This is a genomic window from Rhizobium sp. P2_G2, from assembly GCF_056403555.1.
Genome location: NZ_JBFUFF010000001.1, coordinates 172,017 through 227,902, shown reverse-complemented (window position 1 = coordinate 227,902; position 55,886 = coordinate 172,017). Strand labels below are relative to the sequence as shown.

The 55,886-nt window shown below is 61.3% G+C and carries 54 protein-coding genes (1 of these 54 only partly in view); 21 read left to right on the top strand and 33 right to left on the bottom strand.

Annotated features, from left to right (window positions below; translation table 11 throughout):
• Nucleotides 1–651, bottom strand: partial view of an NAD(P)/FAD-dependent oxidoreductase gene (locus AC1D06_RS01055; protein ID WP_477984327.1) — the 5' portion only. It extends 624 nt beyond the left edge of the window; the window shows 651 of its 1,275 coding nt (coding positions 1–651); the start codon lies at nt 649–651; its stop codon lies beyond the left edge, outside the window.
• A 14-nt stretch (nt 652–665) separates the two neighbouring features.
• Entirely contained in the window at nt 666–1,334 is a 669-nt protein-coding gene (locus tag AC1D06_RS01050; protein WP_477984325.1) for a haloacid dehalogenase type II, read from the bottom strand.
• Between the two features lie 20 nt (nt 1,335–1,354).
• Here AC1D06_RS01050 and AC1D06_RS01045 point away from each other — a divergent pair, with 20 nt between their 5' ends.
• Complete coding sequence (locus tag AC1D06_RS01045; protein ID WP_477984323.1) at nt 1,355–1,750, top strand: hypothetical protein; 396 nt, start codon at nt 1,355–1,357, stop codon at nt 1,748–1,750.
• A 151-nt stretch (nt 1,751–1,901) separates the two neighbouring features.
• On the opposite strand, the gene AC1D06_RS01040 is transcribed toward AC1D06_RS01045, so the two are convergent.
• The gene (locus AC1D06_RS01040; protein ID WP_477984321.1) at nt 1,902–2,720 is read right to left on the bottom strand and encodes an alpha/beta fold hydrolase; all 819 of its coding nucleotides are present in this window, start codon (nt 2,718–2,720) and stop codon (nt 1,902–1,904) included.
• A gap of 113 nt (nt 2,721–2,833) precedes the next feature.
• A complete protein-coding gene (locus AC1D06_RS01035) occupies nt 2,834–3,424 on the bottom strand; it encodes a TetR/AcrR family transcriptional regulator (protein WP_477984319.1) in 591 nt (196 codons plus the stop codon).
• Between the two features lie 568 nt (nt 3,425–3,992).
• On the opposite strand from AC1D06_RS01035, the gene AC1D06_RS01030 reads away from it, so the two are divergent.
• The 7 genes from AC1D06_RS01030 (at nt 3,993) to AC1D06_RS01000 (ending at nt 12,405) form a co-directional block, all read left to right on the top strand.
• On the top strand, nt 3,993–4,832 hold the full coding sequence (locus tag AC1D06_RS01030; RefSeq protein ID WP_477984317.1) for a GNAT family N-acetyltransferase: 840 nt from the start codon (nt 3,993–3,995) through the stop codon (nt 4,830–4,832).
• Between the two features lie 13 nt (nt 4,833–4,845).
• Nucleotides 4,846–6,219 carry an aminotransferase class III-fold pyridoxal phosphate-dependent enzyme gene (locus AC1D06_RS01025; protein WP_477984315.1) on the top strand — a complete coding sequence of 458 codons (1,374 nt, stop codon included), beginning with the start codon at nt 4,846–4,848 and terminating at the stop codon, nt 6,217–6,219.
• A 238-nt stretch (nt 6,220–6,457) separates the two neighbouring features.
• Nucleotides 6,458–7,186, top strand: a complete 729-nt coding sequence (locus tag AC1D06_RS01020; RefSeq protein ID WP_477984684.1) for an HAD-IA family hydrolase — start codon at nt 6,458–6,460, stop codon at nt 7,184–7,186.
• A gap of 66 nt (nt 7,187–7,252) precedes the next feature.
• Nucleotides 7,253–8,863 (top strand): ABC transporter substrate-binding protein, encoded by a 1,611-nt coding sequence (locus AC1D06_RS01015; protein WP_477984313.1) that lies wholly within the window; start codon nt 7,253–7,255, stop codon nt 8,861–8,863.
• A gap of 85 nt (nt 8,864–8,948) precedes the next feature.
• A complete protein-coding gene (locus tag AC1D06_RS01010) occupies nt 8,949–9,899 on the top strand; it encodes an ABC transporter permease (protein ID WP_477984311.1) in 951 nt (316 codons plus the stop codon).
• Complete coding sequence (locus AC1D06_RS01005) at nt 9,896–10,747, top strand: ABC transporter permease (protein ID WP_477984309.1); 852 nt, start codon at nt 9,896–9,898, stop codon at nt 10,745–10,747. Before AC1D06_RS01010 ends, AC1D06_RS01005 begins: the two co-directional genes overlap by 4 nt.
• Nucleotides 10,748–10,749: 2 nt before the next feature.
• On the top strand, nt 10,750–12,405 hold the full coding sequence (locus AC1D06_RS01000) for an ABC transporter ATP-binding protein (RefSeq protein ID WP_477984307.1): 1,656 nt from the start codon (nt 10,750–10,752) through the stop codon (nt 12,403–12,405).
• A gap of 27 nt (nt 12,406–12,432) precedes the next feature.
• Here AC1D06_RS01000 and AC1D06_RS00995 read toward each other — a convergent pair whose 3' ends face one another.
• The gene (locus tag AC1D06_RS00995) at nt 12,433–12,909 is read right to left on the bottom strand and encodes an Lrp/AsnC family transcriptional regulator (RefSeq protein ID WP_477875400.1); all 477 of its coding nucleotides are present in this window, start codon (nt 12,907–12,909) and stop codon (nt 12,433–12,435) included.
• A 220-nt stretch (nt 12,910–13,129) separates the two neighbouring features.
• Between AC1D06_RS00995 and AC1D06_RS00990 the strand changes: the two genes are divergently transcribed.
• The 3 genes from AC1D06_RS00990 (at nt 13,130) to AC1D06_RS00980 (ending at nt 17,225) form a co-directional block, all read left to right on the top strand.
• The gene (locus tag AC1D06_RS00990; RefSeq protein WP_477984306.1) at nt 13,130–14,455 is read left to right on the top strand and encodes an NAD(P)/FAD-dependent oxidoreductase; all 1,326 of its coding nucleotides are present in this window, start codon (nt 13,130–13,132) and stop codon (nt 14,453–14,455) included.
• A 140-nt stretch (nt 14,456–14,595) separates the two neighbouring features.
• Nucleotides 14,596–15,078, top strand: a complete 483-nt coding sequence (locus tag AC1D06_RS00985; protein ID WP_477984304.1) for a hypothetical protein — start codon at nt 14,596–14,598, stop codon at nt 15,076–15,078.
• Nucleotides 15,079–15,155: 77 nt separating this feature from the next.
• Nucleotides 15,156–17,225, top strand: coding sequence for a sigma-54-dependent Fis family transcriptional regulator (locus tag AC1D06_RS00980; RefSeq protein WP_477984302.1), 2,070 nt, complete (start codon nt 15,156–15,158; stop codon nt 17,223–17,225).
• 110 nt (nt 17,226–17,335) lie between these two features.
• Here AC1D06_RS00980 and groEL read toward each other — a convergent pair whose 3' ends face one another.
• The 7 genes from groEL to AC1D06_RS00945 all read right to left on the bottom strand — a co-directional run bounded on the left by groEL (nt 17,336) and on the right by AC1D06_RS00945 (nt 25,381).
• Complete coding sequence (gene groEL / locus AC1D06_RS00975; protein ID WP_477984300.1) at nt 17,336–18,970, bottom strand: chaperonin GroEL; 1,635 nt, start codon at nt 18,968–18,970, stop codon at nt 17,336–17,338.
• A gap of 64 nt (nt 18,971–19,034) precedes the next feature.
• Nucleotides 19,035–19,844 (bottom strand): iron-sulfur cluster assembly protein, encoded by an 810-nt coding sequence (locus tag AC1D06_RS00970; RefSeq protein ID WP_477984298.1) that lies wholly within the window; start codon nt 19,842–19,844, stop codon nt 19,035–19,037.
• A gap of 5 nt (nt 19,845–19,849) precedes the next feature.
• Nucleotides 19,850–20,872, bottom strand: a complete 1,023-nt coding sequence (locus AC1D06_RS00965) for an amidohydrolase family protein (RefSeq protein ID WP_477984296.1) — start codon at nt 20,870–20,872, stop codon at nt 19,850–19,852.
• Nucleotides 20,873–20,941: 69 nt separating this feature from the next.
• Nucleotides 20,942–21,310, bottom strand: a complete 369-nt coding sequence (locus tag AC1D06_RS00960; RefSeq protein ID WP_477984294.1) for an MmoB/DmpM family protein — start codon at nt 21,308–21,310, stop codon at nt 20,942–20,944.
• A gap of 17 nt (nt 21,311–21,327) precedes the next feature.
• Nucleotides 21,328–22,386 (bottom strand): aromatic/alkene monooxygenase hydroxylase subunit beta, encoded by a 1,059-nt coding sequence (locus AC1D06_RS00955; protein ID WP_477984292.1) that lies wholly within the window; start codon nt 22,384–22,386, stop codon nt 21,328–21,330.
• Nucleotides 22,387–22,525: 139 nt separating this feature from the next.
• Nucleotides 22,526–23,611, bottom strand: coding sequence for a 2Fe-2S iron-sulfur cluster-binding protein (locus AC1D06_RS00950; RefSeq protein WP_477875392.1), 1,086 nt, complete (start codon nt 23,609–23,611; stop codon nt 22,526–22,528).
• Between the two features lie 96 nt (nt 23,612–23,707).
• A complete protein-coding gene (locus tag AC1D06_RS00945; protein ID WP_477984290.1) occupies nt 23,708–25,381 on the bottom strand; it encodes an aromatic/alkene/methane monooxygenase hydroxylase/oxygenase subunit alpha in 1,674 nt (557 codons plus the stop codon).
• A 494-nt stretch (nt 25,382–25,875) separates the two neighbouring features.
• Here AC1D06_RS00945 and AC1D06_RS00940 point away from each other — a divergent pair, with 494 nt between their 5' ends.
• Genes AC1D06_RS00940 through AC1D06_RS00925 form a run of 4 tightly spaced genes read left to right on the top strand, consistent with a single transcriptional unit; the run spans nt 25,876 to nt 27,994 of the window.
• A complete protein-coding gene (locus AC1D06_RS00940) occupies nt 25,876–26,325 on the top strand; it encodes a hypothetical protein (RefSeq protein ID WP_477984288.1) in 450 nt (149 codons plus the stop codon).
• Nucleotides 26,326–26,354: 29 nt separating this feature from the next.
• On the top strand, nt 26,355–26,672 hold the full coding sequence (locus tag AC1D06_RS00935) for a hypothetical protein (RefSeq protein ID WP_477984286.1): 318 nt from the start codon (nt 26,355–26,357) through the stop codon (nt 26,670–26,672).
• 1 nt (nt 26,673) lies between these two features.
• Entirely contained in the window at nt 26,674–27,789 is a 1,116-nt protein-coding gene (locus AC1D06_RS00930) for a WD40 repeat domain-containing protein (RefSeq protein ID WP_477984284.1), read from the top strand.
• Nucleotides 27,790–27,817: 28 nt separating this feature from the next.
• On the top strand, nt 27,818–27,994 hold the full coding sequence (locus tag AC1D06_RS00925) for a hypothetical protein (RefSeq protein ID WP_477875387.1): 177 nt from the start codon (nt 27,818–27,820) through the stop codon (nt 27,992–27,994).
• A 64-nt stretch (nt 27,995–28,058) separates the two neighbouring features.
• On the opposite strand, the gene AC1D06_RS00920 is transcribed toward AC1D06_RS00925, so the two are convergent.
• On the bottom strand, nt 28,059–28,349 hold the full coding sequence (locus AC1D06_RS00920) for a ribbon-helix-helix domain-containing protein (RefSeq protein ID WP_477984282.1): 291 nt from the start codon (nt 28,347–28,349) through the stop codon (nt 28,059–28,061).
• A gap of 111 nt (nt 28,350–28,460) precedes the next feature.
• Entirely contained in the window at nt 28,461–29,513 is a 1,053-nt protein-coding gene (locus AC1D06_RS00915; RefSeq protein ID WP_477875385.1) for an NAD(P)-dependent alcohol dehydrogenase, read from the bottom strand.
• Nucleotides 29,514–29,735: 222 nt separating this feature from the next.
• On the opposite strand from AC1D06_RS00915, the gene AC1D06_RS00910 reads away from it, so the two are divergent.
• Entirely contained in the window at nt 29,736–31,610 is a 1,875-nt protein-coding gene (locus AC1D06_RS00910; RefSeq protein WP_477875384.1) for a sigma-54-dependent Fis family transcriptional regulator, read from the top strand.
• A 17-nt stretch (nt 31,611–31,627) separates the two neighbouring features.
• On the opposite strand, the gene AC1D06_RS00905 is transcribed toward AC1D06_RS00910, so the two are convergent.
• From AC1D06_RS00905 to AC1D06_RS00880, 6 genes are all read right to left on the bottom strand, one after another.
• Nucleotides 31,628–32,023: a VOC family protein gene (locus AC1D06_RS00905; RefSeq protein WP_477875383.1), complete on the bottom strand. Its 396-nt coding sequence runs from the start codon at nt 32,021–32,023 to the stop codon at nt 31,628–31,630.
• 152 nt (nt 32,024–32,175) lie between these two features.
• Nucleotides 32,176–34,311 carry a beta-galactosidase gene (locus AC1D06_RS00900; protein ID WP_477984280.1) on the bottom strand — a complete coding sequence of 712 codons (2,136 nt, stop codon included), beginning with the start codon at nt 34,309–34,311 and terminating at the stop codon, nt 32,176–32,178.
• Between the two features lie 15 nt (nt 34,312–34,326).
• Nucleotides 34,327–35,463 carry an ABC transporter ATP-binding protein gene (locus tag AC1D06_RS00895; protein ID WP_477875381.1) on the bottom strand — a complete coding sequence of 379 codons (1,137 nt, stop codon included), beginning with the start codon at nt 35,461–35,463 and terminating at the stop codon, nt 34,327–34,329.
• A gap of 22 nt (nt 35,464–35,485) precedes the next feature.
• Nucleotides 35,486–36,337, bottom strand: coding sequence for a carbohydrate ABC transporter permease (locus tag AC1D06_RS00890; protein WP_477875380.1), 852 nt, complete (start codon nt 36,335–36,337; stop codon nt 35,486–35,488).
• Entirely contained in the window at nt 36,337–37,221 is an 885-nt protein-coding gene (locus AC1D06_RS00885) for a carbohydrate ABC transporter permease (protein WP_477875379.1), read from the bottom strand. The genes AC1D06_RS00890 and AC1D06_RS00885 overlap by 1 nt, the downstream gene beginning before the upstream one ends.
• A 407-nt stretch (nt 37,222–37,628) precedes the next feature.
• Entirely contained in the window at nt 37,629–38,903 is a 1,275-nt protein-coding gene (locus tag AC1D06_RS00880; RefSeq protein ID WP_477984278.1) for an ABC transporter substrate-binding protein, read from the bottom strand.
• Here AC1D06_RS00880 and AC1D06_RS00875 point away from each other — a divergent pair.
• The 3 genes from AC1D06_RS00875 (at nt 38,878) to AC1D06_RS00865 (ending at nt 41,721) form a co-directional block, all read left to right on the top strand.
• The gene (locus AC1D06_RS00875) at nt 38,878–39,183 is read left to right on the top strand and encodes a hypothetical protein (protein ID WP_477875377.1); all 306 of its coding nucleotides are present in this window, start codon (nt 38,878–38,880) and stop codon (nt 39,181–39,183) included. The two genes, AC1D06_RS00880 and AC1D06_RS00875, sit on opposite strands and share 26 nt — an antisense overlap.
• Complete coding sequence (locus AC1D06_RS00870) at nt 39,116–40,270, top strand: ROK family protein (protein ID WP_477875376.1); 1,155 nt, start codon at nt 39,116–39,118, stop codon at nt 40,268–40,270. Before AC1D06_RS00875 ends, AC1D06_RS00870 begins: the two co-directional genes overlap by 68 nt.
• 242 nt (nt 40,271–40,512) lie before the next feature.
• The gene (locus AC1D06_RS00865; protein WP_477984276.1) at nt 40,513–41,721 is read left to right on the top strand and encodes an MFS transporter; all 1,209 of its coding nucleotides are present in this window, start codon (nt 40,513–40,515) and stop codon (nt 41,719–41,721) included.
• Nucleotides 41,722–41,755: 34 nt separating this feature from the next.
• On the opposite strand, the gene AC1D06_RS00860 is transcribed toward AC1D06_RS00865, so the two are convergent.
• The 3 genes from AC1D06_RS00860 to AC1D06_RS00850 form a co-directional block, all read right to left on the bottom strand.
• Nucleotides 41,756–42,112 carry a RidA family protein gene (locus tag AC1D06_RS00860; protein ID WP_477875374.1) on the bottom strand — a complete coding sequence of 119 codons (357 nt, stop codon included), beginning with the start codon at nt 42,110–42,112 and terminating at the stop codon, nt 41,756–41,758.
• A gap of 126 nt (nt 42,113–42,238) precedes the next feature.
• Nucleotides 42,239–43,357, bottom strand: coding sequence for an NAD(P)/FAD-dependent oxidoreductase (locus tag AC1D06_RS00855; protein WP_477984274.1), 1,119 nt, complete (start codon nt 43,355–43,357; stop codon nt 42,239–42,241).
• Nucleotides 43,358–43,549: 192 nt separating this feature from the next.
• Nucleotides 43,550–44,329, bottom strand: coding sequence for a transporter substrate-binding domain-containing protein (locus tag AC1D06_RS00850; RefSeq protein ID WP_477875372.1), 780 nt, complete (start codon nt 44,327–44,329; stop codon nt 43,550–43,552).
• A gap of 362 nt (nt 44,330–44,691) precedes the next feature.
• On the opposite strand from AC1D06_RS00850, the gene AC1D06_RS00845 reads away from it, so the two are divergent.
• Nucleotides 44,692–45,588 carry a MurR/RpiR family transcriptional regulator gene (locus tag AC1D06_RS00845; RefSeq protein WP_477875371.1) on the top strand — a complete coding sequence of 299 codons (897 nt, stop codon included), beginning with the start codon at nt 44,692–44,694 and terminating at the stop codon, nt 45,586–45,588.
• Between the two features lie 63 nt (nt 45,589–45,651).
• Here the strand turns inward: AC1D06_RS00845 and AC1D06_RS00840 are convergent, their stop codons facing one another.
• The 10 genes from AC1D06_RS00840 to AC1D06_RS00795 form a co-directional block, all read right to left on the bottom strand.
• On the bottom strand, nt 45,652–46,563 hold the full coding sequence (locus AC1D06_RS00840) for a homocysteine S-methyltransferase family protein (protein WP_477875370.1): 912 nt from the start codon (nt 46,561–46,563) through the stop codon (nt 45,652–45,654).
• 20 nt (nt 46,564–46,583) lie between these two features.
• Nucleotides 46,584–47,027: an Lrp/AsnC family transcriptional regulator gene (locus AC1D06_RS00835; protein WP_477875369.1), complete on the bottom strand. Its 444-nt coding sequence runs from the start codon at nt 47,025–47,027 to the stop codon at nt 46,584–46,586.
• Nucleotides 47,024–47,818, bottom strand: coding sequence for a phosphotransferase (locus AC1D06_RS00830; RefSeq protein WP_477984272.1), 795 nt, complete (start codon nt 47,816–47,818; stop codon nt 47,024–47,026). Before AC1D06_RS00830 ends, AC1D06_RS00835 begins: the two co-directional genes overlap by 4 nt.
• A gap of 87 nt (nt 47,819–47,905) precedes the next feature.
• A complete protein-coding gene (locus AC1D06_RS00825) occupies nt 47,906–49,192 on the bottom strand; it encodes a trans-sulfuration enzyme family protein (RefSeq protein ID WP_477984270.1) in 1,287 nt (428 codons plus the stop codon).
• Between the two features lie 158 nt (nt 49,193–49,350).
• Nucleotides 49,351–50,040: an ABC transporter permease gene (locus AC1D06_RS00820; RefSeq protein WP_477984268.1), complete on the bottom strand. Its 690-nt coding sequence runs from the start codon at nt 50,038–50,040 to the stop codon at nt 49,351–49,353.
• Between the two features lie 11 nt (nt 50,041–50,051).
• The gene (locus AC1D06_RS00815) at nt 50,052–50,774 is read right to left on the bottom strand and encodes an ABC transporter permease (protein WP_477984266.1); all 723 of its coding nucleotides are present in this window, start codon (nt 50,772–50,774) and stop codon (nt 50,052–50,054) included.
• 106 nt (nt 50,775–50,880) lie between these two features.
• The gene (locus tag AC1D06_RS00810; RefSeq protein WP_477984264.1) at nt 50,881–51,651 is read right to left on the bottom strand and encodes a transporter substrate-binding domain-containing protein; all 771 of its coding nucleotides are present in this window, start codon (nt 51,649–51,651) and stop codon (nt 50,881–50,883) included.
• A 38-nt stretch (nt 51,652–51,689) separates the two neighbouring features.
• Nucleotides 51,690–52,469, bottom strand: a complete 780-nt coding sequence (locus AC1D06_RS00805; RefSeq protein WP_477984262.1) for an ABC transporter ATP-binding protein — start codon at nt 52,467–52,469, stop codon at nt 51,690–51,692.
• Nucleotides 52,470–52,604: 135 nt separating this feature from the next.
• Nucleotides 52,605–54,014: an aldehyde dehydrogenase family protein gene (locus AC1D06_RS00800; RefSeq protein WP_477984260.1), complete on the bottom strand. Its 1,410-nt coding sequence runs from the start codon at nt 54,012–54,014 to the stop codon at nt 52,605–52,607.
• Nucleotides 54,011–55,075, bottom strand: coding sequence for a homoserine dehydrogenase (locus tag AC1D06_RS00795; protein WP_477875362.1), 1,065 nt, complete (start codon nt 55,073–55,075; stop codon nt 54,011–54,013). The genes AC1D06_RS00800 and AC1D06_RS00795 overlap by 4 nt, the downstream gene beginning before the upstream one ends.
• Before the next feature lie 232 nt (nt 55,076–55,307).
• On the opposite strand from AC1D06_RS00795, the gene AC1D06_RS00790 reads away from it, so the two are divergent.
• Nucleotides 55,308–55,769, top strand: a complete 462-nt coding sequence (locus AC1D06_RS00790; RefSeq protein WP_477984258.1) for an Lrp/AsnC family transcriptional regulator — start codon at nt 55,308–55,310, stop codon at nt 55,767–55,769.
• Nucleotides 55,770–55,886: the final 117 nt, after the last annotated feature.

Below are 55,886 nucleotides of genomic sequence, written 5' to 3'. Positions count from 1 at the left end.
CAGAACGTGTTTGCCATTGCCCCGGGTCCGGCCCGTCACGGTCGCGTTTTCGTAGACAATCGCGCCGTGGCGTGCTGCCGCCTCCGCCAGCCCCGCGACATAGCGGCCCATATGCATCATCGCACTCTTCTTCGACAGCATGGCACCGAAGAAAGGCGAGCCGATTTCAGATTTGAGATCATCGGCCGAAAGCAGTGCCGTATCGGAGTCGACCTCGGCATGCACTGCCTCGAAATTGCGGGCGATCGAATCGAAATGCTGCGGTTTGGATGCCAGCTTGAGCTTGCCGGCACGGCGAAAATTGCAATCGATATTCTCCTCGGCAATCAAACCCGCGATCACATCGATGGAATCGTCGAGCGCCTTGTAGAGCGCGATGGCGCGCTCCTTGCCAAGTTCCGCTTTGGCCGACAGATAGCTATGTGCAAGGCCATTGTTGAGATGTCCGCCATTGCGGCCCGAAGCGCCCCAGCCGACCCGTTCCGCTTCCAGCACGACGACATTGGCGCCCGCCTTGGCGAGCTGGCGCGCAGCAGCGAGCCCCGTGAAGCCGCCGCCGATCACTGCGACATCATAGTGCCCTTCGACCGCGCCTTTCGCCCCTCCTGCAAAAACCGGAGCCGTGTCGTGCCAGTAGGAGACGAACTTCATCGCAAAACCCTTCGTCAGAGACCCACGACACCGGGCAGGCCGGATATGTCGGCAATTTCGGTGTAGCCATAATAGGGATTGGCCGGCTCATGGCCGCGATTGACCCAGACCTTGTTCCTGACACCGAGATCATGTGCCGACATCAGGTCATAGCGGAAGGACGAGGAGCAGTGCAGAATGTCTTCCGGTCCGCATCCCAGCATGTCGAACATGTATTCGAACGCCCTGAAGCGCGGCTTGTAGGCCTGTGCCTGTTCCGCGGTATAGACCGCGTGGAAAGGGGCGCCGAGCTTCTCGACATTCGACATGATCTGCGAATTCATGGCGTTCGACAGGATGACCAGCGGAATTTCCTTTGCCACCTTGGCAAGACCGGCCGGCACATCCGGATGCGGTCCCCAGCTCGGCACACGTTCATAGACCGTCTTCGCATCCTCTTCACGGAACGCGACGCCGTTGGCCTTGCAGCTTCGCTCGATGGCATTGTGCACGACCTCGGCATAGGGCTTCCAGGCACCCATGATCTCGTCGAGCCGATAGGCGGCGAAATTGCGGATGAATTTCTGCATCCGAACCTCATCGAGCTGCTTGCTGTAGAGGTCGCTTGCCGCCTCCGCCATCTGGAAATTGATCAGCGTGCCGTAGCAGTCGAAGGTGATGTATTTCGGGCGGAAGGTGGCCATATCAGGTCGTCCTTGGTTGAATGGGCAATCTGCAATTCGCTGTCGCCATCATAAGCGTCGGACAGACGGCGGGCTTCACCGAATTGGGGCCGCTTGAAGCAGAATGTTTCGTATGCGCCACAGAGTTTGGCAGAGTGTTGTCCTTGCCACCGCGCCGCGGGCCAGGTTTTCACCTGGAATCGACGGCCAGGTGGATTTGCGTCACCACGAAAGATATTCTGGGAAAGCCAGAGCTGTTGGAATTCATCGCTGCGACTCAGCGTTTTGAGCACATTCCCAACAGCATCGTATCGGCGCCTGACGGCCTGTTAGGCGAAAATCCAATTCGGGTCGCCAAAACTGCAATGCTTAATAGGGCACAAAGGCGCATTCCCTTAAAGTCGCAAGCGGGGATAGAAGTGGCTCGGTTTGTTTGAACAGTTTGGTGCCGATTTCTAAGTGGTTTCCGGCGCTATCAAGGAGGGTTTGAGCTTCTTGTTCGTCCTTCGTCACGACGTCGAAACCCGAACCCTCCTCAATTCAGAACCCGAAATGTTTACCATAGACGATGATGGATGAGAGATGTCGTCAAGACCTTATGAACGAGAGCAGGTCGGGGTTGAGGACATCCGCATGTGTGGTTAGCATGCCATGCGGGTAGCCGGGATAAGTCTTCAGCGACCCGTTCTTAAGCAAGTCGACCGCACGCGGCACGGAACTAGCGAACGGGACGACTTGATCAGCCTCGCCATGCATCACCAGCACCGGCACGGTGATCTTCTTGAGGTCTTCGGTATAATCTTCGAGCCAAGAGGCGACAGTCGCGTAGTGAGCGAGAGCACCGCCGGCCATGCCTTGGCGCCACCAGTTCGCAATGATTGCCTCCGAAGGCTTGGCCCCATCGAGGTTGTACCCGTAGAACGGATTCTCAGGGACGAATCGGTAGAATTCCGACCGGTTGCCCAGCACGCCTGCCCGGATCGCTTCGAACCACTCCGACGGTTGACCGGACGGGTTGTCCTTGCTCTGGTACATGTTCGGCGTCAATGAAGCGACCAATACCGCCTTTGAGACGCGCTCCTGGTGGCGAGCGACATAGCGAGCCACCTCACCGCCACCTGTCGAGTGTCCGATATGGATCGCGTCGCGCAGGTTGAGATGTGCAGTCAGGGCCGCGAGATCGTCGACCCAGTGGTCCATATCGTTGCCGGTGCTGGGCTGGTCGGACCGGCCGTGACCACGCCGGTCGTGGGCGATCACCCGATACCCGTGATGAAGGAAGAATGTCATCTGGGCATCCCAGTCGTCCGCTGTCAGCGGCCAACCGTGGCTGAAAACGATCGGCTGACCTGATCCCCAATCCTTGTAGAAGATGTTTACGCCGTCTGTAGTCGTGATCGTGGGCATTGTTCAGTTCCTTTAGATTAGCCGCGGAAAGATCTCGTCACTCACTGGCGCGGCGTTCCAGCGAGAAACTCGTTAAATATATGACTGGTCGTCTATTTATTGCCGAAAAATATTCAAGCCACAAGGGCTGGCAAAACGAAACCTTCAAAGCTGTCGAACGGCGACCGGTTACGTTCGACCTTGGCACGCGTGACCGCGCCTTCGAACGCGTCGATCAACGCGACGGCAACTTGTCCCACATCCTTTCCAGCCGGCAATTCGCCCTGGACCTGAGCTTCCCGCAGGCATTCAGTGAGCGAGGCCGTCCATTGGCGATAGATTGCCGCCAGCTTGATGCGTACGAGCTCGCTCGATGGCGTGACCTCGATCGCCATATTCCCGATCAGGCAGCCAACCGCGTAACGACGGCGCTCGTGAAACTCTGCCAAGGCCGCGAAATAGCGCGCGATACGCGCGAGCGGCCTCATGTTGTGATCGGCCAAGATCGGGCCGTAAGTAGTAAACACCGAATCCCAATACTCGGTCAGTACTTCGACAGCGAAAGCCTCCTTGCTTTCAAAATAATTGTAAAACGACCCCTTGGGCACACCGGCCGCCGACGTAATCTCCTGCACGCCGGTGGCATTGAAGCCGTGGGTGCTGACGAGGTCTCCCCCCTTTTCCAGCAGGCGCGATCGGGTTTCTGGATTGGCGGGTCTTGGCATGTCTGGACTTTGGCGGTTGGTGTTTGCGTTTCGATGGTTTATATATGACCAGTCGGCTTTTAATTGTCAAACGGAAAATGCGAATTGGTGACATTTTTTCCATCATAGCGCTGTGCTCTCGCACATGTACTGAAAACGACCCAGACCGTGTGAAAACTCATCGGCGAGAAATCCTGATAGAAAATAATCCTCAGAATTATTCACCCGTGGGTCGCCGTTAGTAAAAGACAGGCCTTGAGCCACAAATTTCGGAATCAGATTCTCCGTCAAAAATTTGATTTTGAGTTTTCACACCGTCTGGACCGTTTTCCAAACAAGCCAACGGGCCAAGCTCTTCTGCCCGCTTCGAGGGAAAAATGCGCAAGGAAACTATATACGTTATTCTATTGCCCGGAAATCGCCTCGCGGGTCACATCGCATGACCAACCGATCACCACTTCCACCCCGCCACAGCATAAGATGCGGCGGACCGCGCATGCTACGGCGGAAGATATTGCCCGGCAGCATGCCTTCAGACGATCTGCCGCCGGCGATTGATTGAGACTTGGGGCATCGAAAAGGATGCTCCATGCAAACAGATGCGATCGATCTGACGGCTTTTGGCCCGCAGCATATTGACGAAGCCGTAGCGCTTTCGCGTCAAGCGAAGTGGCCGCATCGGCCTGAGGATTGGCGTTTCGTTGTTGAACTGAGTTCCGGCGCAGTCGCCTTGGATGGCGATGGCAAGGTCGCCGGCACGATCCTGATGACGCCCTATGGTGCGGATTGTGCAACGATCAACATGGTGATCGTCGATGAGCGCCTGCGCGGCCGCGGCGTGGGCCGCAAGCTGATGGAAAAGGCGTTCGCCCTCGCCGGAGATCGGCAGCTGCGGCTGATCGCGACCGCGGAGGGGCTGCCGCTTTATGAAAAGCTTGGATTCGTCGCCTGTGGGACGGTCGTTCAGCATCAGGGGGTGGTGCAGGCGATTGCACCTTCCCAAGGCGTAGAACCCGCGGTGAGCGGTGACCTCTCCGCGATCAAGACGCTCGACAGTGCCGCCTTCGGCGCTGATCGCGCTGCACTTATCGACCTTCTGGACCGGAACGGAGAATTCGCTGTGATCCGTCGGGGCGGAGCGGTCGCCGGCTATGCGGCTTGCCGAGCCTTCGGCCGCGGCGAGGTGATCGGCCCTGTCGTTGCGACAAACAAGGAAGATGCAAAGGCGTTGATCACCTTCTTTGCGGCGGCTCGACCCGGCGCCTTCCTGCGCGCCGACACAGACAGAGATATCGGACTGTCGGATTGGCTCGCAGCAAGCGGGCTTGTCGAGGTTGGCGGCGGCATCGCGATGCGCAAACCGCCAGCCGAAAAGTCCGAAGATGCGCCCGTCGAAATCTTTGCTCTTGCCAATCAGGCACTCGGATAATCCGGAGAACCCCATGCTCGCCAATTCGCTGATCGAACTTGACCGCGCCCATCTCATTCATCCCGTCGCATCCTATCGCGGCCATGAAAAGCTAGGTGTCCGCGTGCTGAAGTCCGCCAAGGGCGCGACGGTCACGGACCAGACCGGGCGCCAGTTGCTCGATGGCTTTGCCGGTCTCTGGTGCGTCAATGCCGGCTACGGCCATGAAAGCATCGTCGAGGCGGCCGCGCGCCAGATGCGCGAGCTGCCTTACGCGACGGCCTATTTCGATCTCGGTTCGGAACCCGCGATCCGGCTCGCATCGGAACTTGCCGATCGGGCGCCCGGGGATCTGAACCATGTCTTTTTCACCCTTGGTGGGTCCGATGCCGTCGACAGCACCATCCGCTTCATCCGCTATTACTGGAACGCCAAGGGTGAGCCGCAGCGCGACCAATTCATTTCCATCGAACAGGGCTATCACGGCTCCTCCGTGGTCGGCGCCGGGCTCACGGCACTCCCCGCCTTCCATGCCGGCTTCGGTATTCCCTATGACTGGCAGCACAAGATCCCCTCGCCCTATCCGTACCGCAATCCGGTCGGCGAAGATCCGGAGGCCATCATCGCCGCATCGCTCGCCGCGCTGGATGCCAAGATCGAAGACATCGGTGCCGACCGGGTTGCGGCATTTTATGCCGAACCGATCCAGGGTTCAGGTGGTGTCATCGTTCCGCCGAAAGGCTGGATCAAGGCTATGCGAGAGCGCTGCAGGCGACATGGCATACTCTTCGTCGCCGATGAGGTGATTACCGGCTTCGGCCGGACCGGTCCGCTGTTTGCCTGCACCGAAGAAGACATCGTTCCGGACTTCATGACCACGGCCAAGGGCCTGACATCCGGCTATGTGCCGATGGGTGCCGTGTTCATGGCAGATCATGTTTATGATGTAATTGCCGACAGCGCTGGGAATTCAGCTGTCGGCCATGGCTATACCTATTCCGCCCATCCGGTCAGCGCCGCCGTCGGGCTCGAAGTGCTGCGCCTTTATGAGAGCGGCATTCTCGAGAACGGCGTCCAGGCAGGAAAGCGGCTGATGGCAGGACTCGAGGGTCTGCGCGATCATCCTCTGGTGGGCGATGTCCGCGGTCGCGGTATGCTTGCCGCAGTGGAGCTGGTGGTGGACAAGGCAAAGAAGACGCCGCTTCCGGCCGCAGCCGTGCCGGCGCGACGTGTCTTCGACCGGGCCTGGGAGAACGGCCTGATCATCAGGGCATTTGCGCACGGCGTTCTCGGCTATGCGCCACCGCTCTGCTGCACATCCGACGAAATTGACGCCATTATAGAGCGCACGCGCAAAACTCTCGATCAAACCCTTGATGATCCGGATGTGCGCCAGGCGCTGGCGTGACAGGGCGGTTCCTTGCGCGGCATGGCTCTTTCGAAATATCGCCCGGGCCGGCAATTTCGCAATTTTGTGCCGCGGCCTCATGCCATTTCGGCGAATCCGGCGCTGCAGAACTGCCAAACTGCTCTCAGAAAACGGCCACGGCGATGGTTTTCAGGGCTTTCGAAGACAAGCAAGCACGGCGGGAGCCAGAATTTTCTGCCGTGAACCACCTGCGATGCAGCAGGGCATGAAGGAGAGCATGGACTTGGCCAAGGATTTTCCGGCGTTCAAATATTTCACCTTCGATGTCGTCGGCACCCTGATCGACTTCGAAGGCGGCATCAAGGATTGCCTCGCCCAGATTGCCGCCGAGGCCGGTACATCGGTCGACGGTGAAGAGGCACTTACGCTCTATCGCCAGGCGCGCTACAGCGGCGATGCAGGCCTTTTTCCGGATGATCTCCTGCGCGTCTACATGGTCATCGCGCCAAAACTCGGCCTGCCGGCCAAGGAAGAATATGGAATGCGCCTGCGCGACTCCGCGGCGAGTTGGAAGGGTTTTGCTGACAGCGCCGCTGCGCTCGCGGACCTCTCCAAGACCCACCGGCTGATCGCCATGACCAATGCCCGCCGCTGGGCGCTCGACCATTTCGAAAAGCAATTGGGTTCGCCGTTCTTCGCTACCTTCACTGCCGACGACACCGGCACGGAAAAGCCGGATCCTGCCTTCTTCGAACAGGTGTTCGACTTCGTCGGCACACAAGGCGACAGCAAGGACGACATCCTGCACGTGGCCCAGAGCCAGTATCACGATATCGGCATCTCCAGAAAACTCGGCCTGACCAATTGCTGGATAGAACGCCGCCATGCCCAGAAAGGCTATGGCGGGACGATCGAGCCCGGGAATTTCACCGAACCCGACTACCATTTTACGTCGATGGCGGATTTTGCCGCGGCCGTGAAGGAAAGCCTGACAACCAGAGCCTAAACCCAGGCCGGGAAAGCCCGCAGGCAAGATGGGCAGCCCGCCAAACCAACGGAAAAGGGGAATGACATGACTGACAAAATCACCAACTGGACCAAAGCCGACGACGCAATGGTCGAAAATGCCATCCGCCGCGGTGCGACCCGGCGCGATCTCCTCAAGATGATGCTGGCCGGCGGCGTCGCAGCCTCGACCGGCGGCATTGTCCTTGGCCGCGCTTCGCAGGCGGTCGCCGCGACCCCGGTCTCAGGCGGTGCCTTCAAGGCGGCCGGCTGGTCTTCCTCGACCGCCGATACGCTCGATCCCGCCAAGGCATCGCTGTCGACCGACTATGTGCGCTGCTGCTCGCTCTACAATCGCCTGACCTTCCTCGACAAGTCGGGCGCGCCGCAGCTGGAACTCGCCGAAAGCATCGAGAGCAAAGACGCCAAGACCTGGACCGTGAAGCTGCGCAAAGGCGTCACCTTCCATGACGGCAAGGCCCTGACCGCCGATGACGTGGTCTTCTCGCTGAAACGCCATCTCGATCCGGCTGTCGGCTCCAAGGTTGCCAAGATCGCTGCGCAGATGACCGGCTTCAAGGCTGTCGACAAGTCGACCGTCGAAATCACGCTGGCCGACCCCAATGCCGACCTGCCGACCATCCTGTCGCTGCACCATTTCATGATCGTCGCCGATGGCACGAAGGACTTTTCCAAGGGCAACGGCACCGGCGCCTTCGCGCTCGAAACGTTCGAGCCAGGCGTTCGCTCCGTAGTGACGAAGAACAAGAACTACTGGAAGTCGGGCATGCCCTATCTCGACTCCTTCGAGTTTATCGCTATCAGCGACGACAATGCCCGTGTGAACGCGCTGATCTCCGGCGATATCAACCTTGCCGCCTCGATCAATCCGCGCGCCATGAAGCTGGTGGAAAGCCAGTCCGGCTTCGAACTGTCGAAGACCACCTCCGGCAATTACACCAACCTCAACATGCGGCTCGACATGTCGCCCGGCAACAAAAAGGATTTCATCGCCGGCATGAAATACCTGGTCAACCGCGAGCAGATCGTCAAATCCGCTCTGCGCGGCCTCGGCGAGGTCGGCAACGACCAACCTGTTTCGCCGGCGAATTTCTATCACGATGCCGATCTGAAGCCGAAGGCCTTCGACCCCGATAAGGCGAAGTTCCATTTCAACAAGGCAGGCGTTCTTGGCCAGTCGATCCCGGTCATCGCCTCCGATGCCGCCACCTCGTCGATCGATATGGCGATGATCATCCAGGCAGCCGGCACCGATATCGGCATGAAGCTCGATGTCCAGCGCGTGCCCTCCGACGGTTATTGGGACAATTACTGGCTCAAGGCGCCGATCCATTTCGGCAATATCAACCCGCGCCCGACACCGGATATTCTGTTCTCGTTGCTCTATGCGTCGAACGCGCCGTGGAACGAAAGCCAGTACAAGTCGGAGAAATTCGACAAGCTGATGATCGAAGCCCGCGGCCTGCTCGATCAGGCCAAGCGCAAGGAGATCTACAACCAGATGCAGGTGATGATCGCCGAAGAAGCCGGCACGATCATTCCGGCCTATATTTCCAACGTCGATGCGATCTCAAGCAAGGTAAAGGGTTTGGATGCAAATCCGCTTGGTGGCATGATGGGTTACGCGCTGGCGGAATACATCTGGCTTGCAGCCTGATGGCGCAAACCGTCCGGGGGCGCAGCAGCGCTCCCGGATCCCATTTTGCTGGCCGCGGACCATTGTCGCAGCGAGGAGCGCCTCGATGAAATCCGAGGTTTCATACCTAATTCTCAATAGGCTTGTTATCGCGGTCATCACGCTTCTGATCGTCTCGTTTGCGGTGTTCTTCGCGACGAACCTGCTGCCGGGCGATACGGCCTCGATCCTGCTGGGGCAGGCGGCAACCCCGGAAGCGGTTGCCGGACTGCGCAAAGCCATGCATCTCGATGACCCGGCTTTCTTTCGTTTCCTGCGCTGGCTGGTCGGCCTCATGCAGGGCGATCTCGGCACGTCCTATGCCAACGACATGCCGGTGGCACGGCTGATCGGCGGGCGCCTCGTTGCGACAATGGAGCTTGCCGGCATCACCACGCTGGTTTCCGTGCCGCTGGCGCTCGCGCTCGGCATTACCTCCGCCATGCTGCGCGGCTCGCTTTACGACCGGATCATGACGGTGGTGTCGATCGGCGTCATTTCCGTGCCCGAATTCATGGTGGCGACGTCGGCGGTCCTGGTTTTTGCCGTCTATCTCAAATGGCTGCCGGCACTGTCCTCCGTCAATGAAGCGCATTCCCTTGCCGATCTCCTGAAAATCTATGCCATGCCGGTGATCACGCTGACTTTCGTCATTTCGGCCCAGATGATCCGCATGACGCGCGCCGCGGTGATCGAGACATTGAACACGCCTTATGTCGAAATGGCGCTGCTCAAAGGCGCGTCCCGCGGCCGGATGGTGCTCAAGCACGCGCTGCCGAATGCTCTCGGCCCGATCGTCAATGCGATTGCGCTGTCGCTCTCCTATCTCGTCGGCGGCGTCATCATCGTCGAGACGATTTTCAACTATCCGGGGATCGCCAAGCTGATGGTCGACGCCGTCGCCACCCGCGATCTGCCGCTGATCCAAAGCTGTGCGATGATTTTCTGCCTTGGCTATCTCTTGCTGATCACCGCCGCCGATATCGTCGCCATTCTTTCCAATCCGAGGCTGCGATGAACAGAGCAAGCACCATTCATCCGCGCCTGTCGCTGGCCGGCTACAATATCAATCTGGTCGGGATTGCCGCCTTCCTCGTCATTCTGGCCTGGACGCTCGTTGCCTTGTTCGCACCGCTCGTCATTCCCTATCCAGTCGGCGAGATCGTCGACACGGACTATTTCGGCCCGATGAGCAAGGTGCTCTGGCTGGGTTCGGACTACCTTGGGCGCGATATGTTCTCCCGGGTGCTGATGGGCGCGCGCTATACGGTCGGCATCTCGTTGGCGGCCGTGTCGATCGCCTGTTTCAGCGGCGTCGTCCTCGGCATGATCGCAGCCGTCGCCGGCGGCTGGCTGGACGCAGGGCTGAGCCGCTTCCTCGATGCGATGAACTCGATTCCGAGCAAGCTTTTCGGGCTGGTCGTCGTCGCAGCGGTCGGTTCGTCCATACCCGTGCTGATCCTGACGCTAGCCGTCATCTACATTCCGGGGGCCTATCGCTTTGCCAGGGCGCTGGCCGTCAATGTCAACACCATGGATTTCATGACCGTCGCGCGTATCCGCGGCGAAAGCATTCCCTATCTGATCGGATCGGAAATCCTGCCGAACATCATGCGACCGGTGCTCGCGGACCTCGGCCTGCGTTTCGTCTTCATCGTGCTTTTGCTCTCCGGCCTCTCCTTCCTCGGGCTCGGGCTGCAGCCGCCCTATGCCGATTGGGGAGCGCTGGTGCGGGAGAATATTGGCGCCCTTCCATTCGGCGCTCCTGCTGTGATGGTGCCATCGCTGGCGATTGCCAGCCTGACCATCAGCGTCAATCTCCTGATCGACAACCTGCCCCAGAAGATCAGGGACCGGAGCGCGTGACGATGGCCAATCTTGTTGAAATCAAAAATCTCAATGTCGAGGCCAGGACCGACGCCGGACGGGTTGTCGAGATCATCAGGGGCGTCAGCCTGGAGATTGCCGAGGGCGAGATCGTTGCGCTGATCGGCGAGAGCGGCTCCGGCAAGACGACGATCGCATTGACGCTGATGGGGCACGCACGCCCGGGATGCCGCATTTCGGGCGGCGAAGTCTGGGTCGATGGCAAGGACATGGCGGCCATGTCGGAGCGGGAACGCGCCAAATACCGCGGCACCCAGGTCGCCTATGTGCCGCAGAGTGCGGCGGCGGCCTTCAATCCCTCAGCGACGATCATGGAACAGGTGATCGAGGTCACCCGTATTCACAGGCTGATGGTGCCGGAGAAGGCACGCGAGCGCGCTGTCGAACTGTTCAAGGCGCTGTCGCTGCCCAATCCCGACACGATCGGCGATCGCTACCCGCATCAGGTTTCCGGCGGCCAGTTGCAGCGCCTTGCCGCCGCCATGGCGCTGATCGGCGATCCCAAGCTGGTGATCTTCGACGAGCCGACCACCGCACTCGACGTGACGACCCAGATCGACGTCCTGAAAGCATTCAAGAATGTCATGCGGGCCGGCGGCATTGCCGGGGTCTACGTCTCGCATGACCTCGCTGTCGTGGCGCAAATCGCCGATCGCATCGTCGTTCTCAAAGGCGGGCAGGCGCAGGAGACCGGCACGACCTCGCAAATCCTGACTGCGGCCACACATCCCTATACAAGGGAACTGTTGGCCGCCTTCGAGCCAAAACGGCGTTCCGACACCAAGCAGGACCCGGCACAGGCAGCACCCTTGCTGCAAATCAGCGATCTGATCGCCGGCTATGGGCAGATTCAATCCGACGGGCTGCCAATCGTTCGCGCCGTCCAGTCTGTCAGCCTCAAGGTAGAGAAGGGCCGAAACCTCGGCATTATCGGCGAATCCGGCTGCGGGAAATCGACCCTGGCACGGGCAATTGCCGGCATTCATCCGGCGGCCTCGGGCAAGATCACCTTCAACGGCGCTGTCGCAAGCCCCGCCGCGCGCGGCAGAACGCAGGACCAGCTGCGCGAGATGCAGATCGTCTTTCAATATGCCGATACCGCGCTGAACCCGGCCAAGCCGATCGAGGATATTCTCGGCCGGCCACTCGCCTTCTATCACGGCATGGACCGCAAGGCGCGAGACGCGCGCGTCAACGAACTGCTCGACATGGTCCGTCTTCCCCGCACGCTGCGCTATCGCCACCCGGCGGAGCTTTCCGGCGGGCAGAAGCAGCGGGTGAATTTCGCCAGGGCGCTCGCCGCGTCGCCGCAACTGATCATCTGCGACGAGATCACCTCGGCGCTCGACACGGTCGTCGCCGCGGCCATCCTCGACCTGCTCAAGGAATTGCAACGCGAACTGCAGCTTTCCTACATCTTCATCAGCCACGACCTGTCGGTGGTGGAAGCGATCTGCGATGAAATCGTGGTCATGTATGGCGGCAAGAAGGTGGATGAGATCACGCCGGAGAACGCTGGGGCAACCCGCCATCCCTATTCCCAACTGCTGTTCGCCTCGGTGCCGAAGCTCGACCCCAAATGGCTCGACAACCTGGTGCTGGATCCCGAGCTCAAGCGGGAATATGGCCACGGTTGACCGTGCGCCGCCCCTGGCGACGTGTCTCTACATCGGAAACAGGCTGGGCAGGGGCATATGCGCCTTGACGATCGGTGACTTCAGCACGACGAAGCTGAAATATTTGTCGATGCCGATGTCCATGTCGGTCAGTCGCTCCATGATCGTCTGGTATTCCCCGATCCCGGCAGTGACGAACTTCATCAGATAGTCGTAGCCGCCGGAGACGAGATGGCATTCGATCACCTGGTCGATCTTTTCGACGACCGACAGGAAGCGTGCGAAGTCGATCTGCCGGTGGTTCTTGAGCGTGATCTCGGTAAACACCGTCAATGTCTGGCCGAGCTTGCCGAGATTGATCTGCGCCGAATAGCCCTCGATGTATCCCTCTGCTTGCAGCCGCTTGACGCGCATCAGGCAGGGACTCGGCGACAGGTTCACCAGTTCGGCGAGTTCCACATTGGTAACGCGACCGTTTCTCTGCAATTCGTAGAGGATTTTGATGTCGATCCGGTCAAGTTTCATCGGGATACGCGGCTCCGGCACTATTAGCACAAAATGCTGTGCGTTGCGAAATTCGAACTTATCACAATGCCGTCCGATGTCCATTCATGCCGCAATTCCGCAATGGGCATAATAGTTCGTTGCTTCGCCGTCTGACAGCAGAAAATGCCGCAGAGCCACGATCTGCGGCTCCGCTTCGCCCGCCAATGGGCTAAAATGGAAGCCAGTTTGGAGACCAAAAATGCCTGCACCGCTTCGCAAGATCGAAACGACACCGGAATTGCCGAAATCGGCCGATGTCGTGGTCATTGGCGGCGGCATCGTCGGCGTTTTCACAGCGTATTATCTGGCGCGATCTGGGCTGAGCGTCGCCCTGATCGAGAAGGGCCTGATCGGCGCCGAGCAGTCGAGCCGGAACTGGGGCTGGTGCCGGCAGCAGAACCGCGATGCGCGGGAATTGCCGATCGCCACGAAAAGCCTAGATCTTTGGGAGAGCTTCGCGGCCGAAAGCGGCGAGGATGCCGGCTTCCGGCGCACTGGTCTGTTCTATCTTAGTAACGACGAGCAGGAGCTCGCCGGCTGGGCGCGATGGCGCGACTTTGCCAAAACAGTCGGCGTGACCACGCATATGCTCGACAGCGCCGCAGCGACGGAGCGCGGCAAGGCGACGGGCCGGACCTGGAAAGGCGGCGTCTTCTCGCCGACCGACGGGATTGCCGACCCGGCCAGTGCAGCGCCGGCCGCAGTGCGCGCCATCCTCAAGCTGGGTGGCAGCGTGCACCAGAGTTGCGCTGCGCGCGGTCTCGAAACCGAGGGCGGACGCGTCAGCGGTGTGGTGACGGAGAGCGGCGTCATTCGCACCAGGATCGCCATTCTCGCTGGCGGCGCCTGGGCGTCGTCGTTTTGCAGACAGTTGGGTATCCGCTTTCCGCAGGCATCCGTCCGCTCCTCGATCCTCTCCGTCTCCGCCGAAGCGCAAGGGTTGCCGGACACGCTGCATACAGCCGGCGTCTCGATCACCCGCCGCGGCGATGGCGGCTACACGCTGGCGATCAGCGGCCGGGGACGGATCGACGTCACGCCGCAGCAATTGCGCTTCTCGTCGCAATTCATCCCGATGTTCCTCAAGCGCCGCAAGAGCCTGTCGCCCGGCGGGCTGGAGGGATTCCGCTCGGGCCACGAAACGCTCACGCGCTGGCGTCTTGACCGGCCGACGCCGATGGAGCGGATGCGCATTCTCGACCCACGCCCAGACCAGGCAACCATCGAACTGACCCACGCGCGAGCACTGGAACTGCTGCCGGAATTGCGCAAAACCCATATTACCGCCGCCTGGGCCGGCTATATCGACAGCACGCCGGACGGCGTGCCCGGCATCGGTGAAATATCGACGCTCCCCGGCTTCATTCTCGCCGCCGGTTTTTCCGGCCACGGTTTTGGCATCGGTCCCGGAGCCGGTCGTCTCGTCGCAGATATCGTCACTGGCGCATCACCGATGGTCGATCCGGCTCCTTACCACCCTGATCGTTTCAGCTCGTCGGTGTGGGGCAAAGTCGCGGACTTTTAGAATAACCCGCCACGCCGTCGCCGGATACCACCTGCCTCGGATCGGTGTGGGTTACATTCGCTGTCTTGCGCATGTGAAATGTGCTACGCATTTCCAACGGATAGTGCATATTCCGTTCTTGACAGGATCTGGGAGGATTTATGGTCGAGATCTTTTCGAAGCAGGACGGCCCGCGTCGGGAGGACGCGCAAGTCAAGCGGCTGATCGAGCAGAATCGTGGCGTGATCACCAAGCTGGCCGACCAGTTGAGCAGCGGTCGCTACTCGGAATCGAAGAAGCCGAAGCCTGTGCCGCAAGCCGAGGGCCTGATCATCCATATCGGCGGCAGCGCAAAGCCTGCGCCCGAACCGGAACCGAAAATTCGCGTCACGGCCAACGGCCGCGTCATTGCCGTCGATGTCGGCACGGGCCGGCAATTGCAGCATTTCGGCGAGATCCGCGAGGCGCGCGGCACGAAAATCTTCCGCCTGTCGACAAAGGCGAACGGTTTCATCGCGCCTCTCGATGACGAAATCGCCGAGCTGCTCGCCGATATCGACGGCGTGCTCCTGGGTCCCGCTTATAGCGACAAGGATCTGGCCGCCGATATCGGGCTGAGGCTCGACATTCCTCCCGAGACGTAACGGTCGCAGGCCCGGCTTCCGCCTGCGAGACTGCGTGCCCGAAGTCCAGTTCCCTCGAACGAGGAATGTGATAGCCGATGAGACACAATTCATCCACGCCGGGAAATTTCGGACCGGACCGGACGCCCGAAGTGAGCGGGCTGATTGCCAGCGAAATGACCCTGCATCAGGCCTATGACGAATTGACGACGATGAAGGCCTGGGAGACCCTGTTGGAAGGCCGCACGGAGCCGTCGCGCCCTTCGCTGCCGGTACGCTCGACCATCCACGATTCCTGGTATCGTTGTGCCAGCGGCGGCATCGACGCGCAGCGCAACGAGGCGCCGCTCGAAACCGACCGCGATGCCGTCGAGGCCCTGGCACGGGGCAGTTCTGAACTGCTGGAGGCGGCACAGCGGCCATTCTCGGCGATTGGCCGCATGCTGGAGGGAACCGGCGCCATGCTGGTTCTGGCCGACAGCGAGGGCGTGCTGATCGATGCGATCGGCGACAAGCGGACGCTCTACGACGGCATGGACATCCATCTCGGCATTGGCGGCAAATGGACCGAGGATGTCGTCGGCACCAATGGCATCGGCACTGCGCTGTGGACCGGTGAGCCGGTCTTCGTGCATGCGGCCGAACATTTCTGCGCCGGCATCAAGACCTGGACCTGCGCCGGCGCGCCGATCCGCGATCCGTTCGACGGCAAGGTCATCGGCGTGGTCGACTTGTCCGGCCATCCCGACATTTTCAGGCCGCATAACATTGCGCTCGTCGCCGCAGCCGCCCGCGAGATCGAGCGGGCGCTGTCAGGCTCCCAGAACGAGCAGCGCATGCGGCTGCTCGAAGCCTTCATCGCCTCGGCGAACAATTATCGCTCCAGCGACGGCGTGATGATCGTCGACCGGCATGGAAGAGCAATCTACAGCAACAACGTGCCGCTTATGGAACGCAAGCGCTTCGGCGACAGATTGCGCCAAGGCAGCCGAAGCTGTCGGTTGCCGGAGCTCAGCAATTCCGGCTTTCTCGACAGCGTTGCCACCGCCCTGCCGGAGGATATGCAATCCTGCCATGTTTGTGCGCTCGAGCTGGACGGTGCGGTGCGCGGCGCAGCCCTGGTCTTCCCCAAGCAGGAGAACCGCACCTTTTCCTTGAGCCGGCGTGAATCGCGCAGGCTGGAGGACGAGCGCGCGCTGATTGTCGGCGAGAGCGAAAGCCTCCGGGCGGCCGTCGATATCGCCTGCCGGGTCGCCGAGACGGAGGACGTTACGTCGCTTCTGATCGAAGGCGAGACCGGTGTCGGCAAGGAACTGTTCGCCCGGCTGATTCATGCCGGCAACCAGAAGCAGGCCGGCAGTCCGTTCATCGCGCTGAACTGCGGTGCCATCACCAAGGACCTGTTCGGCAGCGAGTTGTTCGGCCATGTCGCCGGCGCCTTTACCGGCGCCTCGCGCGAAGGCAAGCCGGGCGTGTTTGAGCTTGCCAATAGCGGCGTGCTCAGCCTCGACGAAATCGGCGAAATGCCGCTCGACATCCAGCCCTTTCTGCTGCGCGTGCTCGAGGATCGGACTGTGCGACGGCTGGGCGAAAACCGTTCCCGGCCGGTCGACGTCCGGCTGGTCGCCTCCACCAATCGCGACCTGAAGCGTGAGGTCGAAGCAGGCCGATTCCGCCGCGATCTCTACTACCGGATCAGCACGGTCTCGATCCACGTGCCGCCGCTGCGCGACCGTGGCAGCGACAGCCTGCTGCTGCTCGCCCATTTCAACGAGAAGATGGCCGCGCGCAAGAACGGAATGCCGCTGCATTTCTCCAGCGAAGCGCTCGACGCGCTGCTCGCCTATCGCTGGCCGGGCAATGTCCGCGAGCTTAGAAACCTGGTCGAGCGGCTGCATATCCTCTCGCGTCACGGCTTCGTCGGCCTGGAGGACCTGCCGACCGAAATCATCGAACGCCACGATCCGATTATGACTGCGGGAGCTGGAGCGGATGCATCGGACAACCAGGCGGTCCTGAGCTTCGAAGATGCGGAGCGGCAGGCGATAAGGAACGCACTGGCGGCCGAGCACGGCAATCTCAGCAAGGTCGCCCAACGGCTCGGCATATCGCGGCCGACGCTCTACAGGAAACTGGAACAGTTCGGGATCCGGCGCGGGTTTGTTTGATATCTGCCCATCATCCCGCGGCCGTCTTCTCCTCTTTCAAAGGCAAGGCGGCCGCAGGATGATGGCAATCGACATCCTCACGGCCGCTGACCGGAAATACCAGTCCTCCCTTACGGACGCCCGAGCTTCTCCGCGCCGCCGCCCAGTGCTGGGCCTTCGGTCGGATCGGCTTCGTTTTCGGCGAGATCGCCGATCAGCGTCTCGGTGGTCAGGATAAGCTTGGCGACGGATGCGGCATTGCGTAGCGCGGTATAGGTGACGCGCACCGGATCGATGATGCCGGCCTCGATCATGTTCTGGTAGACGCCCGTGGCGGCATTGTAGCCATGGCCGCTGTTGACACGGGTGACTTCCAAAATGATCGCATCGGGATCGCCGCCGGCATTGGTGGCGATCCGCCAGAGGGGCCGGGTCAGCACAGAACGGACGAGGCGCACACCTTCGGCAACGTCATTGTCGACACTTTCGAGCAGGCTATCGAGCACCGGCGCGATCTGCGCCAGCGCCGAGCCGCCGCCCGCCACGACCCCCTCCTCCGCCGCCGCACGTACGGCATGCAGGGAATCCTCGATCAGCTGGATCGTGCGCTTCTGCTCGACCGGCGTGACCCCGCCAGCGTAGAGCACCGCGGTGCCGCCGGAGAGCTTGGCGAGCCGCTCGCGTAGCTTGTCCTGCTCGATATTGGGCGGCGCCGTTTCATATTGCCGCTGCACCTGCGCACGGCGGGCAACTATGGCCGCCGGATCGCCGCCGCCACGCACGATCGTCGTATAGGTGGCGCTGGTGATGACGCGCTCCGCCGAACCCAGGTCATCGAGCGTCACATCCTCGATCTGGCCGCCGAGGTCGCGGGCGATCACCCGGCCGCCTGTGAGGATTGCCAGATCCTCCATCATCGCCTTGCGCCAATGACCATATTCCGGCGGATGCACGATCAGGTATCTGCCCGGCCCTTGCTTGCCGAGCAGCATCACCACGACATCGGGCGACACTTCCTCGGCGACGATCAGCAACGGCCGGCCAGCCTTGGCGGCGATGCCGCGCACCGCCTCGATCGCCGAGGGTTCCCTGATCTTGAGATCGGTCATCAGGATCAGCGGCCGATCGAGCACCGCCTCCATCTTCTCCTGGTTGGTGACCATGTGATGCGAAAGATAGCCGCGCTCGAAGGACATGCCCTCGACGACATCGAGCGTCGTCTCGGTGGTGACGCTGAAATCGGTGGTGATGATGCCGTCCTTGCCGACACGCTCATAGGCTTCCGCCACCAGCGCACCGAGTCTCGCATCGGTCGCGGCGATATTGGCGACGGCCGCCAGCACGCCATTGCCCTTGGCGGGCTTGGCCTTGGCCTTCAGCGCTTCGACGATCTTGTCCACGGCAAGGTCGATGCCTTTGCACAGGTCGACGGATTTGGCGCCGCGTTCATTGGCCTCGATGCCCTTCTGCACCAAGGCATTGGCGAGCACGATCGCCGTCGTCGTGCCGTCGCCGGCGATTTCGTTGGTCTGCATCGAGACCTCGCGCACCACCTGCGCACCCATATTCTCGAAGCGGTCATGCAATTCGATCTCCGAGGCGATCGAAACGCCATCGCGGGTCACCATCGGTGTGCCGAGTGGCCGGTCGATCATCGCATTCATGCCGCGCGGGCCGAGCGTCGGCTCGACGGCGGCGGCCAGCCTGGCGACACCGCGGGCAAGCGCCCGGCGCGCATCGGAATTGTGCAACATCAGTTTGGGCATGGCTCCTCCTTCCGCCTGACGGGCGGTTTGTTGATTTGGGGCCTTATGCTGGAAGGCCGCTGGTTCAGTTACAGGCCGACGATGGGCGTGCTTCAGGCGCAGGCACCCGGTTCATGATGAAATCGACCAGCGTCGGCTCGCCGTCGACAACGTCCACTTCCTTGTAGCGCGTATGCTTGAGCCCCCGGCAGAGCGCGCCGTTGAACTCCATGTTGATGCGGACGCTGCGGAGATCGGCAAGATGAGCAGGTAGGCCTTCTCGACTGATCCGCCCGCCGTCGTAATCGACGATCACGGTGTCGTCCTCGCTGAACTCAGGCCAGCGCTGCAACAGCGCCTCGCGATAGCGTGCTCTCAGCTTGCCGACCTGCTCGTTGCCAGCGACGATGGCGTCGAACATGGCAAGCGTCATCAGCACGATCTCGCCCTCGGCGATGCCGAGCGCCTTGAGATCCAGGATCACCGCCTCCTGCCGCCGCTTGAAAGCCTTCTGGCGAAACTTCTCCCTCAGCCCTTCAAGATCGGTCTGTTCGGCCAGCGAACCAAAAATCTCGGCGAAGCTTTTGCCCTCCGCAACGCCCCTGTTCACTTCATCCGCGAACATATGGTCGTGCAGCGTCACCTGATAGGCCGGCGACCACGAAAGCCCGTCGAGCGCCGTCCGGATATCGTCGAGCATCAGGAAGGCGAAATTCGGCGAGCACCAATAGGTCGGCAGGCGAAACCCAAGCCTGACGCTGCCATCGGCGGCGATTTCGGCACGCTCGACAAAACCCATCTCGGTCACGGGCTCGTCGAGCTCGGGATCGTTGACCGCTTCGAGGCGCCGCCAGAGTTCCCCCTGGCGGCTTTCTGACAGAGCGAGGGAGGTCATGTCGCTCACTCCGCAGCGATGCTGAACGGCGACGAAGCAAGCGCTGCCTTCTTCGCCGCGACGTCGATGTCGTAGAGCCGCGCGGCGTTGAGGCCGAGGATCTTTTCCTTGATCTCCGGCGTCAGTTGTACGCCGCGCTCCTTGGCAATGTCCTCGGGCAGTTCGAAGGCCCAGAATTTTTCCACCAGCCAGCGTGGCGTCCAGATGGCATAGTCCGACCCGAAGAGAATCTTGTCCGGACCGCACCAGAACAGCAGTTCGGAAATCACCTCGGCGAAATAACGCGGCCGCGAATGGATGAAGGGCAGCGCCACGGCAAGACCGCCATAGACATTGGTCTCCTGCACCGCGATCCAACAGAAATCGTCGAGCCGCGGCAGGCCGCAATGTTCGATGATCCAGTTGAGGTTCTGGAAGTCGGTGGCGGCATAATCGACATCATGGACGTCGAAGGCGTCCTTGTTGAGCGGGATGATCGTCGGGCCCTTATGGACGTGGATGTTCTTGATGCCGAGCTTCTCGCAGAGCTCGAAGCATTTGTAGGCTTGGGGATCGTTGAGCTTCCAGCCTTTCGAGGCCCCGTTCCATTCGGCCGTGTACATCTTCACGCCCTTGATGTCGTATGTCTCCTTCATGACGTGGATATATTCCAGCGCCTTTTCACCGTCGCGCGGATCGAAGGAACCGTTGACGATGAAACGTTCCGGATAGCGCTTGGCGACCTCGGCATTGCGCTCGATCGTGTTGAAGCCGTTCTTGTAAAAATCCTTGAGATAGGTCGATTGCACGATCGCCACGTCGTCCGGGCCGTCGATGAACAGGTCCCGGTAGAGGTCGTCGGCGCTGTACTTTTCGAACTTGCTCTTTTCCCAGAGCTGTTCCTTGGGGCTAAGCGCGGTGTGATAGGCGTAGAAACACTCGACGAACTGTTTGCCGTGGATGTTGCGCTGGTTTTCCGGGCTGCCGTCCCAGAAATGGGTGTGGCCGTCGACGACGAAAATTTCCTTGCCTTCCGGTGTGATATACATGGTTGCCTCCGCTGCAATGATTTGAATGTCCGGCGCGCCACGGATGCGGCGCGCCACCCTCCCGAACAGTCAGATGTATTCGAACACCTCGTCCATATCGCCGAACAGGATCACCTCGTTGTCGTCGATGCGGACCATGCGGCCGTAATGCGTTGATGTGTTGACCTCGAAGATTTCGGCGGTCATCTCGCGGCCGAGATAGTCGCTGATCTCGTCCATGCGGAAGATCAGCTTGCCGTTGCCGTCGATGCGGATCATCGCCGGCGCATAGGTGACGGTGACGCCGGGCTTCTTGCTCATGAACTCGGCAATGGCGCGCGCCTCGACCGAATCATTCATGGTGACTCCGCACTGGTGCGAGATCGTCTGCTCGAAGGTGATGTCCTTCATCGATTTGAAGATGTTATCGTGCGATGCGTCGCGTGCTACTGTTGACATGTTGAAAGCTCCTTCGATTATCTGTTCAGGCCGAGTTCGCCGAGGATCTTGCTCACCCGTTCGCCGGACTGGGCATAGACGTCGGAGAAGGACACCGGCTTGGAATGAGGCATCGACCAGATCGGCTGCAGGCCGAGGGCGGCCTTGTCGGCCAGCGCGCCGTGCTTGGCGACCCAGCCCTGGAAGAGCTTGCGGTTGGCCTCGCCATAGGCGTGATCGTTCGCGAGCGTGTAGACGAGGTCGATCGTGTTGGCGAGATTGCGCTCGTAATCGGCCTCGGCGGCCGAGATCACCGGCGGGGTGATGAAGTCATGGTTGGCGGCCGCTGCCTGCATCAGGAAGCCCGAGCGGAACAGTTCGCCAACCAGGGGCTCGAACAGGATGTTGATGGCGAAATACTGTTCGAGATAATCCGACGTTCCCATGATCGTCTCGATCGCTTCGCGCGTGCCCTGCCAGACGCCATCCTCGAGCCAGTGCTTCTTGCCAAGAGTGTCGTCCCAGCCGGCGATATCCATGCCGATCTCGGCCAGATAAAGCGTGATGTCCTGGGCGAGGCGCAGCTTGTAGGACGAATTGGTCAGCGTCGCGTTGTTGATCATCTGGGTATAGCCGTAGCGCTGCGCCTGCATCAGCGAGGTGCCGAGGCCGAATTCCGCATGCTTCCACGCCCCGAGATGGGCCTGCAGGATCGTGATCCACACCTTGTCGAACGCCTTCGGTGCGCCGGCGCGGCGGGCATTGCCGATCACGCTCTGCACCATGGTCTCGATCTTGGACTGGCGCTGGTAGTGCGTGCGTTCCCACTCCTGGTCGGGCGCCCGGAAGGCATGCCAGTTGGAGCTTTTGGCGGCGGTGTTGTCCTTGACATAGGCGCCCTTGCCATTGGCGAAAGAGATGATCCAGTTCTGGATCAGATAGCGTTCCGGATCCGGCTGGACGTCGACGGTGACGTCCTCGTAGTGGGTGGCGCGCTGGCCTTTCGGATCGAAATAGCGATACCGCCGGCTGTCGGAATCGGCAAAGATTGCCGCTCCTGCCGCACCCGACCCGACTGAACTCGATATTGCAGGCATAGTTCTCACTCCCTTGTTGCAGTTGCCTTGATGCTGTCCGTTCTTCGTCCAGCTCCGGACTGTCGTGGTTCATGGAAATGCACGACAGTCCGCCTTCCCGTTTACCGATCGCCTTGTCCGCGCCTTGGCGCGGGGCGATCTAATGACCCGGAGTTCCTCCCCCGGACGAAGTGGTGAATTTGTCGAAGAAAATGCGCTCGGCTTCAAAGCCGTTCATGAACAGCACCGGCTGCAGCGCATCGATCATCGGCGGCGGGCCGCAGGCATAGACATCGCCCTCGCCATCCACCGCCAGCTCCTTCAGCTTGGCGTCGACCGCCTGGTGGACAAAGCCGCGCTCGCCGGTCCAGCCGCCATCCTCCGGAGCGTGCGAAAGCACGGGGATGAAGGTGACGTCCGGATAGCGGCCGACCAGGTCCTCGATCTTGTCGAGATGGAAGAGATCATCCTCTGTCCTGGCGCCATAGAAGAAATAGACGGGCCGCTGCTCGCCGCTGAGAAGGTGGTCATTGAGGATCGACCAGACGGGCGACATCCCCGATCCCGCGCCGACGAGCACTAATGGTCCATGCCGGTCTTCCCGTCGAAAACAGGTTCCGTAGGGTCCGACGACGCTGACCTCGGCTCCGACCCGGATGCCTCCGGAATCGAGTTCGCCGGAGAACTTTCCTTGTGGGTATTTCTTGATGATGAAGGAGAGTTTCTGGGTTTCGCTCGGCGTATTTGCCATGGAGAACGAGCGCGTAATCGTCTCCCCTTCTTCCGTTGTGACCGTGATGTCGACATACTGTCCCGCCCAGAACTTTATCGGGGAGCCGAGTTCGATTTCGATGCCGCGGATGTCATGGGTCAGCTTCTCGATCTGCGAGATGCGGCCCTTGTAAGTCTTGACGGCGATCGCCTTGGCCAGAAGCTCTTCATCATAGTTGAGGAGCTCCACTTCCATGTCGGAATAGGCGATCGAGCGGCACAGCAGGATGTGCCCGCTTTCCTTTTCCATGTCGTTGAGCGCGAATGTCGAATATTTCAGCATATCGACTTCGCCGTCGAGCAATACGCATTTGCAGGCCGAACACTGGCCTTCCTTGCAGCCATGCGGCAGGGCGATGCCTTGGCGAAACGCGGCATTCAGCACCGTCTCACCATGCTCGACCTCGAATTCGACGCCGACCGGCTCGAGCCGCACCTTGTGCGCCTCCTGATGCGCTTTTTGAGCTTCAGCCATCTATGGAATCTCCCAATTCCTGCACGCTCCCCGGAAGGAACGGCCCTCTTCCCTTGAAGTCGCGAAGGCCGGAGCCGGCCTCCGCGGATCGGCGTCTCAGTGGAACGGCGTGATGGTGAAGCCCGCGCGGTATTCGGCGAGATGCTTTTCGCGGTCGGCCGGCGACATGTCGCGCAGGATCTGCAGCGGCGACATCAGCGTGTGGCCGCGCACGTCGTCCAGCGTCCACATGTCCTTGCCGTCGAAGCGCAGGTGCGGCTGCGGCACCAGCGTCTTACCGTCGGAGCGGACGAAGTTCAGGTCCTTGATCGCGTCGGCGAGATCCCAGCCGTGATAGACGGTTTCCCACTCGCGCTTGCCGCTGAAGCGGCCCATGGCCGGTGTCGGGCGGCCCTGGTATTCGTCCGAGAAGGCTTCGACGGCGGTCCAGCGGTCGAGTTCGTGGGCGAACGTATGCAGCTTGCCGTCGATCTCGTCGACCACGATATCCTCGCGGATCAGGCAGGGGACGAGGCAGCTCCAGCAACGGTGCGGATAGACGTAGCCGACGTCTTCGTTGAAGGTGATGATCTTCTCGCCACGATGGCTGAGCTTGTCATACCATTTCCAGAAGTCGCCGAACTGGGCGTACCAGCCCGGATATTTCTGCTCGAACCATTCGAAATCGGCCTCGCGCTGGGCCTCGATGCGCCAGAAGTTGACCGGCCAGCCGACCGCGAAGAACTGCGCCACCTTGTGGACATAGTGCTTCTTGGTGATGCGGTTCCAGGCTTTATGCACGTCGTCGTGATGGACCTTGATGCCGTATTTTTCCAGCGGCAGCATGTAGGTGCGATAATAGTCCTCGAAAATCCAGCGGTGCCACATTTCCGCATAGGATTCCTTGTTCTTGTCGCGGTTGGTGGTGCCGTATTCGATGAACGTGCCGATGGCGGCATCGACGATCGCATGGTTCTGCCAGAAGGCGTAGCGCAGGTCGCGCTCGAGCAGCAGGTGGTTTTCCGGCTCCTTGAGCGCCGCCATCAGCAGCGAATGGCCGTTGCCGATATGGCGGCTTTCATCCGACTGCACCGACAGAAACACGGTCGGCAGGGCATAGTCACCGTTGCGCGCCGCTTCCGAGGGCATAGCGACGAACAGCGTGTTGGTGAAGGCGGTTTCGGCAACCACGGTCAGGTACATGCAGGCCGCCGTCATCGTGTCGCCGGTGATGAAGCCCTCGCCGAACTGGCGGCCAATCGTCGTGGCGTAACATTTGCCGAAGGCTTCCTCGGTAATGTCGAAGCCCGCCGGATCGATATAATTCTCCATGTACCATTTCTTCAGGTTCATCTGGATCGTCGAGTGGCGGAACTCGTCGACCATCTGCATGGTGAAGCCGGTTCTGAGATCTTCGCCAGGTGCCAGCCGGGCGACCATAGCCATCGAGCGGGCGGCAGAGATTTCCGGAAAGGGAATGATCGCCAGGAAGAGCTTCATCCACTCGACCCAGCGCGGCTCGACATTGCGGAACATGTCGCCGCGCAAAGCCGCATCCAGAGCGCCATAGACGCGGTTGTCCTTTTCTTCCTGCATGGGAAAATAGGAGCGCAGCACCTGCTTCATCGGATCGCGCGGCGCCTTGCTGATCTTGTAGTCGGTCGGAAACGTCATCGCTTCCTGGACATAGGTGGGATTCCAACCAAGATCGGAAATCTTCTTGGTTGCCTCGCCCACGGAAATACCGCGCTGCGAAGTGATCTTGTTAAGCGTCAAAGACGACATCGTCATCAGCCTCCACTGTGTTTGAGCCGCAGGCCCCTCTGGCCCCGGCCGGAACGGCGCACCGGGCGCCGCGAGCGAAAGTTGGAATGGCACGGCAAAGGGATGCGCCAAGGCGCGACCCGGCGGTCCGGCCATTCAAGTGGATCACGGCAAAGGTCTCTGGGGATGTCCGGCCTCCTCGACCGGATGCGTGCGAACCGCTCCCCCACTCCTTCGTTCTTCTAGCGTCGCTGTGAACGCGATGGCTTGTTATGCGATAGACGATGCAAAGGCCGTGCCAATTCGAAAATACAGTGCTTTCGGCATTTAATATTTTCGGAAATTACATTGAGTGTAACGTTATTTTACAATCGTAATTTACAAATGTAACACTATCTATATTTTTCGCCACGCTCTTATATAATCGTCATATAGAAATAAACATTTATAGACATAATTCTATTCTTTAATTATGATTTCAGCCCCGCCAAACCGGATATTCCTTTGATTTGCGAGGCACTATGAGTGGCAGCAACGGCAATTTCAGGCCTTCGGGCGCGCCCAGCAGCGATGTCACGACCCAGCTTGCCGGGTTGATGCAGCGTGACCTCGTCTTTGTCATGCGGTTCATCGGCGAGAGCCAGCATCTGATGCAGAGCCATTTCCAGCGCTTCATCCTTGGTGAGCTGGCCATGACCGGCGTGACGCCGGAGACGCATCCGATGATCCATGCCTTTGCCGAAAAGCATGCGCTGATGCTGCGCGATTTCGTGTTTTCCGGCGTCTCCCTTTCCCGGCAGTTCCGCGTCGAGGAAATGGAGCAACTGACCGGCGACACACTGATCCGGGTGGATATCTGGGACCAGCTGCGCAGCTATGTCGGCATGGCAGAAAACCAGTTCAGAAGCCAGCTCCCGGAACTGCCCGTGGTGCTGGACGCCTGGAAATCGCCGGAAGGCCGCGAACGATGATACCGCCGCAGAACCAAAAGGAGAGAGCCGTGACAGCCGCCCGCGACGAAAAAGCCTTCGACCTCATCCGCCAGCGTGCCGGAAGCGTTGCCGTCGTCTCGGCGCTGAATGCCAAGGCGCTGAAGCTGACGCAGTTGGTCGCCGGGACCGAAATGGAGATCCTGCGGCTTGAGATGGAAACCGCCCGCAATCCCGCTAATCGCCAACTGGTGCAGGAATTGCATGAGGTGGAGGAGAGCGCCGAAGCGATGCGACAGGCCCTGGTCGATTGCGCCGGGGAGATCGAAGCGGCGGAAGAGGATGTCGCCGCACTCGACCGGGAGATCGAGGCGGCAAAGGGAGGATGAGATGAACCAGCAGACAATGCCGAACCTGACCCTGTTCGATCTCCTGGCGCGCCAATGGCAGCGCCGGGCCTCGGTCAGCCAGCTGTGCTTCAATGCCGATGCGACCTTGCTGGCGATAGCAGCGGCCGACGGTGCCGTGGCGCTCGCCCGCCTCGCCGACAACGAGCCGCCGGAGGCACGCATTGCCGTCGACAACGGCCAGACGACGATCCGCCCACGCGAAGGCAAGCCGTCGCCGTTGATCAATACGCGCCTTCAGGAGGCGACACGCCTGTCGGCCGACGCTCAAGGCGGCTTCCTGGCGCTGACCGCCAACGGCGAACTATTGCGCCTCAACCGCGGTGGCGAGATTGCCGGCAAGCTGCTTGCCGACCAGAGCCCGATTTCCGCCTTCACCCATAGCCACCAGACGGGGATGACCGCCGCCGTCGTGAAAGATCATCTGCGGCTCCAGTCCGGAGAAACCGGACCAATTGCGGAACTGGATCTCGGTGGCTGCGCAGTCGACATCCTGTCCATATCCGGGGATGGCGCACTCCTGGCCCTGGCCGGCGACGGCTGGCTGAGCATTCGGTCGGCCACCCAACCAAACGAACCGATCTCAGAACGCGCACTCTCCACCCAGCCACTTTCGCTTGAATGGAGCCCCGATGGAACCTGGCTGGCTTGCGGGTTGGAGCAAGGTGGGCTCTGCCTGCTCAACGCCGCAACCGGCGATACCGCGACATTCTCCGATTTTCCTGGGCCGGTCGGCCAGGTCGATTGGAGCAATGCCGCCAACGCACTTCTCGCCAGCGGCGCCTATCGGATCGCCGGATGGACGATGGCGGCAGCGCCGCTTTCCGAAGGAGCACGCGGTGCGCTGGCGACCGGTAAGGCTGGGTTCGTGCTGGTGGCCGCAGTCGCCGCCCATCCGCTCAGAAACATCGCGGCGGCGGGCTATGCCAACGGCCGGGTCGTGGTCGCGCCGATCAGCTCACCTGCGGAACTGATCATCCGCGAGGGTGGCGGGCCGGTGACCGCGCTAAAATGGTCGGCGGATGGCCGGCATCTCGCGATCGGCGACGCACTCGGCAGTGCGGCGATCGTCACCTTCCCCGATGAAATCTTCAAATAACATCAATGTGTTGACAATGGAGGAACAGATGCAGACCGAACTCAACGCCGAAGAGAAGAGCAAGGACGCTTTCTTCGAGAAGATCGCCAAGCTCTCCGAAGAGATGGTGGCCGTGCACGGCAAGGAATTCAGCATGGGGGCGCTCGTGCTCGGCGCCCGCTGGATCGCCGAAGGCCGCGCCACCGGCAGCAGAAAGACCAACTGACCGAATAAGAGCCATCGGAGGGTCGGCAGCGGCCCTCCTCGCCGGCGCCGACCTGCCCTCGCTTTCAGGCGAGGCGCGGTGCGGCAGCGTGCTGCCCGCGCTCCTCCTGATAGAGCAGACAGACCGTCCTCAGCATGGAAGCGAGATTGGACATACCACCATGCAATTCCAGCGCTTCGGAATAGAGTTGCGATATCAGTTTAGAGGTCGAAAGACCCTCCATTCGCGCGATGTCCTCCAGCACCTGCCAGAACGCCGCCTCCAGGCGGACGCTGGTGGAGTGCCCCGATATCCTGACCGAGCGGCTGACCTTGTGGAACCGCTGCGGACTTTGACCCGTCAATACCCTGCACATCATTGCTTCTCCTCCCGCGAAATCTTGCTTGCGAAAAATGCTCCCCGCGAAACGCTGTCACGGGGAGCTCAGCGGCATTGTCGGCCGCGCGGCGCGTGGCCGGGCGACCACTCAGGGGATGAGCACCGCACGGCCATGGATTTTGCCGTTGGCGAGGTCCTTGAGCGCCTGGTTGGCGTCAGCAAGCCGGTATTCCACCGTCGTCAGGTCGACGAGGCCGCGGTCGGCAAGCGCCATCAGCTCGACCAGCTCGGCCCATGTGCCGACGAGGTTGCCGATGATGTTCTTCTCGCTGATCACCATGTCGACGGTCGGCACGCGAATCTCCTCGCCATAGCCGACGACATAGTAGCTCCCCATCGGCCGGGTCATCGCGAGACCCTTGGTTGTCGTTCCCTTTTCACCGACGAAGTCGATCACCGCCTCCGCGCCCTGGCCGCCGGTCAGTTGCAGCACGGCCTCGACCTCGTTGCCATCGGCCTTGACCAGCTTGTCGGCGCCGATCTTGCCGGCGAGTTCCAACGATGCATCCGACTTGTCGACGACGATCACGTCGGCCGCGCACATGGCCTTCAGGCACTGGATGGCGATGTGGCCCAGGCCGCCGGCGCCGATGACGACGCAGCTCTCGCCTGGCAACAGCTGCCGCGTCGCCTTCTTGACGGCGCGATAGGCGGTCAGCCCGGCATCGGCATAGGGCGCGACCTCCTTGGGCGCCAGCGTCTTTGGCAGCGCCACGATATTGCGCTCGGAGGTGCAGAGATATTCGGAGTAACCGCCATTGCAGTCGAGGCCGGGGAACTTGCCAGGACCGTGCATGTCGAAGCCGCGCCGGCAGGCAAGGCAGGTGCCGCCCGAAATCTTCGGATGGACAATGACGGGATCGCCGACCTTGATGCCCTCGACCTCCTTGCCGATCGCCTCGACCCAGCCGGCATTTTCATGGCCCATGATCAGCGGCAGCAGCGCATTGCCATCCGGGTCCATATGCGGCCGCCAGACGCCTTCGATAATGTGCAGGTCGGTGCGGCAAACCCCTGCGCCGCCGATCCGGACAATGACATCGGTGGATTTGGTGATTCTGGGATCGGCGACCTCCTGCAGCGAGACCCATTGGTCGGCCTTCAGGTTGTCGTCATATTTGGTCAACACTTGCGCTTTCATGCTTCTTCTCCTCCATTGCCGGGATCTGCGCCCGTCGAGAGGAAGGGAGCAAGCGCCATGCCATCTGAAAATACCGAGCATTATCAGAGGCATGATGGATGTTCGCGATCTTGGCGCCGTCCAGTGCCTGAACGAAGTGGACAGCGGCACTGTCCAGTTTCTGTCTATTGCGCCGTCTCCCGCGGCTGCTAGCCTGTTGCAATGGATGCCTGAGGAGGAGACATGCAGCATCTTTCCGGAATGGACCGCGCCCGCACCGCGCTGGAACGGGGCGAGCGGTTTCCCGTCGGCGCCCTGCAGCCGCTCGTCGCCGACAGCTGGCAGCGTTGCCGCGACGCCAATCTCGACCCACGCGGCCGCCCGCGCCACAGCGTCATCGCCTTTGCCGATGTCAAGCGAAGGCGCGAGGCCAATGCGGCGATGCGGCTATTGGCGCTCGCCGAGATGCAGCTGCTCTATTCGCAGATCGCCGGCTCGAATTTCATGATCGCACTTGGCGACGCCGACGGCATCGTGCTCGATACGATCAGCGACCAGCAATTTGCCGACAGCGAGGCCGGCCGGTCGATCATTCCCGGCAGCATGTGGAACGAGAGCGAGCGCGGCACCAATGCGCTGGGCCTGGCTGGCATGATCGGCGCGCCGGTGGCGATCTACGGCCGCGAGCATTATTTCGCCTGCCACGGGCATCTGAGCTGCATGGCGGCGCCGATCTTCAATTCCGCCGGCGAAATCCTCGGCCTGCTCGATGCCTCCTCAGCCCATGAGGCGCGGCAGGAGCACACGCATGCGCTGGTGCGGATGGCCGCCGCCCAGATCGAGAACGGCCTGATCTACCAGGATAGCGCCAAGAGCTTCGTCTTCGCCTTCCATCCGCGCGCCGAATATCTCGATACGCTCTCGGCCGGGCTGATCTCCGTTTCGCTCGAAGGCGAGGTACTTTCGATCAACCGGCCGGGCAAAGCGCTGCTTTCCGGACTGGCCGCGACGCCGGGCCATCCGTTCGACAGCCTGTTCGAGGCAGGCTTCGGCACGGCCATTGACGGGCTCCTGAACGGCGGCGTCATCCGCCTGCGCGACCGGGCGGGCAGCGGCGTCTTCATGGTCTGCCGGCAGATCGGCGCCCGCCAGACGGCGATGGCGAAACGCCCCTCGCCCGCAATGCCGACGCTGCTCCAGCGAGAGGATGCGCCGGACTTCGTCGCCGACGATTCCCAGATCAAGCGCTCGCTTGTCGATCTCGCCGAGGCGGCCGCGCTTTGCATGCCCGTGCATATCTGCGGCGAAACCGGCACCGGCAAGGAGCTGATGGCACGGCATGTCCACCGGCTGAGCGGTCGCAAGGGCGAATTCGTCGCCGTCAATTGCGGCGCCGTGCCGGAAGAACTGTTCATCGCGGAAATCTTCGGCCACGAACGCGGCGCCTTCACCAATGCGCGCGCCGAGGGCTCGCCGGGACTGGCGCGCGCCGCTGATCACGGCACGCTCTTCCTCGACGAGGTCGCCGATATCCCGCTCGCAGCGCAGACCTCGCTTCTCAGGTTCCTCGACAGCATGGAAATCCGTGCTGTCGGCGGACAAAAGGCACAGAAAGTGGACATACAGATCGTCTCCGCCACCAACCGCGACCTCGAAGATATGGTGGCGCAGCGACAGTTCCGCGCCGATCTCTATTATCGCCTCAACAGCTTTCTCATCCGCCTGCCGCCGCTGCGCGCACGCAGCGATTTCGGCAGCGTCGTCCGCCACCTGATGGACAGGATGGCGCCCGGCACGCCGGTGACCGACGCGGCAATCACCGCACTTTCGCGCCGGCCCTGGCCGGGCAATATCCGCGAGCTCAAGACCGTGCTGCAGCGGGCGCTGGTGCGCAGGCGTGCAGACTATATCGACGAAGGCTGTTTCGACGAGGCCGGACCGGTGGCCGATCTTGCGCGCGACTGCTGTGAGGAATGCCGAAGCCGGCCGCTCAGCCGGGCCAAATGCCAGGAGATCCGTGCCGTCTATCGCAAGACCGGCGAGAACATTTCGCGGACCGCCCGCGACCTCGGCCTTTCCCGAACGACGGTCTATAAGCATGTCGAGCCAAGCCGGTAGCGGGACCCTCGCCCGTCCTAAAGATAGCGGCCGCTACGCTTTAACACTTCGATCTTGTAACCATCCGGATCGCTGATGAAGAAGAACCGCGCCAGCTTCTTGCCATCGTGGTTGAAGTCGATGAGCTTGCCGGGATTGAGCCCGAGCGACGCGAGCCGCGCGTGCTCGGCATCGACATCGTCAACGGAGAGGGCAAGATGTCCGTAGCCGTCGCCGAGCGTATAGGGTTCGGTCCGGCCCTTGTTGACCGTCAGCTCAAGCTCGAACGGAGTATTTTGGTTGCTGAGATAGATGAGCGTGAACGTCTCGAAATCCAGCCGATCTGCAACAGCAAGATCGAAGGCCTGGCGGTAAAAATCGACCGATCGCCGCTCGTCGAGCACCCGGATCATCGAATGGATCATCTTTGCCATTGGCTTGCCTCGTCAGTTTGCAGGTTTTTAAGACCTGTAACACTTCCTTCGACAAAGGGGCAGTAAGAGGCTACCGCGCGGAGGTAGAGGCGATCGTCAATCGGCTGCCAGCAGTCTGCAGCAGCCGATCGTGTACGCATAGTGCGCTCGCCTCAGAACCGAATGACCGCGCAACCATGCGGTGCCAGGGTCAAATGAGAACGCACATTATCGCCTGTGAGCATGTCGATCCCCGCAGGCAGCGATGTCACGGTGACAGGCGCTTCATCGGTGTTGAGAACGAACATCAGCTTGCGGTCCGCGGCTTCGCGAACGGTCACTTCCACTGTTTCCGGAAGGTCTGCAACGAGCGGTGCGATCCCAGCACGACCGAACAACTGGTCGGCCAACCCCTCGACCAGTGATGCCGTCAGATATGTTCCCATGTAGACGGCATGACCCTTGCCGGATTTGCGGCTGGTGACCATCGCCCGGCCGGCGGCGAAGCGGCTGCTCCACTTGCCCAGGGTTTCGACATCGGCATCGATATCGAGGATTTCGTAAAGATGCGCCGCTTCATGCTCGCGGTTGCCGAGCACGAATTTGTAGCGGCGGGCCGCCGAACTGGATGGAAGCTGTGTCGCCGGATTGTGCATGCCGAATTCAGTGCCTTGCAGGCCGAAAAGGCCGCCTGCCCCCGGCTCGGTCACCCGGCCGAACTCCTCGACACGCACGCCGCACAGTTTCGACAATGCGCCAACGGGCGCCTGGACCGTCGGGATATGATTGTTGGCGTCCCGCGTCGCGGTCATCGCACCGAATACGACTGTACCGCCATTGTTGACGAACTCCTCGACCTTGGCATCCCATTCGGGCTTCCACATCACCCAATGGGGAACGTAGAGGAGCTTGATCCGGGAAAGATCGTCTTCGGGATGGATGAAGCCGCAGGCGATGCCGTTCGAATAGCAATAGCGATGCAGGTGGACCGCGTCTTCAAACGGGCTCGGCAACCCGATCGGATAGGTCTTATAGGCTTCCTGGTTGTCGAAATCGGCGCCTGCGATGGCTACGTCCATGCGCACCGTCGTGCCGAGCAGGTCGTTCTTTATTTTGGCAATGTCGGACGCGAATTCCGCCGCTTCCTTGTACCGGCGGCGCGGAACGTCATCGTGATCGATAATGCCCATCCAATAGATTTCCGCACCGTAATGCGCCGGACGCCAGCGGAAAAACATCAGCCCGTCGGCACCACGAGCCACCGAACTCATCGCCATGCGCCGCATTTCGCCCGGCTCCGGCGTCATCGTCGAGAAACCGGGCTGGCTGCCGAAGCCCGACGCCTGCTCGGGCACGATGAAATTGCCGCTATAGGCGCGGCAGACATCGAGATGCAGTGCCTGCGTCGCAGCATGCCCGCCGGTGCGGCGCATCTCGTCATAGAGCATCGGATAGATGTCGAAACCGAGAAAATCGAGGTCCTGCCCGAACTGACCGCGGAAATCGATGTCTTCGAGCCGGCCCAGATTGTGGAAGATGAACCAATCCGGATTGGCGGCGCGGAGGATTTCGACCTGATCGTGCTGGAAGGCAGCCGTCGCATGCGCCAGGAAACGGTGATAGTCCTGGACATGCCCGGGGGACGGAAAGCCCGGATTGTGTTGCCGCGGCGCGGTGATCTGGTCGAAATCGTCATAGGCGGTCGCCCAGAAATTTCCGCCCCAGGCGAAGTTCAGCGCGGCGATGTCCTTGTATCTGTCGCGCAGGTAGCGGCGGAATTCGCGTTCCGTGGCCTCCGAATAGGAGGTCGAGACGGTAGTGTTGAGTTCGTTGTCGGTCTGCCAGCCGATGACGTCGGGATTACCCCCGTAATGATCGGCCAGCGCCTGGGTGATGCGCCGGCTGTGCATCCGGAAAACCGGGCTGTTGGTGTCGGCATGCTGGCGGGAGCCATGGCTGGCGGTGCGGCCACTCTGGTCAACGCGCAGCACTTCGGGATAGGTCGATGTCAGCCAGCGCGGCGGCGTCGCGGTCGGCGTGCAGAAGATGGTCTTGATGCCATGGGCGCCCAGCACCTCGATCGCCCTGTCGAAAAGCGAGAAGTCGAACGTGCCTTCGCGGGGTTCCATGATATGCCAGGCAAACTCACCGAGGCGGATAGTGTTGAAGCCGGCAGCCGCCATCCGCTCGGCATCGCGCTGCCAATAGCTTTCGTCGACATGTTCGGGGTAATGCGGCGCGCCGATCAGGAAGGTGTCAATATTCAGGGTGCGCCAGACCGATAACGGCGCTGGTGTGGTGCGATTCATTTCACTTGTCCTTGTTCAAGTTTTCGCGGAAGGCTTGGGAGGAGTGACGGTGCGGCCGTCGGCCGCGAAGAGATAGGCGTCGCGCGGATCGAAGCCGACCGTGATTTTGGCGCTCGGCGCGAATGGCCTTATGTCGCCGATCTGCACCGTGAAAGCGCCGGTGCCGCTGTCGGATCCGGTGGTGACGAGATCACCGGCATCGGCATAGACGATCGTCTCGCGGCCGAGATATTCCGTGAGACGGACCTCTGCCGAAAACGACAAGGCCGCCGTTTGGTCATCGATGCGCAGCTTTTCCGGGCGCACGCCGACGGTCACCACATCGCCAACCTTCACGGGTTCCGCCAATGTGTTGAACTCGACCGCCAGGCCGCCGGCGCAATCGATCTTCGCCGATCGGTCGTCTGCCGCGACCACCTTGCCGGCCACGAAATTCATCCGCGGCGCACCGAGAAAGCCGGCGACGAAAAGATTGATCGGATTGCCGTAAAGGTCCAGCGGCGCACCCACTTGCTCGATCCGGCCCTTGTTGAGCACGACGATGCGGCTCGCCATGGTCATCGCCTCGACCTGATCATGAGTGACATAGATCATCGTCGAGCCAAGCTGGGCATGCAACGTCGCCAGTTCGACACGCATCTGGGTGCGGAGCGCCGCGTCGAGGTTCGACAGCGGCTCGTCGAACAGGAAAACATCGGGCGACCGGGTGATCGCGCGGCCGATGGCGACGCGCTGCCGTTGCCCACCCGACATCTGCTTCGGCTTCTTGTCGAGCTGCTCTTCCAGCCGGAGGATACGGGCCGCACGCGCCACGGCAGCATCGATTTCCGCCTTCGGACGCCGGGCCATCCTGAGGCCGAAGCCCATATTCTCGGCCACCGTCATGTGCGGATACAGCGCATAGGACTGGAACACCATGGCAATGCCGCGCTCGCCCGGCTCCAGCTTGGTGACATCCCGGCCTTTGATGAACAATTGGCCGGACGAGACGGTCTCAAGACCCGCAATCGTCTTGAGCAACGTGGACTTGCCGCAGCCCGACGGTCCGACCATGACGACGAACTCGCCTTCGCCGATGCTGAGGTCGATATCCCTCAGCGCATGGAAGCCGCCATAATGTTTCTGCACGCCCTTGATTTCTACGCTGGCCATGGAAGCGATCCTTCGATTGGTGTCAGCCCTTCACCGCACCGACCGTCAGGCCGGCGATGAAGTGGCGTTGCATGAGGAAAAACATGACGACGGGCGGGATCGCGACCATGATCGTGGCCGCGGCCACCAGGTTCCACGAGGATACCCACTCGCCACGGAGATTGCTCAATCCGGCCGTCACCGGCTTGACCGCGTCGCTCTGCGTCAGCACGATCGCCCAGAAATAGTCGTTCCAGACGAAGGTGAAGGTGAGGATGGCGAGCGCCGCCAGGGCCGGACGCACCAACGGCACCACGACGTGGATGAGCGTCTGCCATGGCGATGCTCCTTCCGCCCGCGCCGCCTGGAAGAGCTCGTCGGGAAGCGCTGCAATGAAGTTGCGCATAAACAGCGTCGCGAACCCCGTCTGGAAGGCGACGTGGAAGATGATCAAGGCGTAATAGGTGTCGTAGAGATTGAGCGACACCATGAGATCGCGCACCGGGATCATCATGATCTGGGCCGGAAGGAAATTGCCGCCGACGAAAAGGGCAAAGATCAGATTCGCACCGCGAAACCGGTAGCGGGAGAGCACATAGCCCGTCAGCGTCGAGAGCACCAGCACGCCGATCACCGACGGCGCGGTGATGATCAGGCTGTTGAGGAAATAATGCGCCATGGCAGTCTGCTTGAACACCGCGGTGTAGTTTTCGATGAAGTGAAAACTCTTCGGCCAGCCCCAGTAATTGCCCGCCATCACTTCCTCGAAGGAGCGCATGGAGGTCGCCATGACGGCGATCAGCGGCACCAGCCAGAGGATCAGAACGAGGGCGACAAGGCTGACATAGAGAGTACGCCTGAGCGGCGCGTCTTCGGCAATGGGACGGGGATACATCAGACGCCCTCCTCTTCCGGTTTGAGCAGCGTGCGCAGATACCAGGCGATGAACGCCGCCATGATCACGAAAAGTACCGTCGCGATGGCCGCACCATAGCCAAAGCGGTATGAGAAGATGGATTGCTCATACATCTGGTAGGCAAGCACCTCGGAGGAGCCGAACGGCCCGCCCGTGGTCATCACCGCCACCATGTCGAACGAACGCAGAGCGCCGATGACGGTGACGGCAAGCGCGATGAAGCTCACCTCGCGCAATTGCGGCAGGATGATGTGCCAGAGCATATGGAAGCCGCGTGCGCCATCGACGCGGCCGGCCCCGATCAGGTCGTCGCTGAGGTTGTTCAACCCGGCAAGGAAGAGGACGAGGCAGAAGGCGATCTGTGGCCACAGCGCCGCGATGACGACGGCAAAGGTGACGAGGTGCTCGTCGGACAGCAGCGCGGGCGCCGTGGCTCCGAACTGGACGAAGATCAGCGACAGCAAGCCGAAGGTCGGATCATAGAACCAGGTGAAGACGACGCCGACCGTGACCGACGCCAGGACCAGCGGCACGAAGAACAGCGATTTCAGCACCCGCATGCCGCGGATCGGCTGGTTGAGCAGCAGCGCCAGGGCCAGCCCGATCGGCGGCGCCAGCATGAACATCGCCAGCCAGATGACATTGTTCTTGAGCGACACATAGAACTGGGGATCGCCGAACAGCTCGGCATAGTTGGCGAACCCCACCCATTGCTTGACGCCGACGCCGTCCCAATCGAAGAACGACACCCAGATCGTCTGGATGGAGGCGATGATGATCACGACACCGAAAAGCACGGCTCCCGGCATGATGAACAGCGTTGGGGCGATCCAATGCCTGTGGCGTCGCCATAGTCCTGACATGTCAGACACCTCTGAGTTTTTTAAACAGGGACCGGGGTCAAAGCCGGGCTTCGAGGGGTAATCGCATGCGAAAAAAAAGACCCTCTCTGGCCTGCCGGCCATCTCCCCCACAAGGGGGGAGAAGACTTGTGGAACCGCCTCGACCCAATTAAGGCCTCCGCGGTAAGGCCGGGTTAGCGCCTCCCCCTTGTGGGGGGGAGAGACTTAGCTTGCCGCGCCATCTTCGCGCCAATTGAGGCAGGGAGAGTGCCGCGAGTCTTCTCCCCCCTTGTGGGGGAGATGGCCGGCAGGCCAGAGAGGGTCTTTCCGCTATGCGACTATTCTGGAGCTCCAGGCGGGCACGCGATATGGGGCGCGTGCCCGCCCGAAATGCGGTGCGTTAGGGAGAATCGCGACCGCTGCCGACCTTAGGCCTTGAAGATGCGCTTGCGCGTTCCTTCGAGGCGTTGGAGAATCTGGTCGCGGCGTTCCGGCTTGACCATGAATTCCTGGAAACCCTTCAGGCCCTCTTGTGCCATGTCCGGATCGGTGTCGCGGTCGTAATATTGCGCCGAACCCGCGACGGTCTTCAGGGATTCGACTGCCGCGTTGACCAGCGGATCGTTGCTTGGCGGGCAGTCGCTGCGCGGCGGCACGCCGCTTTCGGCTTCGATAAAGGCGCCGAGATTTTCCGGCTTGTAGAAATAGGCCAGGAAGTCACGGGCGCCCTGCTTGTTCTTCGCATTGGCGGGGACATGGACGGAATTGAGGGCGAAATCCTCGTAACGGGCCATGCCGGGCACGATTTCGGGGAAAGGCGCAAAGGCGATCTGGTTCACCTGGTCAGGCGGGAAGCCATACTTGATGAAGCCGCCGAGATCCATCATCGCCGCCTTCTTCTGGGCGAGCGCGGCTGCGGCCTGTTCCCAACCTGAAGAGGTGTGGTTCGGGCTGAACAGCCCGCCCTTGATCATCTCTTCCCATTTGTCGAAGACGGGTTTCAGGGCCGGGTCGGTATAGGCCATCTTGCCGTCCATCAGCTGGATGTGCTTGTCGAGGCCGTTGATCCTGAGATTCATATGGTCGAACCATCCGGCGGCCGGCCACATTTCCTTGGTGCCGATGCTGACCGGCACCATGCCCGCCGACTTCGCCTTCTCGCCAAGTGCGAAGAGTTCATCGACAGTCTTGGGCGCCGTCCAGCCCTTGTCGGCGAACACGTCCTTGCGATAGAACATGCCCCAGAGAAGGCCCGCGAGCGGCAGGCCGTATTGCTTGCCGTCCACCGTGACCGCGCCCGTCGCCGGGCCGAGGACCTTCTTATAGTCTTCCTTGGCGAACAGGTCGGAAATGTCGTCGAACAGGCCGCGCTTGACGAAGGCCTTCATGCGGTTGCCCGAGAACCAGAAGCAGACATCCGGCGCCCCGACGACGAGATAGCTGCGGATCGCCGTCTTGTGCGCCTCGTGATCCATATTGTTGATCGTGACCTTGATGCCGCTCTCCTTGGAGAAGCCGTCGGCGATCTTCTGCAGCACGCCGCGCTGTCCGGCGTCGCCGATATTGGAGATGATCGTTATCTCCTTGGACTGCGCGATCGCAGGCGCGCCAAGCGCGGCGCCAGCGAGCACCGTCCCCGCACCCAGGATGAATTGACGGCGCGACGGCGCCGCCCTCATGAGCAATGTCGTCAAATCATTCATGAAAGTCTCCTCCAGACAAAGCTTCGCCGCCGTCGCACAGGCCTCTCCCGTGCGATCTCCGCCGAAATCCGATGTGATTGTTCGCTACCGCGATGCAGCGATGAAATATCGAGCCGCGGCACACTCCTCAATTGCCAACGAAGCCAACCTAGCTTACTTTCGGCAATTGGACAATATTTATTTTAACAAAAAAAATAAAGGCGCAGACAGCCATGAAGATCAATGCCACCATGTCGCGGGCGCTGAACCGCCGAATGGTCCTCAACCATCTCCGTCGTGACGGACCGATGTCGCGCGCCGACATCACTGCGCTGACCGGCTTGAGTCCGGCGGCTGTCACCTTCGTCGTCGCAGAATTGATGGACGAGGCGCTGGTGCAGGAGGGGGAAGCGATCGCCAATGTCAAGGGGCGGCCATCGACACCGATCGACATCAATTACGGTTCGCGGCTGGCCTTCGGTTTCAAGCTCAACAAGGACAGCATCAACTGCGTCCTGACCGATCTGTCGACCACAGCACTCGCCTCGATCGACGTGGCGATATCGGACACGACGCCGGATGGGATCACCGGGTCGATCGCCAACACGATCCCCGCTTTGCTAGCCATCGCCGGCAGAAACGAATCTGACGTCATGGGTATCGGCGTGTCAATCCCCGGCGAGATAGATCCGGTGACGGGTACGTGCATCCAGAGCCCGAGATTCGGCTGGGAAAGTCTTCCCTTCGCCGAACTCATGGCAGAGCGCGTCAAAGTCCCCGTGTGGATCGACGACGACGTCAACGCCTTCGGCATTGCCCAGAAACTGTTCGGGGCAGGAAGGGATCATCAGAATTTTGCGGCGCTAGCGATCGGCGCAGGCATTGGCTGCTCGCTGGTGATCAAAGGTGAAATATACCATGGCGGCAGAAGTGCTGCCGGAAAACTCGGCCACATCACGTCGGTGGTGGACGGACGGCGATGTGAGTGCGGCCGGCGCGGCTGCCTGATGGCGCACGCGGCCGAGCCTTACATGCTCGACGAATGGGAACGCCTGGCGGGAGCGCCGATCTCACGTGACGGCTTCGTCGAGGCGGCGACCAGTGGATCGGAACTGGCGATCTCCATCCTGCGGGATGCGGGTTCGCGCGTCGGACGGCATCTGGCCGATGTCGTCAACATGCTGGATCCCGATGTGATCATCGTCGGCGGCGAAGCGGTGCAGTTCGGAGAACTCCTGCTTGGCCCTATCCGGGAGACGATGGAGCGGTTCTGCTTCTTCTCGAAGCCCGAATTGATCCCCGACTGGGTGTCGAACTCCTGGGCGCGCGGCGCCGCCGCCTTGGCGACGCAGAACATTTTCGACTTTCAGCGGACACCGAGTGGTTGACGCCAACCCGACACGTCTTCAAAGGCCGGTCGACGTGAGCGCTGCCTAACCCGCAATTGCCTCCGACGCAGTTCCATGCGATCAACCAAGCAGGTTTTGGAATGACACGCATCGATTCAATTGGCTTGTAACTTAAGGTGGAATGCGGATAACTGCCTGCATCCATTCCATGGTGCGGCTGGCTTTGATTCCATCCGTCCTCCAACTGTCCGGATATCCGCTTCATAGACTGCCATACTCCGATGTTTCATTCCCTGCGCCACATCCGCGCCCATCCGCAATTGCTGCTCCTCGCCCTGATGATCTTTGTCCAGGGCTCCGCCTATGGCTCGACCCTGCCCTATCTTTCGATCACGGCGATCCGGGAACTGGGCATGAGCGATCAGGCCTATTCGGTCCTGGTCTTCGTCACATCCGTGTCTGCGGTGACGATCAGCGTCTCCCTTGGCATTCTTTCCGACCTGATCGGTGACCGGCGCAGGATCATGATCGCCATGGCGCTGATGGGGGTGCTCGGCTACGGCGCCATCTGTCTTTTCCCTTCGGTGCCGGTCTTCATTGCGGCGACTGCATTCGTCATCCCGCTCTTCCAGTCCGTCAGTTCGCTGATCTTCGTGAGCGTTCGGGCGGAAACGGCCGACCTTCCTAGCCGGGATGCCGCCCAGATCAACGCCACGGTCCGCGCCTTCATGTCGGCTGCCTGGGTGGTCATGCCGGCGGCGATGGGCCTTGCATTTGCCGGCTCTGCGAGCATGACCGGTGCCTGGGGCGTCGCCGGGATCTGCGCGCTGGCGATCTTTTTCTGCTCCGTGTTCCTGCTGGCAAAGCCGGCGAGCGATGGGAGCCGGCCGAAATCGCAAGCGGGTTTCTTCTCTGCACTCGGTGAACTTGCGACGCCAGTCATGCTGGCGCGGACGGTTTCCATGGCTGCGTTGACCGGCACGATCCGGCTTGCAAGCACGCTCTGGCCATTGATCCTCACCGTCGAACTTGGCGGCAAGACCGCCGATGTCGGTATCATTGCCGGCATGATCGCCCTTCTGGAGATCCCGTTCATGCTGATGTGGGCCAATCTGCTGAAACGACTCGATATTCTCTCGATCCTGGTGATCGCCGGTCTGATCTATGCCGGTTTCATGGCGGCGCTCAGCCTGGCAACCGCACCCTGGCAGATCTACACCCTGACCACCCTCGCAGCCGCCGGCGCTGCGGCATTGCTGTCAATGCCGCTGACCTATTTCCAGGATTTATTTCCGGGCCGGCCAGGCCTTGGCACGTCGTTCAATCCGATCAATACCTTTGTGGGAAGCGGGCTGACAGCACTGACCTTTGCCATCGGCACGCATTATCTGGGCTATTCAGACACGGCCTGGCTCGGCGTCGCCATGGCGCTTGCCGGCATTCTCGGCCTTGTCCTGCTCGAAAAACACCGGCCGGCCGTGGTCACCTGATCGCGGCAGCAACTGACCGCGATTCTGATTTGGGTCAGGCGCCGGTCGCGGCGATGATACCGATCTCGACGGTGAATTCCGGACCAGCGAGCTTGGATTCGACAGTGGCGCGGCCCGGCGCCTGACCCGCCGGCAGCCAGGCCTCCCAAACCGGGTTCATCTCGTCGAAGGTCGATATGTCGGACAACCAGATAGTGGCCGAGAGAAGCCGCGTCTTGTCGGAGCCGGCGCGGGCGAGCAGCGCATCGATATTGTCGAGGATGTTCTGGGTCTGCTCGGCGACGGAGGCGCCGGGCGCGCCAACGGCGACCTGGCCGGCGAGGAATACAAAGCCGTTGTAGACCACAGCCTGGCTCATGCGGGAACCTGGGTCGAAGCGCTGGATGTTCATGGATTCTCCCTTAAAGGAATTTTCGATCGGCATTACGAATGACTCCCTTTGCTCTCAAAGGTTCGTTCCACGTTGCATATGCTTCATTTGGTTCAAGGCCGCCAGACCGGACCTTTCATCCCGATCTCAGAATCGTGCCGGCGAGAATGCAGCCGGGTCCAGCCCATGCTGCCTAAAACTCTCCGGCGCTTGGCCTTCCGTCAGCAAAGCGGCGGCCAGTGATCCAAGCGCCGGCGAACTGAGGATACCGTAGCCGCCTTGGCCGGCGAGCCAGAAGAAGCGCTGGTGATCCGGCGCCGCGCCCAGCATCGGCAGCCGGTCGGCGGCAAAGGAGCGCATGCCGGCCCAGCTCTTGGCAACGCGCTTGACCGACAGCGTCGTCGCCTGTTCGAGATGATGCGCCGCCCAGGCGATGTCGATCTCCTCGGGTTGCACGTCGGCCGGATCGCAGGGCGTTTCATCGGATGGCGACACGAGCAGCCGGCCGGCATCGGGCTTGAAATAGAAGCTGTCGTCGAGTTCGCTGACTTCCGGCAGTTGGTTGGCATCGATATCGGCAGGCAGATCGACAAGAATTGCGGTTCTTCGATGCGGCACCACGCCTTTCGCACGAACGCCGAAGCAATGCGCCACCGGATCGGCCCAGCCGCCTGCCGCATTGACGACCGTCCTTGCCTGGACAGTGCCATCAGGCGTGTCGATCTGCCAGTGCGTGCCAATGTCCCGCGCATTGAGGATTTCGGCCCGGTTCAGGATATCGACACCTGCATGACGGGCGCCTTTGATATAGCCCTGCAACAGGCTTTCGACCTCGATATCCCAGAAATCCGGATCATGGTAGGCGGCCGCCACATGGGCTGGATTAAGAAACGGCACCATTTCGAGCGCCTCATCCGTCGACAGCATGCGCAACGGGGCATAAGCCACTTCCCGTGCGAAATGGTCACGCAATCGCTCGACCTTGTCGGGCTCGCAGATGATGATGCCGCCACGACGCTTGAGCAGCGGGATATCGGTAAAGCCATCCGGAGGCGCGTCGAAAAAGCTTCGTGAGATCGCCGCGAGCTTGCAGACCTCGTCACTATTGTAGCGCAGCACGAATTCCGCCGCCGAACGTCCGGTCGAGTGATAGCCTAGGCTATCCTCACGCTCCAGCACGACCACCGAGCGCTTGCCGCCGAGGAAGTAGGCGAGCGACAGCCCGGCAATGCCGCCGCCGATGATGGCAATGTCATAGACCTGCATGAATTCCCCCCTCGGTCAAAGCCGAGCCGCCGTTTCGTCCCGCTCAACGCAGATGCTCGTCGCAGGCATTGCGACAGACCCGACCAAAAGCGGAGATTGGCAAGCGCCGGAAGCACTGCCCGGCGGCGCTCGTTTCGACCGAAAATCCAAGAGCGCATGGCGACGTCAGTCGCCATGCGCAACGACAACCTTTCAGTCGCCGTAGATGTTGAAATCGAAATACTTCTTGGAGAAGGCGTCATAGGTGCCGTCGGCGCGGATCGCCTTGATCGCCGCGTTGAACTTGTCTTTGAGCGCCGTATCTTCCTTGCGCAGGCCGATACCCATGCCGGTTCCAAGAACGGCGGGGTCGTCGGCGACGTTGCCCTTGTAGTCGCAGCACTTGCCGGCTTCGGACTTCAGGAAGGCATTGAGTGCGATCGTATCGGCCTGGATCGCGTCGATACGGCCGGCGGCGAGGTCCTGGTTGGCCTCGTCCTGGGTCTGGTATTCCTTGATCTCGGCTGCCTTGCCGGCGAAATGCTTCTTCACATAATCCGCATTGTTGGTGGAGATCTGCACGCCGATCACCTTGCCGGCCAGATCATCCGGAGTGGCGCCGAACTTGTCTTCCTTGTTGCCGACGATGCCGGCCGGCGTATTATAGTATTTGTCGGAGAAGGAAATCGTCTTCAGGCGCTCGGCAGTGATCGACATCGAGCTCATGATCGCATCGATCTTGTGGCTGGTGAGCGCCGGAATGATGCCGTCCCAGGCGATTGGGGTGATGACGCAGTCGAGCTTGGCCTGTTTGCAGACCGCTTGCTCAAATTCGACTTCCCAGCCGACCCATTTGCCCGAAGCGTCAAGCGAGGTGAACGGCGGATAGGGTTCGGCGGAGAAGGCGACCCTGACGGTTTCCGCCTGCGCCGCGACGGCGCCAGTCAGGCCAAGCGCAAAAGCCAGAACTGCGATTTTCGATTTCTGCCTCATTTCATTCCCCTTTTTTGTTTGGTGCTGCTGAAATAGTCCGTCGAAGGCTTACCGTCCCGAGCCATTCAATTGCTCTGACAGTTCGGATCCGCAGAAGCCCTGCTGCGGGGCCTTCGCTCATGTTTTCGACATTGAATGTTTTCTTTCACAATGTCAATATATGAAAGTTTTCATTCAAAAAATACTCGACCCGCTGAACCTGAGAGAGTCGAAACGCCGCCTGCATTTCCATCTGGCCTTCAAGGAGATGCTTGCTGCATCCATAAGTGCCGACACGGCCGATCCATGACCGAAAACTTTCTTATATTGACATCATGATAGAAAACGCCCGAAACTGGAAACCCAGACGACGGAAGCGAGACATGACGGACGGGAATGTAAGGGAGCGCTTGGTCGAGCTATCGCAGGGTGCCAGCAAGGTCGAAAAGGTGCTCGCGACCTATATGCTTGCCAATCTGGAAAGCCTGCCTTTCGAGACTGCGGCGTCGCTCGGCGAAAAGGCCGGGGTCAGCGAGCCCTCCGTCGGACGGTTCTGCCGCGCCTTGGGCTTCCGGCACTTCAAGGAGCTGAAGACATCGCTGAAGGGCGACATCGGAAACAGTCCCTGGCTGATCGGCGACCGCCTGCGAGACTATCGTGAACGCAGCCTTGCCGGTGACGGCGCGCTGGCCGATGGACTACAGATGGAAATCGCCGCCATTGTGCGGAACTACGAAATCGCCCAGACTGAAGAATGGCGGCAGGTCGTCGAGCGCCTGGCGCATGTGCCGCATGTTTTCATCGCGGCATTTCAGACCGAACGCGGCCTGGGGGATTTGCTGGCGCACCAGCTCGAATATCTTCGGCCAGGCGTGCGCCTGCTCGATCTCGCCGGCGGCACCTTCACGGATCTTCTGCTTTCCGAGCCGAAGAATGCGGCCCTGGTGATCATCGAGCTCAGACACTACTCAGTGCTTGCTCAGCGGCTCGCGGCGGAGGCGAAGAAATTGGGCGTGCCGGTGACCCTGATCACTGATTCCTATTGCGATTGGGGCCGGGACGTCGCGAGCGAGATGTTCTCGGTACAAACCGATCTCAACCAATTCTGGGATTCGCCCGCGCCGATCGCCGGCCTGATCTCGCTGCTCCTCAACGGAGTGTTCAACCAGATCGGGCCGTCGGTGGAGGAACGGGTAACCAGGGTATCAGCCCTTTACGGTCGCTTCATCGGCCATACGAGATCGACGACCGGCGCGGCGCAGGACAAATCCAAGGAATGAATGAGAAAGGGCCGTCACAAGCCGGGTTTCGACACCGACAGCGGTGACAGGGCCGGAGAACACCTATTCTCCATTTGCCCTTAATCGGGCTGCGAGGCAACGGATATGCGACGCGCCGATGCCGCAGCAGCCGCCGATCATTGTCGCGCCACTCTCCACCCAGTCGCAGGCGAATCCGGAATAACGGTCGCCCGAAAGGTCGTCGCGGGTCGCGTGCAGCGTCTCATTGGCTGCGCCATCTTCCTCCGAGGTGAAGGCATTGGCATAGACGCCGATCTCGATGGGGCGCCCTTCCCCGGCAATGGCAGCGACCGCCTGCTCGACGGCGCGCTGCATGACTTCCGGGCGGCTGCAGTTGAAGAGCAGCGCCGAAGCGCCCGATCCGGCAATCCAGCGCGCAGCATCGGCAACGCTTTCGCCGGAACGCAGGGCCGCCGGCCGTGTCTCGGCGCCCGGCGCATCATCGAGCGTGAAAGAAATCCACAGGGGTTTGCCGGTGCCCGCCACCGCATGCTGCACGGCCTCGCCCTCCGCCATCAGGCTCAGCGTCTCTCCCAGCCAGATGTCGACGAAGGGCGCGAGTTCCTCGACCAGCACATCGAGATAGTCCTGCACGAGGTCCGGCCTGAAGAGCTGCGGCTCGTAGGAGCCGAAAATCGGGGGCAGCGATCCCGCGACAAGCACCTTGCGGTCTCCCGCCGCATCGGCGGCTTCGCGAGCCAGTTGTCCCGCAAGCGCAATCAGCCTGCGGCCGTCGTCGCGGAACCGTTGCTCGCCGATATGAAACGGCACCAGCGCGTAACTATTGGTGGTGACGACATCGGCGCCGGCGGCGATGAACTCCTCATGCACGCGCCGGACAAGCTCCGGGCTCTCCATCAGGGCGAGCGCGGACCATTCCGGCTGCTTGAGTTCCGCACCGAGGCGGACGAGCTCACGGCTCATGCCGCCGTCGAGGATTCTAATGGATTTCACAGCTTACCCTTCCGTTTAAGTCAGCGTTTTATCATTGAAGACAGTGCGAATGCCGTCAGCGTGTCGCGCACGCCGGGCAGATTTGAAACGTCCTGCCAGATTTCGCGAATGCGGTCCGCAGCACCTGCTTCGACCCGGACGACGAGGTCGAATTCCCCGCTCATGACGTCGCAGGACACGACTTCCGGCAGGCGCTTGAGCGCCTGGATGACGTCGCCGCCACGCATGCGGTCATGACGATAGACGAACATCATTGCGGCAATGGCCGAGGCGCGCGGCGTTCCCTCGCCCGCGACGATCGTATAGCCCTGGATCAGGCCGTCGCGCTCCAGCCGCTCTATGCGCTGGCGCACTGCATTGCGCGACAGGTTGATTTTCTCGGCCAGCTCCGCATGCGCGATCCGGGCATTGCGGGTCAGCTCGGCGAGAATGCGCTCGTCGGAGCGGTCGAGAATACGCTTCATGCCCGCATCTCCGCAATGCAGGCGGTGGCCGAGACGAAGGCCCGAAGTGCAGACGCTTCGAGATCGGCAATCCGGTCACTGCGCGCAAGCGAGGTGGCGGCAGCCGCCAAAATGAAGGCTGGCAAGGCCTGCCGTTCCGCCTGACTGAGGGGGCGGATTTCTTCATATCCGGCCAGCAGTGCACCAGCGAGCACCTCGTCGAGTGTACCGTCAGCCCGAGCAGCCCAATGCAGCAGCAGATCGGCAAGCTCCGCGATCAGCAGGTCGTCATGGCGGAGGCGGAAATTGATGACGCCGCTGACCGCCTCTCCGAGAAAGAAGACGTTGTCGCGATGGAGCGCACCATGCACGGCGCCCTTCGGCAGGCCTGGCAGCCTGGCCTCCGTGGAAAGCTTCAGCGTCTGGTGAATGCGGGCAGCGCAGCTCGCGAGCGCCTGGCATTTTCCGGGCGTGACCTCGTTCGGCGGAGACCCCGGCACGAAGCCGACGACCGCGATCAGCTTACCCGACAGCGTTATGGTCGCCGCACCCGCATCGGTGCGGAAGGTCGCGGGACAGGGTATGCCGCCGGCGGCGAGCGTTTCCATCGTGCGGAAGGCGCGCTCGAGATCGAAGGCATCGGCACCACCTTCGAACACGGTGACGATGAACTCGCCTCGCTCGGAGCGGAAAAGGAAAGTGGTTTCAGCATCGCCATCGGCGATGCCGATCACCGAGGTCAGCCGTCCCAGGCGATAGGCTTTGGCGATCCGCGCGCAGTCGGTCTCCGAAAGATCCGTGAAAACTGCCATCGCTTCCTTTCCGTCAGTGCTGCTCCGACTCGCGCAGCTCAATCCCCACTGCACGGGCGCCTTGCAGTGTCCTTCCTGCCCAATCATTCAACCCGAAAGCGCCTGGTCGAGATCGGCGATCAGATCGCTCGGCGCCTCCAGCCCCACGGACAGCCGGAACACGCCGTCGCCGGCAAAACGCCGGTAGTCTTCGAGCTGGTCGCCGGCGAGCTGGTAGGTCGTGGTCATCATCTCCTCGGTATCGAGCAGCACGACGATCGAGCGCTGATGGCCGAGCGAGAAGGCGTAGTGAGCGACCTTGAGACGCTCGGCAAGTTGCTGGGCCATCTTGCCCGGTTGCTTTACCTGGAAGGTCACGATGCCGCCGAATACCTCCATCTGCCGCTTCGCCAGGTCGTGCTGCGGGTGGGAGACAAGGCCGGGATAGGTCACGGCCGTGATCGCGGGATGACGTTGCAGGAAGGTCGCGACCCGTATCGCCGTCTCCGAGATCGTCCGCAGGCGGGGAAAGAGCGTGTCGATGCCGCGCAGGATCAGCCAGGCGTTCATGGCCGGCATCGAGGCCCCGAGATAGACGCCGGCGCGCGAGCGGATTTTCTCGACGAGCTCTTTGCGCCCGCAGACCACGCCGCCGAGCGCATCGCCATGGCCATTGATGAATTTCGTCAGCGAATGGATGACGAGGTCCGCGCCCAGCAAGAGCGGCTGTGTTGCAACAGGCGTGGCAAGCGTCGAATCGACCGACATCAGCGCGCCGTGCTGTCGCGCAAGCGCGGCAATGGCGGCAAGATCCGTGAGGCGCAGGATCGGATTGCACGGACTTTCGCAATGAACGAGCCTGGTATTGGGTCGGAAAGCGGCCGCCACGTCCTCAGGCCGCGACATGTTCACCGGCGTCACCTCGATGCCGTAATCCGGCAGAATGCGTCGCGCCAGTTCGTTGGCGCCGGCATAGCAGACATCGCTGAGGATCAGGTGATCGCCCTTCTTCAGGAAGGTGAGGAATGTGGCGCCGATCGCCGCCACGCCGGTCGCCGTCGCCACCGCATCGTCGGCGCCTTCGAGTACGGCGAGCCGTTGTTCTAGCTGGCGCACCGTCGGATTGGTCCAGCGCGCATAGAGAAAGGGCAGTGCTGTCAGGTCATCCACGCCATCGGCCGAAAAAGCACCGTCGCCCGGCACCAGCACGTTGTTGACGGACATGGAAATGTTCGGCGCGATCGCCTTGGTCGCGGGATCGATGACAAGTCCGCCGCTCAGCGCCAAGGTGTCGCGGCGGAGACCCGCATTCGCGTCGGGCGCCTGCTTGGGAAACTCGGCGCCATAAGCCGGGAGATGTGGGGCCGGAAGATGTGAGAGATTCGTTGCGGTCATCAGGTCCTCCTCGCGATTTCATTCCGTGGAATTTTAGAGCAATGGCATCATTTTCAGCCGCACAATCGCTCCGTCTGCAGTCCAAACGCGGCGAAGGAGACGCGATTTGCGCGGCAAATGCGCGTGTCAGGCCAAATGCCGGGATAGCCCGATCGATTTCAGCGCCGTATCGGCACTTGCATCTCGACGAAGCGGAAGGCGCGCGTGATGACAAGGGTGAGGCAGACATAAAAGACGGTGACGACGATCAGGGGCTCGTAGACCAGTAGCGTGTCCTGCCTGACCTTGTAGGCCACGGCATAGAGATCCATCACCGTAACGGTGAAGGCGAGCGGCGTTGCTTTCAGCTGCAGCACCACTTCGCCGCCGATGGTCGGCAGCGCGATGCGGATCGCCCGCGGCAGCCAGATGCGGCGCAGCAGCGTCCAGCGGGTCATGCCGAAGGCGCGTCCTGCCTCCAGCTCGCCCTTCGGCACGGCAAGCAGTGCACCGCGCAGCACCTCGGCCTCATAGGCGGCATAATTGAGCGTGAAGCTCACCGCAGCGAAGAAGAAGCCCTCGCGCACGATCGGCCACAGGAAGCTCGCTCGCAAGCCGGGGATCATCGGCAGGAAAGACCCGACGCCGTAATAGAGCAGCCACAGCTGGATGAGCAGCGGCGTCCCGCGAAAACCTGTGCAATAGGCCTTCGCACAGACGCGCAGCCACAATGGGCCGCCCACTTGCGCGAGCGCCAGGCCGATCGCCAGGACGAAGCCGAAGACCACCGAAATGACGAGCAGCAACAGGGTCTGTATTGCGCCAGCGACGATCAGCGGCCAATAGTTGGAGACCCATGAAAAATCCATCGCTTGTCTCCTCAGACCGGTTTCGGCTGTCCGCGCCGGAAATAGGTTTCAAGACTGCCGAACACGACGTTGGAGAAGAGGGTGATCATCAGGTAGAGGATGGCAGCGGCGAAGAAGAACAGGAAATAGTGCTTGGTATTGCCGGCAGCGAGCCGCGTGGCGAGCGCCAGTTCCTGGTAGCCGACGACGGCAATCAGCGCGCTATCCTTGGTAACCGACATCCAGAGATTGGCCATGCCGGGCAGCGCATTCGGCATCAGCGCCGGAAGCACGATGCGCCGGAACCGCAGCCAGGGCCGCATGCCGAAAGCGCTGGCCGCCTCGATCTGGCCGACGGGAATGGCGAGGATCGCGCCGCGCAGCACTTCCGTCATATAGGCGCCCTGCACGATCCCCAGGACCATGACGGCGGCAAGGAAGCCGTTGATCTCGATCGGCGGGAAGCCGAAGGTTGAGAGCAGCCTGTTGATGCCGTCGGTCCCCGCATAATAGAGGCCGATGATCAGGATCAGCTCGGGAACTGCGCGCATGGCCGTCGTATAGAAATCCAGAAGCACGCGGACGGCGCGGCCGCCCTTGAGTTTGCCTATCGCACCCGCAAGCCCGATCAGCATGCCGACAAGATAGGCGCCGAGTGAGATCAGGACGGTGGATACCGCGCCTGAGAGCAGCACCCCGCCCCATCCCGGCGGATAGGGAGAAAGCAGTGCCAGAAGGGATAGATTTGTCGACATGGAGACTGTTCCTGGGCAACCGATCGAGGTCGCTGCCGCTCAAGCGCTATCGTCTTGAGGAGGATGGACGAGGGCGGGACGCCGCAACGGCGCCCGCCCTTCGGGATCACTCGCCGTAGGGGTCGAAATCGAAATATTTCTTAGAGATTTCAGTGTATTTTCCGCTCGCCCTGACGGCGGCGATGGCGGCGTTCAGCTTGGCCAGGAGCGCGGTATCCTCCTTGCGCAGGCCGCCGCCGATGCCCTGTCCGAGAACCTCCGGATCGTCTTTGACATTGCCCATGTCGGCGCAGCAGCCCTTGCCGAAATCGGAATGGAGGAAGGTCATCAATGGAATGGAATCGCCGAAAACATAATCGACGCGGCCGACGGCGAGGTCCTGGAACGCCTCGTCCAACGTGGCATAGGTCTTTTCCGACGCTGCACTCGCATAATACTTCTTGTAATATTCAGACTGGATCGTCGAGACCTGGATGCCGATCGTCTTGCCCGTGACATCGGCGACATCGGTGCCGGCCTTGGCGCCCTGCGCGCCGATCAGCTTGCTCGGCGTGTTGTAATATTTGTCGGTGAAGGCGATCGTCTTCTTGCGTTCGTCGGTGATGGACATCGACGACCAGATGACGTCGAACTTCTTGGATTGAAGACCGGGGATCAGGCCATCCCAGGACATGTCGACGATGGAGCATTTCTCCTTCATCTCGGCGCAGACGGCATCCATCAGTTCGATTTCCCAACCGACCCATTTTCCGCTGGCGTCCTTGGTGAAGAACGGCGGGTAGGCTTCGTTCATGACGCCGAAGCGCACTTCGGCACTTGCGCCGGCCGCAGAGACAAGGAGCATCGCTCCGGCAGCAAGGTGGATCGCAGTCTTCATCTTCATTCCCCTTCTTTTCGATTGGCGAGCGCGCGGCGTCAGTGACGCGACGCGCTGGTGAATTCCCGACACCGCGCGCTGGCGGGCGCACCGAAGATCTGCTTCGGCGGGCCCTCCTCCTCCACGCGGCCCTGGTGAAGGAACATCACGTGGCTGGAAACGTCGCGGGCGAACTTCATCTCATGCGTGACCAGCAGCATCGTGCGGCCCTCCTCGGCAAGATCGCGGATGACTTTCAGCACCTCCCCGACAAGTTCGGGATCGAGCGCCGATGTCGGCTCGTCGAACAGCATCACAGAAGGGTCAACGCAGAGTGCGCGCGCTATGGAAGCGCGCTGCTGCTGGCCGCCTGACAGAAAGGCCGGGTAGACATTGCGCTTTTCATAAAGCCCGACCTTCTGCAGCAGGGCGTCCGCCTTCTCGGTCGCTTCCCTGCTGCTCATGCCGAGGACATACATCGGCGCTTCGATGACATTTTCGAGCACGGTCATGTGAGCCCAGAGGTTGAAACTCTGAAAAACCATGCCGAGGCCAGTGCGAATGCGCTCCACCTGCCGCCAGTTGGCGGGATGGGCGCGGCCATCCCGATCCGCCTTCATCAGCACTTCCTCGCCATTGATGACGAAGCGGCCGCGATCGGGAATTTCGAGAAAATTGATGCAGCGGAGAAAGGTGCTCTTGCCGGAACCGGAGGAACCGATCAGCGAGATGACAGCACCCTTTCTTGCGACAAGAGAAATGCCTTTCAGCACTTCATGGGAGCCGTAGCTCTTGTATACGTCGTCCACGCGCAACGCGCAGGAAATGTCGCTCGTCATTCACGTGGTTCCCCAGTTCTGGGTGGATTTGTTTTCACGGAGTTTATCGTCCGCGTGCGCGGCCCGGCTGCGCAATTTGCCACTTTTGAAATTTTTTCCTGCATCATTGCGCGCTTGCTGCGGACTTTCCGCATATTAGCCGCGGTTGATGCAGATCACCTTTGGCTGGGTCATGTCCTCATAGGCAAAACGCACGCCTTCGCGTCCCATGCTGCCATGTTTGAAGCCCCCGAAGGGCATGGCGTCGAAGCGGTAGTCCGATGAGTCGTTGATCATCACCCCGCCCGCTTCTATACCGGCCGCCGCTTCCAGCGCATCGGCGAGATTGTTGGTGAAGATGCCGGCATGCAGGCTGTAGTCCGGTTCGTTGGCCATGCGGATCGCGTCGGCAAGCGTCTCGAAACGTTCGAGTATGACCACCGGCGCGAAGATTTCCTCCCGCCAGAGCCGGCTTGCATGCGAAACACCCTCCAAGACTGTCGGGCTGTAGAGTGCGCGTCTGCGCCGATGTCCACACAGGAGCCGCGCTCCGGCGCCAATCGCTTCGTCGACCACGGCTTCCGCGCGTTCGGCCGCAGCCGGCGAGATCATCGGCCCGACATCCGTCTCATCGCGGCAGGGGTCACCAGTCCTGAGCCCTGCAGTGCCTGCCACGAACGCCTCACGGAAGTGGTCATAACAGGGGGCCTGAACAAGGATGCGCTGCGTGCCGACGCAATTCTGACCGGCCGCCCAGAAGGCGCCCGATATGCAGCTTGCCACTGCCTTGCCGATATCGCAGTCCGCCATCACGATAACCGGGGCATTGCCACCGAGATCCATGGCCAGTTTCTTCAGCCCGGCAGACCGGGAGATTGCCTCGCCGGTCGCAAAGCCTCCGGTAAACGACACCATCCGGACGTCCCTGGCTGAAACGATGGCGCGCCCAAGATCCGCACCACCGATCGCAATTGTGATGATCGCTTCCGGCAAGCCTGCCTCGGCCAGCGCCTCGACAAGTTTGACAGCCGAAAATGGCGCAAGTTCCGACGGCTTCAACAGGACCGCATTGCCGCCGGCTATGGCGGGGCCGAGCTTGTGTGCCACGAGGTTCAGCGGGTCGTTGTAAGGCGTGATGGCAGCGACGATGCCGAGTGGCTCGCGTGTGAACCAGCCCTGGCGCGCTTCGGAACCTGCAAAGGCATCGAACGGCACGATCTCTCCGGCATTGCGCCTGGCCTCCTCCGCGGAGAGCCTCAGCGTGTTGACGCAGCGCAACGTCTCCTTGCGCGCCTGGACAATCGTCTTGCCGGCCTCGCTGACGATGGTGCGGGCGAAGTCCTCGCAGCGCTCGTCGACAAGCCTTGCTGCTTTTTCCAGGATGGACGCCCGCTGATGGCGCGGCAGTGCACGCGACAGCGCCGCCCCCTTCCTGGCGCGAGCAAGGAGTGTATCCACATCGTCGTGTCTGCTTACCTCGATGCACCCGACCAGCGAGCCGTCATAGGGGTTGAGAACAGGAAGTTCTTCCACATCCGGAATGCTCCTGGGCTTTGCGGCGGTCATTCTGCGGCTTCCTTCGTCATGCGAGCCGGCGCCGTACGGTGGATGGCGACGATGTCGGAGAGAAGTGCGTAGGCCGTTTCGATCCGCCCGGCTCCCGGGCCGGTGACCGTAACAGCGCCAAGCATGTCGGTGGCGAAGCAAACCGCATTGACGGCGCCACCCACCGCGGCGAGCGGATGGTCGAGGGCCAGGCGCCGCGGTGCGACGCAGGCCTCGATCCGGCCGCTCTCACGGCGGATGGCCGAGCCGATCAGCTTCCAGCGGCAGCCGTCCTTCGCGGCAGCCTCGATGTCCGATACGGTCAGCGACGAGATCCCTTTGCAGGAGACGTCGGCTGGTTTAAGCGCGCCACCCAGGAGTTCGTTCGCCAGGATGACCACCTTGAGCCGCACATCGTGGCCTTCGACATCAGCCGTCGGATCGGCCTCGGCGTAACCGAGTGCCTGTGCCCCGCCCACCGCTTCGGAGAAGCCGAGCCCCGCCTCCATGCGACCCAGGACGAAATTCGAGGTGCCGTTGAGAATGCCTTCGAAGCCGGTAAGCCCGGCACCGGCAAGCGTGGTCTTCGCCATGCGGATGACCGGCGTCCCGCTCATCACCGCGCCTTCATATTCGAAAGACACATGATGACGGCGGGCCAGTGTCTTGAGCTCGTCGGCCGCAAGGGCGACCGGGCCTTTGTTGGTGGTGACCACATGCCTGCCGCTTTCAAGCGCCCAGCGGCAGTGGGACACGGCCGGCTCGCCATTGTCGGGGTTGGTGAAGGTGGCTTCCGCGACGATATCGGCAGGCGCATGCCGGATGACCTTTTCATTGTCCGCCTCCGCCGAGCCGCCGGAAAGCCTGGCAAAGCCGCCTCTTTCGAATTTCGTCCCGACAAGCATGCGCGGATCGATCCCGTTTGCCGAAACGACGGAGCCGAGATTGAGGTCGGTGACCGCAACGATGTTGAGCCGAAAGCCAAGCTCCGCCTGCCAGCGATCGTTGCGCTCGGCCACGAGTTGGGCAAGGGCGCGATTGACCCCACCGAATCCGATAAGCGCGATGTTGTATTGGATCATGTCGGCTCCTCATCCTGAACGATGGCAACAAGATGAGGGTGCAGAGTGTCAGTCGAAAGCTTGCAAAATGGCCAAAGGATTGGACGTTCTGGCAAGCCTCCACAACAAATGCGCAGATTCCACGTAAAAGCGGTGGATTGGGAAGCAGTTAGGCGCCTGTCAGCAGAATTCTGCGGCCATGCCGTGCAATCTGTGCATATTGTGCGCCGAAACGACTGCCGGGAATGAGACCATGGAACCGATTGACGACTTCGACCGCAAGATTCTCGGCATCGTCCAGGTCGACTGCCAGATGAAAGCCGAGGCCATCGGCGACCTCGTCGGTCTCTCCGCTTCGGCTGTCCAGCGTCGCCTGAAGCGAATGCGCGACTCCGGCATCATCACGGCCGAGATCGCGCTTGTCGACCGCAAGGTGGCCGGCAACCCCATGACGTTCATCGCCGGCATGGAGATCGAACGCGAGAACTACGACGCGCTGTCAAAATTCCGGCTCTGGCTGGCCAAGCAGGAGCATATCCAGCAAGTCTATTATGTCACCGGCTCTGTCGACCTGGTCGCGATCATCACCGCGCGTGACGTGGAGCAGTATGACGAGATCACAGCCAACCTGATGTCGGAGAATCCCCAGATCAAGCGTATTCATACCAATGTCGTACTGAAGGACATCAAGCTCGGCATGTTCGTGCCGATTTAGGACTGAGCAAAGATTTTTCGCCGTCTATCGACACGTCGCCGACCACCGGCATCGGCTGGCGCTTCTATGACAGATCGGCGCACTTTGCCTGTAAACGTCCCAAATGGAGTTCATCCA

Bases quoted from the DNA above. Each gene is read 5' to 3' on its own strand.
- AC1D06_RS00890 (WP_477875380.1), bottom strand. From the start codon at position 36,337: ATGTATCCCCGTCCCATTGCCGAAGACGCGCCGCTCAGGCGTACTCTC.
- AC1D06_RS00850 (WP_477875372.1), bottom strand. From the start codon at position 44,329: ATGAGGCAGAAATCGAAAATCGCAGTTCTGGCTTTTGCGCTTGGCCTG.
- AC1D06_RS00810 (WP_477984264.1), bottom strand. From the start codon at position 51,651: ATGAAGACTGCGATCCACCTTGCTGCCGGAGCGATGCTCCTTGTCTCT.
- groEL (WP_477984300.1), bottom strand. From the start codon at position 18,970: ATGCCCAAACTGATGTTGCACAATTCCGATGCGCGCCGGGCGCTTGCC.
- AC1D06_RS01010 (WP_477984311.1), top strand. From the start codon at position 8,949: ATGAAATCCGAGGTTTCATACCTAATTCTCAATAGGCTTGTTATCGCG.
- AC1D06_RS01005 (WP_477984309.1), top strand. From the start codon at position 9,896: ATGAACAGAGCAAGCACCATTCATCCGCGCCTGTCGCTGGCCGGCTAC.
- AC1D06_RS00800 (WP_477984260.1), bottom strand. From the start codon at position 54,014: ATGACCGCCGCAAAGCCCAGGAGCATTCCGGATGTGGAAGAACTTCCT.
- AC1D06_RS00980 (WP_477984302.1), top strand. From the start codon at position 15,156: ATGAGACACAATTCATCCACGCCGGGAAATTTCGGACCGGACCGGACG.
- AC1D06_RS00945 (WP_477984290.1), bottom strand. From the start codon at position 25,381: ATGACGATGTCGTCTTTGACGCTTAACAAGATCACTTCGCAGCGCGGT.
- AC1D06_RS00860 (WP_477875374.1), bottom strand. From the start codon at position 42,112: ATGAACATCCAGCGCTTCGACCCAGGTTCCCGCATGAGCCAGGCTGTG.
- AC1D06_RS01040 (WP_477984321.1), bottom strand. From the start codon at position 2,720: ATGCCCACGATCACGACTACAGACGGCGTAAACATCTTCTACAAGGAT.
- AC1D06_RS00820 (WP_477984268.1), bottom strand. From the start codon at position 50,040: ATGGATTTTTCATGGGTCTCCAACTATTGGCCGCTGATCGTCGCTGGC.
- AC1D06_RS01030 (WP_477984317.1), top strand. From the start codon at position 3,993: ATGCAAACAGATGCGATCGATCTGACGGCTTTTGGCCCGCAGCATATT.
- AC1D06_RS00920 (WP_477984282.1), bottom strand. From the start codon at position 28,349: ATGTGCAGGGTATTGACGGGTCAAAGTCCGCAGCGGTTCCACAAGGTC.
- AC1D06_RS00950 (WP_477875392.1), bottom strand. From the start codon at position 23,611: ATGGCTGAAGCTCAAAAAGCGCATCAGGAGGCGCACAAGGTGCGGCTC.
- AC1D06_RS00805 (WP_477984262.1), bottom strand. From the start codon at position 52,469: ATGACGAGCGACATTTCCTGCGCGTTGCGCGTGGACGACGTATACAAG.
- AC1D06_RS00825 (WP_477984270.1), bottom strand. From the start codon at position 49,192: ATGACCGCAACGAATCTCTCACATCTTCCGGCCCCACATCTCCCGGCT.
- AC1D06_RS00875 (WP_477875377.1), top strand. From the start codon at position 38,878: ATGAGCAATGTCGTCAAATCATTCATGAAAGTCTCCTCCAGACAAAGC.
- AC1D06_RS00855 (WP_477984274.1), bottom strand. From the start codon at position 43,357: ATGCAGGTCTATGACATTGCCATCATCGGCGGCGGCATTGCCGGGCTG.
- AC1D06_RS00865 (WP_477984276.1), top strand. From the start codon at position 40,513: ATGTTTCATTCCCTGCGCCACATCCGCGCCCATCCGCAATTGCTGCTC.
- AC1D06_RS00835 (WP_477875369.1), bottom strand. From the start codon at position 47,027: ATGAAGCGTATTCTCGACCGCTCCGACGAGCGCATTCTCGCCGAGCTG.
- AC1D06_RS00845 (WP_477875371.1), top strand. From the start codon at position 44,692: ATGACGGACGGGAATGTAAGGGAGCGCTTGGTCGAGCTATCGCAGGGT.
- AC1D06_RS00915 (WP_477875385.1), bottom strand. From the start codon at position 29,513: ATGAAAGCGCAAGTGTTGACCAAATATGACGACAACCTGAAGGCCGAC.
- AC1D06_RS01020 (WP_477984684.1), top strand. From the start codon at position 6,458: ATGGACTTGGCCAAGGATTTTCCGGCGTTCAAATATTTCACCTTCGAT.
- AC1D06_RS01015 (WP_477984313.1), top strand. From the start codon at position 7,253: ATGACTGACAAAATCACCAACTGGACCAAAGCCGACGACGCAATGGTC.
- AC1D06_RS00870 (WP_477875376.1), top strand. From the start codon at position 39,116: ATGAAGATCAATGCCACCATGTCGCGGGCGCTGAACCGCCGAATGGTC.
- AC1D06_RS01025 (WP_477984315.1), top strand. From the start codon at position 4,846: ATGCTCGCCAATTCGCTGATCGAACTTGACCGCGCCCATCTCATTCAT.
- AC1D06_RS00960 (WP_477984294.1), bottom strand. From the start codon at position 21,310: ATGTCAACAGTAGCACGCGACGCATCGCACGATAACATCTTCAAATCG.
- AC1D06_RS01045 (WP_477984323.1), top strand. From the start codon at position 1,355: ATGGGCAATCTGCAATTCGCTGTCGCCATCATAAGCGTCGGACAGACG.
- AC1D06_RS00895 (WP_477875381.1), bottom strand. From the start codon at position 35,463: ATGGCCAGCGTAGAAATCAAGGGCGTGCAGAAACATTATGGCGGCTTC.
- AC1D06_RS00970 (WP_477984298.1), bottom strand. From the start codon at position 19,844: ATGACCTCCCTCGCTCTGTCAGAAAGCCGCCAGGGGGAACTCTGGCGG.
- AC1D06_RS00900 (WP_477984280.1), bottom strand. From the start codon at position 34,311: ATGAATCGCACCACACCAGCGCCGTTATCGGTCTGGCGCACCCTGAAT.
- AC1D06_RS00910 (WP_477875384.1), top strand. From the start codon at position 29,736: ATGCAGCATCTTTCCGGAATGGACCGCGCCCGCACCGCGCTGGAACGG.
- AC1D06_RS00990 (WP_477984306.1), top strand. From the start codon at position 13,130: ATGCCTGCACCGCTTCGCAAGATCGAAACGACACCGGAATTGCCGAAA.
- AC1D06_RS00985 (WP_477984304.1), top strand. From the start codon at position 14,596: ATGGTCGAGATCTTTTCGAAGCAGGACGGCCCGCGTCGGGAGGACGCG.
- AC1D06_RS00995 (WP_477875400.1), bottom strand. From the start codon at position 12,909: ATGAAACTTGACCGGATCGACATCAAAATCCTCTACGAATTGCAGAGA.
- AC1D06_RS00795 (WP_477875362.1), bottom strand. From the start codon at position 55,075: ATGATCCAATACAACATCGCGCTTATCGGATTCGGTGGGGTCAATCGC.
- AC1D06_RS00815 (WP_477984266.1), bottom strand. From the start codon at position 50,774: ATGTCGACAAATCTATCCCTTCTGGCACTGCTTTCTCCCTATCCGCCG.
- AC1D06_RS00965 (WP_477984296.1), bottom strand. From the start codon at position 20,872: ATGTATATCACACCGGAAGGCAAGGAAATTTTCGTCGTCGACGGCCAC.
- AC1D06_RS00790 (WP_477984258.1), top strand. From the start codon at position 55,308: ATGGAACCGATTGACGACTTCGACCGCAAGATTCTCGGCATCGTCCAG.
- AC1D06_RS01000 (WP_477984307.1), top strand. From the start codon at position 10,750: ATGGCCAATCTTGTTGAAATCAAAAATCTCAATGTCGAGGCCAGGACC.
- AC1D06_RS00930 (WP_477984284.1), top strand. From the start codon at position 26,674: ATGAACCAGCAGACAATGCCGAACCTGACCCTGTTCGATCTCCTGGCG.
- AC1D06_RS00830 (WP_477984272.1), bottom strand. From the start codon at position 47,818: ATGGCAGTTTTCACGGATCTTTCGGAGACCGACTGCGCGCGGATCGCC.
- AC1D06_RS00940 (WP_477984288.1), top strand. From the start codon at position 25,876: ATGAGTGGCAGCAACGGCAATTTCAGGCCTTCGGGCGCGCCCAGCAGC.
- AC1D06_RS00925 (WP_477875387.1), top strand. From the start codon at position 27,818: ATGCAGACCGAACTCAACGCCGAAGAGAAGAGCAAGGACGCTTTCTTC.
- AC1D06_RS00955 (WP_477984292.1), bottom strand. From the start codon at position 22,386: ATGCCTGCAATATCGAGTTCAGTCGGGTCGGGTGCGGCAGGAGCGGCA.
- AC1D06_RS00885 (WP_477875379.1), bottom strand. From the start codon at position 37,221: ATGTCAGGACTATGGCGACGCCACAGGCATTGGATCGCCCCAACGCTG.
- AC1D06_RS01050 (WP_477984325.1), bottom strand. From the start codon at position 1,334: ATGGCCACCTTCCGCCCGAAATACATCACCTTCGACTGCTACGGCACG.
- AC1D06_RS00905 (WP_477875383.1), bottom strand. From the start codon at position 32,023: ATGGCAAAGATGATCCATTCGATGATCCGGGTGCTCGACGAGCGGCGA.
- AC1D06_RS01035 (WP_477984319.1), bottom strand. From the start codon at position 3,424: ATGCCAAGACCCGCCAATCCAGAAACCCGATCGCGCCTGCTGGAAAAG.
- AC1D06_RS00880 (WP_477984278.1), bottom strand. From the start codon at position 38,903: ATGAATGATTTGACGACATTGCTCATGAGGGCGGCGCCGTCGCGCCGT.